This window comes from Nostoc sp. (genome assembly GCF_036916985.1).
Lineage (GTDB): Bacteria > Cyanobacteriota > Cyanobacteriia > Cyanobacteriales > Nostocaceae > Nostoc.
The window spans coordinates 230,368-287,321 of sequence record NZ_JBALFD010000097.1 but is presented as its reverse complement, the minus strand read 5'-3'; the positions used below and the strand labels follow the sequence as shown (position 1 = coordinate 287,321).

At 40.3% G+C, this 56,954-nt stretch carries 62 protein-coding genes and 2 pseudogenes (2 of these 64 only partly in view); 24 read left to right on the top strand and 40 right to left on the bottom strand.

Annotated elements, in window-relative coordinates; genetic code table 11:
• Nucleotides 1-66 carry the 5' end (the start) of a cysteine synthase A gene (gene cysK / locus V7L07_RS32850; RefSeq protein WP_335063763.1) on the bottom strand. It extends 894 nt beyond the left edge of the window, so 66 of the gene's 960 nt are visible here — the first part of the coding sequence; its start codon is at nt 64-66; the stop codon falls past the left edge of the window.
• A gap of 1,089 nt (nt 67-1,155) precedes the next feature.
• Here cysK and V7L07_RS32845 point away from each other — a divergent pair.
• The 6 genes from V7L07_RS32845 to V7L07_RS32820 all read left to right on the top strand — a co-directional run bounded on the left by V7L07_RS32845 (nt 1,156) and on the right by V7L07_RS32820 (nt 4,389).
• Complete coding sequence (locus tag V7L07_RS32845; protein WP_335063761.1) at nt 1,156-1,578, top strand: hypothetical protein; 423 nt, start codon at nt 1,156-1,158, stop codon at nt 1,576-1,578.
• 39 nt (nt 1,579-1,617) lie between these two features.
• Nucleotides 1,618-1,899: a hypothetical protein gene (locus tag V7L07_RS32840; RefSeq protein WP_179069027.1), complete on the top strand. Its 282-nt coding sequence runs from the start codon at nt 1,618-1,620 to the stop codon at nt 1,897-1,899.
• Between the two features lie 2 nt (nt 1,900-1,901).
• A complete protein-coding gene (locus tag V7L07_RS32835) occupies nt 1,902-2,213 on the top strand; it encodes a hypothetical protein (RefSeq protein WP_179064265.1) in 312 nt (103 codons plus the stop codon).
• A gap of 317 nt (nt 2,214-2,530) precedes the next feature.
• Entirely contained in the window at nt 2,531-2,893 is a 363-nt protein-coding gene (locus V7L07_RS32830; RefSeq protein WP_069068421.1) for a hypothetical protein, read from the top strand.
• 124 nt (nt 2,894-3,017) lie between these two features.
• A complete protein-coding gene (locus V7L07_RS32825) occupies nt 3,018-4,025 on the top strand; it encodes an LLM class flavin-dependent oxidoreductase (RefSeq protein WP_335063759.1) in 1,008 nt (335 codons plus the stop codon).
• On the top strand, nt 4,015-4,389 hold the full coding sequence (locus V7L07_RS32820; RefSeq protein WP_335063757.1) for a hypothetical protein: 375 nt from the start codon (nt 4,015-4,017) through the stop codon (nt 4,387-4,389). Before V7L07_RS32825 ends, V7L07_RS32820 begins: the two co-directional genes overlap by 11 nt.
• 227 nt (nt 4,390-4,616) lie before the next feature.
• Here V7L07_RS32820 and V7L07_RS32815 read toward each other — a convergent pair whose 3' ends face one another.
• Together V7L07_RS32815 and V7L07_RS32810 are read right to left on the bottom strand one after the other, a co-directional pair.
• Nucleotides 4,617-6,200 (bottom strand): alpha-amylase family glycosyl hydrolase, encoded by a 1,584-nt coding sequence (locus V7L07_RS32815; RefSeq protein ID WP_335063755.1) that lies wholly within the window; start codon nt 6,198-6,200, stop codon nt 4,617-4,619.
• A gap of 228 nt (nt 6,201-6,428) precedes the next feature.
• Nucleotides 6,429-8,282, bottom strand: coding sequence for an adenylate/guanylate cyclase domain-containing protein (locus V7L07_RS32810; RefSeq protein WP_335063753.1), 1,854 nt, complete (start codon nt 8,280-8,282; stop codon nt 6,429-6,431).
• A 119-nt stretch (nt 8,283-8,401) separates the two neighbouring features.
• Between V7L07_RS32810 and V7L07_RS32805 the strand changes: the two genes are divergently transcribed.
• The 3 genes from V7L07_RS32805 to V7L07_RS32795 all read left to right on the top strand — a co-directional run bounded on the left by V7L07_RS32805 (nt 8,402) and on the right by V7L07_RS32795 (nt 15,683).
• Complete coding sequence (locus tag V7L07_RS32805; RefSeq protein ID WP_442936108.1) at nt 8,402-12,094, top strand: NB-ARC domain-containing protein; 3,693 nt, start codon at nt 8,402-8,404, stop codon at nt 12,092-12,094.
• Nucleotides 12,078-12,362, top strand: coding sequence for a hypothetical protein (locus V7L07_RS32800; RefSeq protein WP_335063749.1), 285 nt, complete (start codon nt 12,078-12,080; stop codon nt 12,360-12,362). The genes V7L07_RS32805 and V7L07_RS32800 overlap by 17 nt, the downstream gene beginning before the upstream one ends.
• Before the next feature lie 363 nt (nt 12,363-12,725).
• Nucleotides 12,726-15,683 carry a beta strand repeat-containing protein gene (locus V7L07_RS32795; RefSeq protein ID WP_335063747.1) on the top strand — a complete coding sequence of 986 codons (2,958 nt, stop codon included), beginning with the start codon at nt 12,726-12,728 and terminating at the stop codon, nt 15,681-15,683.
• A 220-nt stretch (nt 15,684-15,903) separates the two neighbouring features.
• Here V7L07_RS32795 and hypB read toward each other — a convergent pair whose 3' ends face one another.
• The 11 genes from hypB to V7L07_RS32740 all read right to left on the bottom strand — a co-directional run bounded on the left by hypB (nt 15,904) and on the right by V7L07_RS32740 (nt 27,152).
• The gene (gene hypB / locus V7L07_RS32790; protein ID WP_335063745.1) at nt 15,904-16,710 is read right to left on the bottom strand and encodes a hydrogenase nickel incorporation protein HypB; all 807 of its coding nucleotides are present in this window, start codon (nt 16,708-16,710) and stop codon (nt 15,904-15,906) included.
• The gene (gene hypA, locus V7L07_RS32785) at nt 16,701-17,042 is read right to left on the bottom strand and encodes a hydrogenase maturation nickel metallochaperone HypA (protein WP_335063743.1); all 342 of its coding nucleotides are present in this window, start codon (nt 17,040-17,042) and stop codon (nt 16,701-16,703) included. The genes hypB and hypA overlap by 10 nt, the downstream gene beginning before the upstream one ends.
• A 19-nt stretch (nt 17,043-17,061) precedes the next feature.
• Nucleotides 17,062-18,165 carry a hydrogenase expression/formation protein HypE gene (gene hypE, locus V7L07_RS32780; protein WP_335063742.1) on the bottom strand — a complete coding sequence of 368 codons (1,104 nt, stop codon included), beginning with the start codon at nt 18,163-18,165 and terminating at the stop codon, nt 17,062-17,064.
• Nucleotides 18,166-18,249: 84 nt separating this feature from the next.
• Nucleotides 18,250-19,428: a hydrogenase formation protein HypD gene (hypD, locus tag V7L07_RS32775; RefSeq protein WP_335063740.1), complete on the bottom strand. Its 1,179-nt coding sequence runs from the start codon at nt 19,426-19,428 to the stop codon at nt 18,250-18,252.
• Between the two features lie 165 nt (nt 19,429-19,593).
• Complete coding sequence (locus V7L07_RS32770) at nt 19,594-19,854, bottom strand: HypC/HybG/HupF family hydrogenase formation chaperone (RefSeq protein WP_335063738.1); 261 nt, start codon at nt 19,852-19,854, stop codon at nt 19,594-19,596.
• 77 nt (nt 19,855-19,931) lie between these two features.
• Nucleotides 19,932-22,280 carry a carbamoyltransferase HypF gene (hypF, locus tag V7L07_RS32765; protein WP_335063737.1) on the bottom strand — a complete coding sequence of 783 codons (2,349 nt, stop codon included), beginning with the start codon at nt 22,278-22,280 and terminating at the stop codon, nt 19,932-19,934.
• 27 nt (nt 22,281-22,307) lie between these two features.
• Nucleotides 22,308-23,522, bottom strand: a complete 1,215-nt coding sequence (locus tag V7L07_RS32760) for a hypothetical protein (protein WP_335063736.1) — start codon at nt 23,520-23,522, stop codon at nt 22,308-22,310.
• Between the two features lie 1,084 nt (nt 23,523-24,606).
• Nucleotides 24,607-25,455 (bottom strand): NifU family protein, encoded by an 849-nt coding sequence (locus tag V7L07_RS32755; protein ID WP_335063734.1) that lies wholly within the window; start codon nt 25,453-25,455, stop codon nt 24,607-24,609.
• Nucleotides 25,456-25,630: 175 nt separating this feature from the next.
• Entirely contained in the window at nt 25,631-25,855 is a 225-nt protein-coding gene (locus tag V7L07_RS32750) for a hypothetical protein (protein WP_334707845.1), read from the bottom strand.
• A gap of 8 nt (nt 25,856-25,863) precedes the next feature.
• Nucleotides 25,864-26,130, bottom strand: coding sequence for a hypothetical protein (locus V7L07_RS32745; RefSeq protein ID WP_335063732.1), 267 nt, complete (start codon nt 26,128-26,130; stop codon nt 25,864-25,866).
• Between the two features lie 53 nt (nt 26,131-26,183).
• A complete protein-coding gene (locus V7L07_RS32740; protein ID WP_335063731.1) occupies nt 26,184-27,152 on the bottom strand; it encodes a hypothetical protein in 969 nt (322 codons plus the stop codon).
• A gap of 462 nt (nt 27,153-27,614) precedes the next feature.
• Between V7L07_RS32740 and V7L07_RS32735 the strand changes: the two genes are divergently transcribed.
• The 4 genes from V7L07_RS32735 to V7L07_RS32720 all read left to right on the top strand — a co-directional run bounded on the left by V7L07_RS32735 (nt 27,615) and on the right by V7L07_RS32720 (nt 31,916).
• The gene (locus tag V7L07_RS32735; protein ID WP_335063730.1) at nt 27,615-28,406 is read left to right on the top strand and encodes an Rpn family recombination-promoting nuclease/putative transposase; all 792 of its coding nucleotides are present in this window, start codon (nt 27,615-27,617) and stop codon (nt 28,404-28,406) included.
• 145 nt (nt 28,407-28,551) lie between these two features.
• Nucleotides 28,552-28,722, top strand: a complete 171-nt coding sequence (locus V7L07_RS32730; RefSeq protein ID WP_335063728.1) for a hypothetical protein — start codon at nt 28,552-28,554, stop codon at nt 28,720-28,722.
• Nucleotides 28,723-29,277: 555 nt separating this feature from the next.
• On the top strand, nt 29,278-30,240 hold the full coding sequence (locus V7L07_RS32725) for a hydrogenase small subunit (RefSeq protein ID WP_335063726.1): 963 nt from the start codon (nt 29,278-29,280) through the stop codon (nt 30,238-30,240).
• Nucleotides 30,241-30,320: 80 nt separating this feature from the next.
• A complete protein-coding gene (locus V7L07_RS32720) occupies nt 30,321-31,916 on the top strand; it encodes a nickel-dependent hydrogenase large subunit (RefSeq protein ID WP_335063724.1) in 1,596 nt (531 codons plus the stop codon).
• Nucleotides 31,917-31,962: 46 nt separating this feature from the next.
• On the opposite strand, the gene V7L07_RS32715 is transcribed toward V7L07_RS32720, so the two are convergent.
• The 3 genes from V7L07_RS32715 to V7L07_RS32705 form a co-directional block, all read right to left on the bottom strand.
• Complete coding sequence (locus V7L07_RS32715; protein WP_442936104.1) at nt 31,963-32,571, bottom strand: Uma2 family endonuclease; 609 nt, start codon at nt 32,569-32,571, stop codon at nt 31,963-31,965.
• Nucleotides 32,572-32,708: 137 nt separating this feature from the next.
• The gene (locus tag V7L07_RS32710; RefSeq protein WP_335063722.1) at nt 32,709-33,350 is read right to left on the bottom strand and encodes a hypothetical protein; all 642 of its coding nucleotides are present in this window, start codon (nt 33,348-33,350) and stop codon (nt 32,709-32,711) included.
• A gap of 3 nt (nt 33,351-33,353) precedes the next feature.
• Entirely contained in the window at nt 33,354-33,563 is a 210-nt protein-coding gene (locus V7L07_RS32705; RefSeq protein WP_335063720.1) for a type II toxin-antitoxin system HicB family antitoxin, read from the bottom strand.
• Between the two features lie 140 nt (nt 33,564-33,703).
• Between V7L07_RS32705 and V7L07_RS32700 the strand changes: the two genes are divergently transcribed.
• Both V7L07_RS32700 and V7L07_RS32695 read left to right on the top strand, forming a co-directional pair.
• A complete protein-coding gene (locus V7L07_RS32700) occupies nt 33,704-33,949 on the top strand; it encodes a type II toxin-antitoxin system Phd/YefM family antitoxin (RefSeq protein WP_335063718.1) in 246 nt (81 codons plus the stop codon).
• The gene (locus V7L07_RS32695; RefSeq protein ID WP_335063716.1) at nt 33,946-34,344 is read left to right on the top strand and encodes a type II toxin-antitoxin system VapC family toxin; all 399 of its coding nucleotides are present in this window, start codon (nt 33,946-33,948) and stop codon (nt 34,342-34,344) included. Before V7L07_RS32700 ends, V7L07_RS32695 begins: the two co-directional genes overlap by 4 nt.
• 256 nt (nt 34,345-34,600) lie before the next feature.
• Here V7L07_RS32695 and V7L07_RS32690 read toward each other — a convergent pair whose 3' ends face one another.
• Entirely contained in the window at nt 34,601-34,810 is a 210-nt protein-coding gene (locus V7L07_RS32690; RefSeq protein WP_335063714.1) for a type II toxin-antitoxin system HicB family antitoxin, read from the bottom strand.
• A 473-nt stretch (nt 34,811-35,283) separates the two neighbouring features.
• Between V7L07_RS32690 and V7L07_RS32685 the strand changes: the two genes are divergently transcribed.
• Both V7L07_RS32685 and V7L07_RS32680 read left to right on the top strand, forming a co-directional pair.
• Entirely contained in the window at nt 35,284-35,661 is a 378-nt protein-coding gene (locus V7L07_RS32685; protein WP_335063712.1) for a 2TM domain-containing protein, read from the top strand.
• A gap of 154 nt (nt 35,662-35,815) precedes the next feature.
• A complete protein-coding gene (locus tag V7L07_RS32680; protein WP_335063710.1) occupies nt 35,816-36,238 on the top strand; it encodes a hypothetical protein in 423 nt (140 codons plus the stop codon).
• Nucleotides 36,239-36,444: 206 nt separating this feature from the next.
• Here V7L07_RS32680 and V7L07_RS32675 read toward each other — a convergent pair whose 3' ends face one another.
• Complete coding sequence (locus tag V7L07_RS32675) at nt 36,445-37,065, bottom strand: hypothetical protein (RefSeq protein ID WP_335063708.1); 621 nt, start codon at nt 37,063-37,065, stop codon at nt 36,445-36,447.
• A 117-nt stretch (nt 37,066-37,182) separates the two neighbouring features.
• Here V7L07_RS32675 and V7L07_RS32670 point away from each other — a divergent pair, with 117 nt between their 5' ends.
• Nucleotides 37,183-37,653, top strand: a complete 471-nt coding sequence (locus V7L07_RS32670) for a hydrogenase maturation protease (protein WP_335063706.1) — start codon at nt 37,183-37,185, stop codon at nt 37,651-37,653.
• Between the two features lie 33 nt (nt 37,654-37,686).
• Here the strand turns inward: V7L07_RS32670 and V7L07_RS32665 are convergent, their stop codons facing one another.
• From V7L07_RS32665 to V7L07_RS32640, 6 genes are all read right to left on the bottom strand, one after another.
• A complete protein-coding gene (locus V7L07_RS32665; protein WP_335063704.1) occupies nt 37,687-38,061 on the bottom strand; it encodes a hypothetical protein in 375 nt (124 codons plus the stop codon).
• Between the two features lie 18 nt (nt 38,062-38,079).
• Nucleotides 38,080-39,366, bottom strand: a complete 1,287-nt coding sequence (locus V7L07_RS32660) for a nitroreductase family protein (protein WP_335063702.1) — start codon at nt 39,364-39,366, stop codon at nt 38,080-38,082.
• On the bottom strand, nt 39,329-39,817 hold the full coding sequence (locus tag V7L07_RS32655) for an ankyrin repeat domain-containing protein (RefSeq protein ID WP_335063700.1): 489 nt from the start codon (nt 39,815-39,817) through the stop codon (nt 39,329-39,331). Before V7L07_RS32655 ends, V7L07_RS32660 begins: the two co-directional genes overlap by 38 nt.
• Before the next feature lie 25 nt (nt 39,818-39,842).
• Nucleotides 39,843-40,007, bottom strand: coding sequence for a hypothetical protein (locus tag V7L07_RS32650; protein ID WP_335063698.1), 165 nt, complete (start codon nt 40,005-40,007; stop codon nt 39,843-39,845).
• Nucleotides 40,008-40,304: 297 nt separating this feature from the next.
• Nucleotides 40,305-41,444 (bottom strand): homocitrate synthase, encoded by a 1,140-nt coding sequence (gene lysS / locus V7L07_RS32645; protein ID WP_335063696.1) that lies wholly within the window; start codon nt 41,442-41,444, stop codon nt 40,305-40,307.
• Between the two features lie 35 nt (nt 41,445-41,479).
• On the bottom strand, nt 41,480-42,361 hold the full coding sequence (locus V7L07_RS32640) for an AAA family ATPase (protein WP_335063694.1): 882 nt from the start codon (nt 42,359-42,361) through the stop codon (nt 41,480-41,482).
• A gap of 404 nt (nt 42,362-42,765) precedes the next feature.
• Here V7L07_RS32640 and V7L07_RS32635 point away from each other — a divergent pair, with 404 nt between their 5' ends.
• A complete protein-coding gene (locus V7L07_RS32635; RefSeq protein WP_335063693.1) occupies nt 42,766-42,975 on the top strand; it encodes a TOBE domain-containing protein in 210 nt (69 codons plus the stop codon).
• A 355-nt stretch (nt 42,976-43,330) separates the two neighbouring features.
• Here the strand turns inward: V7L07_RS32635 and V7L07_RS32630 are convergent, their stop codons facing one another.
• From V7L07_RS32630 to V7L07_RS33605, 13 genes and pseudogenes are all read right to left on the bottom strand, one after another.
• Nucleotides 43,331-43,591: a FeoA family protein gene (locus tag V7L07_RS32630; protein ID WP_335063691.1), complete on the bottom strand. Its 261-nt coding sequence runs from the start codon at nt 43,589-43,591 to the stop codon at nt 43,331-43,333.
• Between the two features lie 111 nt (nt 43,592-43,702).
• Nucleotides 43,703-44,002: a 2Fe-2S iron-sulfur cluster-binding protein gene (locus V7L07_RS32625; RefSeq protein ID WP_335063689.1), complete on the bottom strand. Its 300-nt coding sequence runs from the start codon at nt 44,000-44,002 to the stop codon at nt 43,703-43,705.
• 222 nt (nt 44,003-44,224) lie between these two features.
• Nucleotides 44,225-44,596, bottom strand: coding sequence for a HesB/IscA family protein (locus tag V7L07_RS32620; protein WP_094327427.1), 372 nt, complete (start codon nt 44,594-44,596; stop codon nt 44,225-44,227).
• Between the two features lie 242 nt (nt 44,597-44,838).
• Nucleotides 44,839-45,645 (bottom strand): HesA/MoeB/ThiF family protein, encoded by an 807-nt coding sequence (locus V7L07_RS32615; protein ID WP_335063687.1) that lies wholly within the window; start codon nt 45,643-45,645, stop codon nt 44,839-44,841.
• 10 nt (nt 45,646-45,655) lie between these two features.
• Complete coding sequence (gene nifW / locus V7L07_RS32610) at nt 45,656-45,973, bottom strand: nitrogenase-stabilizing/protective protein NifW (RefSeq protein ID WP_335063685.1); 318 nt, start codon at nt 45,971-45,973, stop codon at nt 45,656-45,658.
• A complete protein-coding gene (locus tag V7L07_RS32605) occupies nt 45,970-46,185 on the bottom strand; it encodes a CCE_0567 family metalloprotein (protein WP_265270016.1) in 216 nt (71 codons plus the stop codon). The genes nifW and V7L07_RS32605 overlap by 4 nt, the downstream gene beginning before the upstream one ends.
• Before the next feature lie 134 nt (nt 46,186-46,319).
• Nucleotides 46,320-46,796, bottom strand: coding sequence for a NifX-associated nitrogen fixation protein (locus V7L07_RS32600; RefSeq protein WP_335063683.1), 477 nt, complete (start codon nt 46,794-46,796; stop codon nt 46,320-46,322).
• Complete coding sequence (gene nifX / locus V7L07_RS32595) at nt 46,793-47,206, bottom strand: nitrogen fixation protein NifX (protein ID WP_335063682.1); 414 nt, start codon at nt 47,204-47,206, stop codon at nt 46,793-46,795. The genes V7L07_RS32600 and nifX overlap by 4 nt, the downstream gene beginning before the upstream one ends.
• Nucleotides 47,207-47,403: 197 nt before the next feature.
• The gene (nifN, locus tag V7L07_RS32590) at nt 47,404-48,735 is read right to left on the bottom strand and encodes a nitrogenase iron-molybdenum cofactor biosynthesis protein NifN (RefSeq protein ID WP_335063680.1); all 1,332 of its coding nucleotides are present in this window, start codon (nt 48,733-48,735) and stop codon (nt 47,404-47,406) included.
• Nucleotides 48,736-50,118 carry a nitrogenase iron-molybdenum cofactor biosynthesis protein NifE gene (nifE, locus tag V7L07_RS32585; RefSeq protein ID WP_335063678.1) on the bottom strand — a complete coding sequence of 461 codons (1,383 nt, stop codon included), beginning with the start codon at nt 50,116-50,118 and terminating at the stop codon, nt 48,736-48,738. It abuts the gene before it with no gap.
• A 91-nt stretch (nt 50,119-50,209) separates the two neighbouring features.
• Nucleotides 50,210-50,557 carry a Mo-dependent nitrogenase C-terminal domain-containing protein gene (locus V7L07_RS32580; RefSeq protein ID WP_335063677.1) on the bottom strand — a complete coding sequence of 116 codons (348 nt, stop codon included), beginning with the start codon at nt 50,555-50,557 and terminating at the stop codon, nt 50,210-50,212.
• Between the two features lie 167 nt (nt 50,558-50,724).
• Nucleotides 50,725-52,260, bottom strand: a complete 1,536-nt coding sequence (nifK, locus tag V7L07_RS32575; RefSeq protein ID WP_335063675.1) for a nitrogenase molybdenum-iron protein subunit beta — start codon at nt 52,258-52,260, stop codon at nt 50,725-50,727.
• Between the two features lie 197 nt (nt 52,261-52,457).
• Nucleotides 52,458-52,625: pseudogene (locus V7L07_RS33605) on the bottom strand (nitrogenase molybdenum-iron protein alpha chain); the annotation flags it as partial.
• A 183-nt stretch (nt 52,626-52,808) separates the two neighbouring features.
• On the opposite strand from V7L07_RS33605, the pseudogene V7L07_RS32570 reads away from it, so the two are divergent.
• The 5 genes and pseudogenes from V7L07_RS32570 to V7L07_RS32550 form a co-directional block, all read left to right on the top strand.
• Nucleotides 52,809-54,152, top strand: a pseudogene (locus tag V7L07_RS32570) (site-specific integrase); the annotation flags it as partial.
• 49 nt (nt 54,153-54,201) lie between these two features.
• Entirely contained in the window at nt 54,202-54,504 is a 303-nt protein-coding gene (locus V7L07_RS32565) for a hypothetical protein (protein ID WP_335063673.1), read from the top strand.
• On the top strand, nt 54,505-54,969 hold the full coding sequence (locus tag V7L07_RS32560) for a type II toxin-antitoxin system VapC family toxin (protein WP_335063672.1): 465 nt from the start codon (nt 54,505-54,507) through the stop codon (nt 54,967-54,969).
• Complete coding sequence (locus V7L07_RS32555) at nt 54,944-55,090, top strand: hypothetical protein (RefSeq protein ID WP_335063670.1); 147 nt, start codon at nt 54,944-54,946, stop codon at nt 55,088-55,090. The genes V7L07_RS32560 and V7L07_RS32555 overlap by 26 nt, the downstream gene beginning before the upstream one ends.
• A 62-nt stretch (nt 55,091-55,152) precedes the next feature.
• Nucleotides 55,153-55,950, top strand: a complete 798-nt coding sequence (locus tag V7L07_RS32550; RefSeq protein WP_335063668.1) for a hypothetical protein — start codon at nt 55,153-55,155, stop codon at nt 55,948-55,950.
• Nucleotides 55,951-56,016: 66 nt separating this feature from the next.
• Here the strand turns inward: V7L07_RS32550 and V7L07_RS32545 are convergent, their stop codons facing one another.
• Together V7L07_RS32545 and V7L07_RS32540 are read right to left on the bottom strand one after the other, a co-directional pair.
• Nucleotides 56,017-56,586: a Uma2 family endonuclease gene (locus V7L07_RS32545; protein ID WP_335063666.1), complete on the bottom strand. Its 570-nt coding sequence runs from the start codon at nt 56,584-56,586 to the stop codon at nt 56,017-56,019.
• A 117-nt stretch (nt 56,587-56,703) separates the two neighbouring features.
• Nucleotides 56,704-56,954 carry the end of a slipin family protein gene (locus V7L07_RS32540; RefSeq protein WP_335063912.1) on the bottom strand. It continues 1,276 nt past the right edge of the window, so 251 of the gene's 1,527 nt are visible here — the last part of the coding sequence; its start codon lies beyond the right edge, outside the window; it ends in the stop codon at nt 56,704-56,706.

Genomic DNA, 56,954 nt, shown 5'->3' with positions numbered 1-56,954 from the left:
AATCTTATTCAGTTGAACTAAAGGAGTTCGTCCAATCAGTTCGGTTATGTCTTGAGCAATTCGCATTATTTAACTCCTAAAATCCTAAATATTAGTACAGAGTATTTACTTATAACAATAAGCTTTTATATATTTAATTTGCAGTTTAGTGTCAATGAGTGCATATACTATGTATTCTAACTAAACCACAAAATATGAAAGTTTGGGAAGAACTTTTATCAGAATAATTCCGAGATCAGGAGTCAGAATTCAGAACAATACAGTTCAGTTAAGCTTCTCTTCCTTTGCGTCATTCTCTGACGAGACGATTACTTCAGCAGACAACTAGCCTACCATCCTTCTATTTTACCATTTGGAATTGCTGACTATTGTCTCGGAGGCTAAGATTAATTTTTGATGATTCTGTATATATGAATAATTTTTCCTATTTTTTTTATTTGTTATGGAAATACCATTGACTTTTAAAACATTTAATTGTTTTTTCTATTTTATTGGTTTATCTTTATCAAGAGACATTGATATTTTCTTTTGAGTGCAGATTTTCTCAGCCCAAAATTGCATCCCAAATAGTCCTTAAGCATTGCCTACATTGCATTTGGGTTGAGTACAAAAACACCAGAACCCCACCTCAAAAACACTAGAACCCCGTTCTAAAAACACTAGCACCCATACCCCAAGGAATTTTTATAAGACTTATCAGGGGCGGATTACAAGCTTTGAGTACTATTCTAATGAATTTAATAATCTTAACAGGGCTGGGGTAAACTGTTTTGTGGAGAGCGGCTGATATAAATCGTATAGGATTTACGCAGAGATTCCCCTCTACCCCCCAACATTCCTGAGCGAAAGCTGAGTGAACTAGGGGGGACTTCTTAATCTCTCTTTTGAGAGTAAGATGAAACCAGAGGTCTGAATCTAAGTGCGTTATTTCTGACTGAATAATCCTACGTTTTGTAAAAAAGGTGGTAACTTTTGATTAGTTTGTAGTCAGTAGTAATTAGAAAAATAACTGACAACTAATGATTGTAAAAATTACCAATTACACATATTTTAATATCAAAACTGTTTCATAGGTAGAAATATCTAACTACTTTAGATAAACAGCAAAAGATATTTTCTTACTAGGTGCATACTACCTGGCAAGGGAGAGCCAAGATGAAAGCCAAACTTTTAAATGTTCTTACAGTTTGCGTCGTTACCTTAGCAGTGCTTTCACCGGAACTAGTAGTATTTGGCATAATTTGGGAGCGACATCTAGAGTTAGTAAAATCTCAGAATTTAGCTTACCAAGTTAACCACACTACTACAGATGCTCCCGCCTTGGCTCCCCAGACAGAGGGTACACATTCCCCTCAGACTAGTATTCCATCCTCTGATCGTAATGTGGTTCATCAAATGCTGACTGTTGCTGAACAATATAAATTTGCCACTATCCTGCAATGGTTCTTCTTGTTAACCCCGATTTGTGTTGGGTTAGGGATTCTCTTTTACGACAGATATCTAGTTCATCGTGCTGCTGTTTTAAAAGAACAAGTTGAAATGTTAGAAAGGCTGTGGCAGCAAAGTATCGAACAGTAACTCATTCACAATTTACTCACTCAAATCAAGAAAATGACCATGACAGACCAACGCCAAAGCCTGTATTTTAATCTGATTGATGAGTTACTCAGATGCCCTAACGGTCAAGAACCAGAAATTTTAGAATCTAAGCCAGAATTGATTGATTCCGGCTTAGTACAAACAATGTTACAAGTAGCAACTATGTTTGCCCATGAAGGTAATCAAGATGGTGCCCAATTTCTATTTTTTGTGGCGCGTGAGTTAGCGAAAGAATTAGGTTTATACCCGGAAGTTCCCAGTACTGAAGTTGCAAATACTGAAGTTGCAAGTAAGGAGTAAAAATGCTGTTGACTTCAACCGATGCGGGACAAATAGCTTTAGAACTGCTGATGGCAGATTGGAATATTTCAGAAGAGAACCGAGAGTGGTTCACAATCTTTAACTCTCGTCTGATTGGCGAGAGTTGGTACACTGTGGAATTAGGGATAGAAGGATTTCCCGATCGGTGGTTTATTCAAGTATATGACACTGGAGTGTGCGATCCAAACTATACATTTATTTCACCAATTCGTGGTTCGGAAGGATTTACAGATTTTGTAAATGTGCCGGATATCATCGCCGAGGTTTTAGTTTGTGAGCGCAATGCTCGGTAATAATTAAAATTCAAAAGTTAGAATTCAACATCATAGTATTTGGGAGCATCTCACCTTTACAAATATACCTGGCGATTAGGGAAATCCAAGAAATAAATTATCCAATATTGTGAGGTGGGCAACATGAGTGCCCAGTTTATATGGCGGGCAAGATGCCTACCCCACAAGAGTTAATTGTATAAAGACGCTTTACGCCAATCTGAGGTGATACCAAATAAGGTACACCTTTTTTTGTGTAATATTTAATATTTTATTTAAGCCTAGCAAGCTATTTTGTCATATTTAATTGATAAAATTATGTTATATTAAATAGCGTGATGGACGCTACAGAAATATCAGTTCCAATGATTGCTGAAGATATCTTAGCCAAAGAATTCACAAGAGTCGTCAACCATTACTACCCGCAAGTTGGAGAATTGCTGGATGGGTGTTATGTAAAAGTTATCACCTGTTTTTGGGGACGACCTGCCAGACGTTTGCAATATATAGGAATTTATTGCTCTGACGAAATGATTTCCTGTGTGCAAGCTCAAAAAGAAATACTCAGAGAAGTTGCAGACAATATGGGTTTAATCCAGGTTGTTTGTATGAATGCCAAGCGATTATTGCGCGATCCGATGTCGAAAGTCAAAGAGAACAACCCACGTCTATGGTTGGAGTTACAGTGGGTTGCAACTTAGTGATTCATGGCATTAATTGAGAGGGGAAAATGTTTTTGTAGTAAGCACTAAAGTGTTTACTGCAAACCTATCGACCACTAGAATAACCAGCACCTACGGTGAATACAAAGTATCAACATAAGTAATGAAAACTGGAATTTTCTGCAATTACGATAATTTTCACCAAGATGCTCGTCGTGCCATGTTTGAGCAAGTCGCGCTGGTAAAACAGGCTGAAAGCTTGGGTTTTGAGGAAGCTTGGGTAAGCGAACACCATTTTAGTGAATCCAATCTTAGCCCGTCCATGTTGCTGTTAATGGCACACTTGGCGGGATTGACTTCAACTATCCAATTAGGCACTGCGGCGGTGTTACTGCCATTCCATAACCCGATTCGGGTGGCGGAAGATATTGCCACTTTGGATAACTTGTGCAATGGACGATTATTATTTGGAGTTGCCAAAGGTGGCCCCTTTCCCCAACAAAACAAGCATTTTGCGACCCTCCCAAGTGAAGCCCGTCCTAAGACGCTAGAGGCGATCGCACTGATTCAAAAGCTCTTGTATGAAACTGATGTATCATTTAATGGGCGATATTATCAATGCGATCGCTTGACAATTTACCCAAAACCATTGCAGAGTCAAATACCAGTGTATGTTGCCACTGGCGGCGATGATGGGATCGAATTGGCTGCTAAACATTCCTTCAGCTTGATGGGTGGGCCGCCATTTTCCCTAGAAAGATTGAAGGATACTGTTAACAAATATCGAGCCTTAAATTCTAGTGGTGCGGAAAAATTAGTGTTGGCACGCTTCTTTTATGTTGGCAAAACATTTGACGAGGCAGTGAGTGAAGCGTTACCTTTCGTTCGCAAATTTAGCCAGAAAATGAAAGCTAACTCGGCTGAAGTATTGAAAAATAGTGCGAATCTCAACCAAAAACCATTCGACCGCACAAATATTTGTTTCGATGAAGATTATTTGATTGAGAATTCAATTATCGGTGATGTGGAGACTTGTCGAGACAAAATCAAGAAATTTCAGGACGAATTAAATTTAGGTACGCTAGCACTCAAACCCTCGTCTGCGGATTTGCAAAAAAACCTGGACAGTTTGACGCGCTACAACCAAGAGGTGCGAAATTATGTCTTCTAAACTATACTTGCTTCCTCCCGATGATTTACCTCCCACTGAGGTAACGAAACAGGATGGAATGCTGCAAATGGAGCTAGAACAGTCTACTGGCAGATGCTTTTATCAAGCCTGCGATCGCATTACGCGAGTCCTATTATCTAATTGTCAGTGGTATCTCACAACAAATGCTAGCATCCTCACATTAATTATTGATTGCCCTGACTTAGTATCTTACTGGCATATTGTCAGCAATATTCCCCAGTTAGGTAATAGGTTAGAGCGGTTTGCTAGCAATGGCAAAATCCGCGTTTATCCGCCATTTGGCAAAGGAACGCCGTTTGAAATCAGCGTAAATGAAATATCAGCTTATCGAGATTGGCTTTGAGGTATAGCAGGGGACTGGGGACTGGGGACTGGGTTGAAAATCTTTTTATATATAGGTTTTATCATCAGTTAATGTCCTAACCTCCTTATCCGTTGCTATAAATAGTCACGAATTGGGAATCAAACATATAGCTTATTCATCCTTATTGCTGTCTTACACCCTGTACTTTTAAAGTGCAGGGTGTTGCAATTTTTATCCCAAAGTTTTGCCCAAATATTGGTGTTTGCTTACGCCAAAATTGCCATTCCTGAAGGAGGCAAATCAATTTCCACTGTTGCACGACCATCATCGTGATGTTGCACAGCTACAGTTTGATTCTGCCGTGGATTACGTAAATCGGCATTGCTCCAATCACTTTTGTATAGAAAAGTCATAATTGAGTCTTGAGGATGCGTGTAAGTATCTACCGTCACTTCTGCACGCCGATTTTCTAAGCCATTGGTATTCAGCACCATCAACACTTCTGTGTCAAATAAAACTTGTGACCAAGCAACTAATTCACCTTGTCCGGGAATGGAGAAGGGGGAGTTGTGAAAGGATGTTTCGCGCAGGTAGTGATGTCCACGGCGCAATGCTTTGCCAATTTTATCGTGACGGTTGCGAATCCGGGCGATCGCAGCTATCCGCAAATAGGTAGGATGGTCGATATTGAAGAAATGACAGTCGGCTGTTTGAAATGCGCCAAAAGCACCACCAAACATTGCTTCTCGGATATATCTATTTTCCGCAAACCGTTCACCCTCTATACTGTAATCGTGATCGCCTTCATTTCCATCAAAAGCCTGTTCTGTTCCATAATAAATCACAGGAATTCCTGGTATTGTTAATTGCACACCCACAGCATGGGCAACTTGCTCATAGAGATTAGGCACTGTGCTGTATGCGGCAAATCGCTGCTTATTGGCACGGAATGACATATCACCATCATCCAAGATGGAGAGATGATATATCCCAACTTGGCGGTATTCTCCGGCAAGATTTTTCTCGCTATACAAATCAAAAAATTGCTTTGGGTGTACTAATCCCCTTGCGAATGCAGTCAATTCATTAGGGGACTGCACGATGTCTAATACAGCAGTGAGGTTACGCCCAATAATATCTATGTATGCACTAGCCATACTACCGGAGGTGATTTCTCCAGTCAATAAAAAGTTTTCTTTACCGATAGATTCGGCATATTCACGAATTGCAGTGCAGAATTTGCGCGAATCTTCTGGAGAAATGTGCTTGAGGCTATCTATCCGCAAGCCATCGCAGTCTGAAAGAGCAATCCAATATTGATAAACTCTGGCTAAAGCTGCAATTACTTCATCTCTGTTGAACCAGTTATCAGCACTTTGGTTGTATATTACATCGAGGATGACATACATCCGGCGATCGTGGGCAGCATCAATTAAATCTCTTAAATCTTGACGAGTGCCAAAATGGGGGTCAATATCTAAAAATTCTTGGATGCGATCGCTGTGGTAAGTTTCTAACTGAGAATGTTGTTGCCAAGGTGGGTTAATCCACAGCGTTGTTACTCCCAATCGCTGCAAGTAGTCCAACTTACTCTTAATTCCCCTAAGAGTACCACCAACAAACTTTGTCCCTGCTGCCATCCAGTCGGCTTTGTCTTTAACCTGGAATTTTGCAGGGTTGGTGTGGTCAAACAGTTCTCTTTGATTTTCATTATCATCACTGAATCTATCTAATACCAATTGGTACAAAAACTGGTCGCGCCAACTGATAGGACTTGGATAAACTCTCCCTCTTGGTTTCAGGTCTGTTTCGGAGAGTTGCTGAGGTGTCAATTCTTCAACTTTGGCCATGAGGATTTACGCACTGATAGAAAATGGAAGTGTGCATCCTATATGTTATAAAAAATACTTACAATTTTGATGAACCCACAGAGGGATTTTATAAGTTAGTGACTTAATTTTATGATGATAGGTTTTAGTTTAAATGCAGAAGGACGACAGAGTTTTTAGCATAAGGCGGACTGTATGTTTGTTAAATGTAGCCAAAATTCCGCTACGGTGTACTAGTTGATATTATGTTTAATTAGGTTTTTGAGAAATCATCTGATATAGGTTATCAAACTGAGTTAAAAGTGCTGGAGGAACAGAGGTAAAATTAATAAAAAAGCTTCCTTTACCTGCCAGTTTTTCTAACACTTTGGCATAGATATCTTCACTAACTTTCGAGGAGTTTTTTGATGTTAAAAGATTTATTTTAATATTAGTTAGCTGAGGTGGAATTTCATTTGGTATATCTACCTGTAATTCGGCTCCTTTGGCTGATAGTTTGACTAAACGCCCGTAAAATACTGTATTACCCATTTGTTTGTCATGCAAAATGGTGTATAAAAGCGGTATTTCTTGAGGAACAGGAAAAAATAGTTCTTCTTCTTTGGGCAAATAAAGATTGTATCGTCCACCAACACCATATACTTCGTAAATGGTAATTGGCTGACTCACACCTTTTGGCTGAACTTGCTTTTGTCCAATAATTCTGACGCTTGACCCGACTTCTTTTAGAGTTTGCTCGGAAATGAGAATTTGACCGCCACTAGTATATGACTCAATTCGATAGGTGAGATTTACTTGACTGCCGACAATTCCATATTTAGTCCGTTTCTCGGAACCGATATTACCAACTATAACTTCGCCTGTATTAATTCCAATTCCCATCTCTAATGGTGGCCAGCCAAGGGCTTTCATTTTTTCATTAACACCACCCATTGCTAACTGCATGGCACAGGCGCAGGTAACGGCTCTGAGGGTATCATCTTCTTTAGCGATCGGCGCACCAAATAAGACTAGAATACCGTCTCCCATAAATTCATCAATTGTGCCTTGGTAATGATTAATCACATCCGCCATGTATTCTAAATAGAGGTTGAGAATGTGAATTACTTCTTCTGGTGGAAAGCGTTCTGAGAGAGATGTGAAGCCTCGTAAGTCAGAGGTGAGGATAGTGATTTTGCGTCTTTCACCACCGAGTTTTAATCTTTCAGGGCTTTCTAACAAGTTAGCAACAACTATATCGCTCAAATATCGCCCGAAAACTTGGCGAATTAATTGGTTTCTTTTTTCTAATTCCGTGTTGGCTTCTGCTAAATCTGTGGTTCGTTCTCTGACTCGATGCTCTAAATTTCTGCCGTTTTCTCGGAGTTTACCGACGACAAGTGTCAATCCTGAGAGTCCTAAGACTGACATACCGCCTAACATGGCGAAGGTTCCTTGGAGACTTTGGTTAGTTTTAGTCATTAAATTATCGAGAGATTGAGAAATCTCCCAAGCTCCAGCAACATCTCCGACTTCCCAATTTTTCTTGGGACTAGTAGGGTCTGTGTTATGACAAGTGACGCAACTTGGTTTCATCACGCTGGCTTGAGCATAACGCAAGGCGGTAGATCCATTTTGCTTCTCAAGACGATAGAATTTTTGACGAGGATTATCTCTCAAGAAATTGAGTGCATCACGCTCAAATGCGTCTTTTGCTCCCCCTGTTGCCGTGCGCCAAGGATATGGGTAGTTACTGTACAGTCGTACAGACATTTCAGTATTTTTTTCACTAATTTGCTCGCCAAGTTCGATCGCAAAAGTTGAGGGTAAGGGGATTGCGCCTTTGGTATTGAGGTAAGCGTGGGTAACGGTAATTCCAGGCACAACTTTAGCTCGTTCGGCGGCGGCGGCGCTGTAAAGGTCAAATGCTTGAGTCAATGATTGGATATGTAAGGCAGCATTTTGAACTGCTTGGGCTTCAATCAAGCTCGATGAAAGCGCAGACATATTAGAAATTGCGATCGCGATCGCAGCACATAACATCAGCGTGAGTACAAGAGTAATCCTCTGTAACAGTAAGCGTAAAAGTAATTCCCAAATTCGACTAATTAATGACTGAAGCATAAGCTTTGTGTAAAGAATTTGTAAAATACTGCATATTGTTTTTGCTATTATCTGATAAATGAATTATGCCATTCTACTTATAGAATTTAACGTGTATTTAACTTTTGCCGATCGCAGCAATGGATATTGAGCAAGCACTCGCATTTACAGACGCTCTTGTTTTTGCCAAGTCAAGAATTCATTTGAGCGATCTCCAACAAGCTATGTTGCGTGAGTCCTGGTCTTTGGAACGCCAAAGTTACGATCGCATTGCCGATATTTATGGCTATTCTCCAGCTTACTTAAAACATGATATTGGCCCGAAGCTATGGAAGCTGCTTTCAGACGTGTTAGGAGAAAAAGTTAATAAAACAAGTTTCCGAACTGCAATTGAGCGCCGATTTAAAATAGAAAATGTGACGGGACAATTAATTTCAGAGAAAGAAAATATATTTAATTATCTTGAAGAAGAAACGAAAGTAAAAGTTACTAATAATTTACTGATTACAGAAGTTAAGACTTCCTATCAAGATTGGGGAGATGCAATCGATGTTGATTTTTTCTACGGCAGACAAGCAGAACTAGCTCAGTTACAGCAGTGGATTTTAGTCGATCGGTGTCGGCTTGTGGCTTTGTTAGGAATGGGTGGGATGGGAAAGACTTCTCTCTCTATCAAGCTAGCGCAACAATTACAGAGCGAGTTTAAATGTGTGATTTGGCGAAGTTTGCGAAATGCGCCACCAGTACAAGAGATATTAATTGATTTATTAAAATTATTATCTAATCAGCAAGAAATTGATTATCCAGAAACAGTTGAAGGTAAAATTTCGCGATTGTTACATTATTTGCGATCGCAGCGTTGTTTATTAGTTTTCGATAATATTGAAACCATCTTACAACCCAACGATCAATCTAAGTCATCCTATCTTGAAGGCTATGAAGCTTATGGCGAAATATTTAGACAAATTGGAGAAATTCGCCATCAAAGTTGCTTAGTCATAACCAGTCGATATCAGCCTTCAGAAGTCCGCCTATTAGAAGGAGCAAGTTTACCTGTTCGGGCTTTTCAATTATCTGGCTTGAAGAAAATAGAAGCACAAGAGCTTTTGCAGTTAAAGGGTAATTTTCAAGGCTCAACAGAAGAATGGAATCGCCTGGTTGAAGCTTATGCCGGAAATCCCTTAGCATTGAAAATTATTGCAACTACGATTCAAAACTTATTTGATGGCAGTATTTCTGATTTTCTCAACCAACAAGCATTTGTTTTTGGAAATATTCGGAATTTAATCGATCAACAATTTGAACGACTTTCTGAGTCTGAGAAAACAGTGATTTATTGGTTGGCTATCTATCGTGATCCGGCTTCATTTTCAGAACTGCGATCGGATATTTTTCCACCCAGAACGCCCCAAGAATTAATTGATATTTTAGAATCACTAGAGCAACGCTCTTTAATTGAGAAAGCCAAGGCGACACTGATTGAAAAACATCGGACACAGTTTTCACTTCAGCCTGTAGTAATGGAATATGTTACCGAGAAATTAGTCGCTCAAGTTTGCCAAGAAATATTGGCTGGCTTAGAAGCGAATGCTGAACAAAAAAATCTGTTGTTCAAAACTCATGCGTTACTCAAATCCCAAGCAAAAGACTACGTGCGAGAAACGCAAGTTCGTTTGATCGTCAAGCCTATTCTAGAACGCTTATTACTCGATCGCTTATTAACCGAAGTCAGTGAAAAACTTGCAATTGAAAACCTACTTACTCAATGTTTAAACAAGTTACGAGGTACATCGTCAGTTAAAAGTGGGTATGCAGCCGGTAATATTCTAAATTTACTTTGTCAATTACAATCAGCTTTAACTAACTACAATTTTTCCAATTTAACGATTTGGCAAGCTTATTTACAAGATGTGAATTTACATAATGTTAATTTTGAATATTCTGATTTGAGTCAGTGTGTTTTTGCTGAAACCTTTGGTATGGTGTTTGCTGGTATTGCTTTTAGCCCAGATGGAACATTATTAGCTACAGGAGATGCAGAAGGTGGGCTTCGTCTTTGGCAGGTTGCAACTGGGCAACTGGTTATCAATTTTGCTGGACATATAGGTTGGGTTTGGTCGGTTGCTTTTAGTCCAGATGGGCAATTATTAGCAAGTTGCAGTAGTGACAAAACGATTCGGCTGTGGGATGTCAACACTGGTAAATGTCTGAGAATTTTGTCAGGACACACAAGTTCGATTTGGTCAGTTGCCTTTAGTGCCGATGGTCAAATCCTTGCTAGTGGAGGCGATGAACCAACAATCAGATTATGGAATGTCAACACTGGCGACTGTTATAAAATTTTGTCGGGTCACACCGATCGCATCCTCTCGGTATCATGGAGTCCCGATGGTCAAACTCTAGCAAGTGGCAGTGCTGATTTCACGATTCGACTTTGGAAAATTAGTGGAGAATGCGATCGCATTTTAGAGGGACATAGCGATCGCATTTGGTCAGTATCATGGAGTTCAGATAGTCAAACTCTGTCTAGTGGTAGTGCCGATTTCACAATTCGCCTCTGGGAAATTAGTACTGGAAAATGTAAAATATTGCAGGAACATTGCGATCGCGTCCGTTCAGTAGTCTTTAGCCCCAATGCCCAAATGCTGGTTAGCGCCAGCGACGATAAAACAGTCAGAATTTGGGAAACTAGTACAGGAAAATGCCTAAATATTTTACCAGGACACACCAATTCGATATTTTCAGTGGCTTTTAATGCAGATGGTCAAACCATTGCCAGTGGTAGCACAGACCAAACTGTAAAGCTATGGGATGTTAGTACAGGTAGATGCTTTAAAACCTTAAAAGGCTATAGTAACTCTGTATTTTCAGTTGCTTTTAATGCAGATGGTCAAATTGCCAGTGGCAGCACAGACCAAACCGTGAGACTATGGGATGTCACTACAGGAACTTGCCTAAAAAAATTCACCGGACATAGTGGCTGGGTAACTTCCGTAGCGTTTCACCCAGATGGAGATTTGCTAGCCAGTAGCAGCGCCGATCGCACCATCCGCTTATGGTCAGTTAGCACTGGTCAATGTTTGCAAACTTTGAGAGGTCATGTAAATTGGGTGCAATCAGTAGCCTTTAGTCCTGATAGACAAATTTTAGCAAGCGGCAGTGACGACCAAACCATTCGCTTATGGTCTGTCAGTACAGGAAAATGCCTCAATATATTGCCAGGTCATTCCAGTTGGATTTGGTGTGTTACCTTTAGCCCCAATGGTGAATTCCTCGCTAGCAGTAGTGAAGACCAAAGCATTCGCCTATGGTCAATTGCCACTGGTGAATGTCTCCAAATTTTAGAAGGACATACTAGTAGAGTGCAAGCGATCGCTTTTAGTCCAGATGGGCAAATTCTCAGTAGCGCTAGTGAAGATGAAACAGTGCGCCTGTGGTCAATTGATACAGGTGAATGTCTGAATATATTTCAGGGACACAGTAATAGTGTTTGGTCAGTTGCCTTTAATCCAGAAGGTGATGCCTTGGCAAGTAGTAGCTTAGATCAAACAGTGAGAATTTGGGATAGACATACAGGGGTTTGCCTGAAAGTGCTGCCTGTCATGCCTCATGCAATGCGATCGGCGATCGCATTTGGTAAATCTATAGAACATTATGCGATCGCTAGCGGCAGCCAAAACGGCACTATTCAGATTTGGGATGCCCAAACAGGCGAATCTTTGAAAACACTCAATCCTGACAGACCTTATCAAGGAACCAATATTACAGGCGTAACCGGAATCACGATAGCTCAAAAAGATGTCCTTAAAGCGTTAGGTGCTTTCGAGGCTTGAGTCAAAAATTACGCAAACAATAGCCGATGCAATCAAGGTACAAGTCGATGCAATTGATGTGCGGGTTGATGCAATCGATGTGCAAGTTGATGCAATCGATGTGCAAGTTAATGCAATCAAGGTGCAAGTCGATGCAATTGATGTGCGGGTTGATGCAATCGATGTGCAGGTCGATGCAATCAAGGTGCAAGTCGATGCAATCGATGTGCAGGTCAATGCAATCAAGGTGCAAGTCAAAATAGTTACATGTCAATACAGTTCAGAATGATCAACAAAACCCTCATGTAGAGACGCGATTTATCGCGTCTTTAAAGATCAATCATCTACACCAATAACTTTTAACCCAAGCGTATTGGTTATAAGTACACCGTAGAGAGATTTAGAGAGAGGTTTTCCAGATACCGTACTTTTCCTCTTCTTTAACCTTAATTTTTTAAACGAATTTGACTTAATTATCTCCTTAATTTTCCATAACTTATCCTCATCGACGCGATCGAACAACAAACCTAAAGTAAAGGAGTCCTGAAAAACGAAAAGGTAAAGCACCCAAAAAACAGGATATTTCCCGACTTAAAACGAGGTTTTTCACCTCATCGAAAACATTATTTTCAAGAATTAAGGAGAAATTCAAATGGGAACATACACTGGTGATAATACTAACAACACTTTTATCGCTGATGAAGACGGACAACCTTGGTTGCTGTCTGGAAAAGGAGGCGATGATTACCTAGCAGGTAAATCTCAGAACGACACAATTTATGGCGATGAAGGTAATGACAACCTACTTGGTGGAGCTGGTAACGACATCCTAGATGGCGGAACTGGTAACGACAACCTATATGGTGGAACAGGCTTTGATAGCCTGTATGGCGGCGATGGCAATGACAGAATATCTGATACAGATGGTATTGTCGATGGTGGTGCTGGTACTGATACTCTAGTTGCAGATTACAGCCAGTTGAATAATGGTGCTGGTGTTGATGTCGGATTTAATGGACAGAATGCCATCTTCAGCCGTGTAAATACTGCTACTTTACTCAGCTACAGCAATATCGAGCAATTTGAAATTACAGGCACACAATACGCCGATGTCTTGCGTGGTAATGCTGGCAATGACATCTTTAATGGTGGTGCTGGTGATGACCTAATCTTTGGTGGTGCTGGCTATGATACGCTCAACGGTGGCGATGGCAACGACAGAATCGCTGATACAGATGGTATTGTCGATGGTGGTGCTGGCACTGATACTTTAGTTGCAGACTACAGCCAGTTGAATAATGGGGCTGGTATTGATGTGTCATACCTGGGTCAAAATGCCATCTACAGCCGCTTTACCGGAAATCCGGTACTCAACTACAGCAATATTGAGCGATTTGAAATTACAGGCACACAATACGCTGATGTTCTGCGTGGTACTGCTGGCAATGATATTCTCAATGGTGGCGCTGGTGATGACCTGCTTTTTGGTGGTGCTGGCTATGATACGCTCAACGGTGGCGATGGCAACGACAGAATAACTGATACAGATGGTATTGTTGATGGTGGTGCTGGTACTGATACTCTAGTTGCAGATTACAGCCAGTTGAATAATGGGGCTGGTATTGAAGTGGCATACCAGGGTAAAAATTCTATCTTCAGCCGCTTTACTGGGAACCCTGTACTTAGCTACAGCAATGTTGAGCGATTTGAAATTACAGGCACACAATACACCGATGTCCTGCGTGGTACTGCTGCCAATGACATCCTTAATGGCGGTGCTGGTGATGACGTGCTGATTAGTAGTGCTGGCAATGATACGCTCAACGGTGGCGATGGCACTGATACTCTAGTTGCAGATTACAGCCAGTTGAATAATGGGGCTGGTATTGATGTGGCATACCTGGGTCAAAATGCCATCTACAGCCGCTTTACCGGAAATCCGGTACTCAACTACAGCAATATTGAGCGATTTGAAATTACAGGCACACAATACGCTGATGTTCTGCGTGGTACTGCTGGCAATGATATTCTCAATGGTGGCGCTGGTGATGACCTGCTTTTTGGTGGTGCTGGCTATGATACGCTCAACGGTGGCGATGGCAACGACAGAATAACTGATACAGATGGTATTGTTGATGGTGGTGCTGGTACTGATACTCTAGTTGCAGATTACAGCCAGTTGAATAATGGGGCTGGTATTGAAGTGGCATACCAGGGTAAAAATTCTATCTTCAGCCGCTTTACTGGGAACCCTGTACTTAGCTACAGCAATGTTGAGCGATTTGAAATTACAGGCACACAATACACCGATGTCCTGCGTGGTACTGCTGCCAATGACATCCTTAATGGCGGTGCTGGTGATGACCTGCTTTTTGGTGGTGCTGGATATGATACACTCAACGGTGGTGATGGCAACGACAGAATCGCTGACATAGATGGTATTGTTGATGGTGGTGCTGGTACTGATACTCTAGTTGCAGATTACAGCCAGTTGAATAATGGGGCTGGTGTTGATGTCGGATTTAATGGACAGAATGCCATCTTCAGCCGCTTGAATGGAAATTCTTTACTCAGCTACAGCAATATTGAGCGATTTGAAATTACAGGCACACAATACGCCGATGTTCTGCGTGGTACTGCTGGCAATGACATCCTTAATGGTGGTGCTGGTGATGACCTAATCTTTGGTGGTGCTGGCTATGATACGCTCAACGGTGGCGATGGCAACGATAGAATATCTGATAAAGATGGTATTGTCGATGGTGGTGCTGGCACTGATACTCTAGTTGCAGATTACAGTCAGTTGAATAATGGGGCTGGTATTGATGTGGCATATCAGGGTCAAAATGCCATCTACAGCCGCTTGACTGGAAATCCGGTACTCAACTACAGCAATATTGAGCGATTTGAAATTACAGGTACACAATACGCTGATGTTCTGCGTGGTGGTACTGGCAATGATATTCTCAATGGTGGCGCTGGTGATGACCTAATTTTTGGTGGTGCTGGCTATGATACGCTCAACGGTGGCGATGGCAACGACAGAATCACTGACATAGATGGTATTGTTGATGGTGGTGCTGGTACTGATACTCTAGTTGCAGATTACAGCCAGTTGAATAATGGTGCTGGTGTTGATGTCGGATTTAATGGACAGAATGCCATCTTCAGCCGTGTAAATACTGCTACTTTACTCAGCTACAGCAATATTGAGCGATTTGAACTGACTGGTTCACAATACGCCGATGTGCTGCGTGGTGCTGCTGGCAATGATATCCTCACTGGTGGCGCTGGTAATGACCAGCTGATTGCTGGTGCTGGCAACGATCTTCTGATTGGCGGAGTTGGCAATGATATTCTCACTGGTGGTGCTGGTGCGGATCAGTTTGTCTTCAATTCTAAACTTGAAGGACTTGACATTATCAAAGACTTCAGTCGGGTGGAAGGTGACAAGATTCAGATTTCTAAAATTGGATTTGGTGTTACTGATGTTAGTGCTTTCAGCTACAATGATGCTACTGGTGCGTTGTTATTCCAAGGAACTCAATTTGCGACTCTTGAGAATAAGCCTGCTAATTTCGCGGTTAGTTTGGACATCCAACTGATCTAGAATTTTCGAGAAATTAGTCTGATAAGTTCATAATTTTAGGCGAACAAAATTACACCCGGAAATTATTTTTAAGTTTCGGGTGTAATTTTTTCATTGTCAAGATGACTATTCAAAATTCAAGACATTTCATTTACGATAAATCATCAAAAATACGCGATAAATCGCCGTCTCTACAATAATCATTCTTTCGCGTTGACGGCAATTCATCGCGTTTCTTGTCTTAATTTTCAGTTACCCATTTATACCAATTATCTAACCCTACACCAGTAGTTGCAGAAACCTGAAAAATCTTAATTTGGGGATTTACCTGTTTAGCATATTCTATACACTTTTGTACATCAAAATCTACATAAGGTAGCAAATCAATTTTCGTGATAATCATTACATCACTAGCACGAAATATATGCGGGTATTTTAGCGGCTTATCTTCTCCTTCTGTGACAGAGAGAATTACTACTTTTGCCTGCTCTCCTAAATCAAATAAGGCTGGACAAACTAAATTTCCCACATTTTCAATCATCACAACTGAATTCAGTGGCGGATTTAGTTGTTGTAAACCCCTGTCTATCATTGAGGCATCTAAATGACAGCCTGTTCCTGTGTTTATTTGGATGACTTTAGAACCTGTTTCTTTAATTTTTTTGGCATCGTTAGCAGTTTCTTGGTCGCCTTCAATGACACTAATAGATAATTGCTGCTTTAAGTCATTGATTGTGCGAGTTAAAAGAGTTGTTTTCCCTGCACCGGGAGAACTCATTAAATTTAATGCGAGAATATTACGACCTTTAAACCATCCCCGATTTTGGGCAGCTAGTAGGTTATTTTTTGCTAATATATCCTGTTCTAAGGATATCGTTGTATTGTGTATTTTGGCATGAATTTGAGGTGCTTCTATATGAGTATCATGACTGTGGGAATGAGTGATGACAGTACCATCTGCTAAAGTATGATTATGTTCCGTTTTATCTGTTTCTAAATTTGTAATTTTTATTTGGCCATCATCCGAACAACCACAGGTTACACACATAATTCCTCGATTTCTATTTCTTTAATTTTCAGTTCTTCACCAGTAATTAAATCTAATTGCACGCTACCACAGTTACAAATACCATAAGGTTTATCTACAGAAATTTCTGTACCACATTGGCGACACTTTGCTAAACCAGGAATTTCTACAATCTCTAATTTCGCCCCTGCTAAAATAGTGCCTTGAGTGCAAATATCAAAACAAAATCGGATAGCGTCGGGCATAATGGCTGAAAGTTTACCGATTTCTAATAAAACTCGCTGCACTTTTGCGCCTTTGGCATTTTCAGTCACAATTGCCACAATATTTTGGGTAATTCCAAATTCGTGCATATTATAAATCTATTAAAGATTAACAAATTCGTGGTAATTGGTCGCCTACTAACATATCAACAATTCTTTCAGCACCAAAAACTGTTTTTAACAATACGATACCTGGGGGTGAGGTAATAACTTCGCCAATAATACAAGCATCTTTGCCTGCTGGGTGGGATTTCATTGCAGATAAAATATTGTTAGCATTCTCTTTTGCAGCTACTACAACTAATTTACCTTCATTAGCTAAATACAATGGGTCTAAACCGAGAATTTCACAAACTCCGTTGACTTCTTCACGCACTGGAATAGATTCTTCAAAGAGACGAATTCCCACATTAGAACTGAGAGCAAATTCATTTAAGACTGTAGCTAAACCACCGCGGGTAGCGTCTCGCATAGCATGAATTTGGGGACATACATGGAGAATAGTTTCTACTAAACTATGCAACGGCTGACAATCACTTTCAATATTAGTTTCTAAAGCTAATTCGCCACGGGCAATTAAAATTGCTGTCCCATGATTGCCTATTTCACCATTAATTATTATGGTATCTCCAGGTTTAATATTGTGAGCAGAAATACTAATTCCTCGTGGGATGATGCCAATACCAGCAGTATTAATAAAGAGTTTATCGGCAGCACCTCGATGTACAACTTTTGTGTCACCCGTGACAATTTGAACACCAGCTTTTTCTGCGGCTGCTTTCATACTGTTTGCAACACGGCGTAAGGTTGCAACAGGTAATCCTTCTTCTAAAATGACGCTGCAAGTTAGGTATAAAGGTTTAGCACCGCTAACAGCTAAATCATTAACTGTACCATTTATGGCTAATTCTCCTATATCACTACCGGGGAAAAATAACGGGTCTACTACATAAGAATCTGTAGTAAATGCGAGTCTGTCTCCTTGTTGGAGGAGAGGGGCTAAGTTGAAGCTGGCTTGGTCTTCTAGTTGGGAGAGAATTGGATTATCAAAATTGCTGACAAAGATATCATCTATTAAATCGCGCATGGCTTTACCACCGCTGCCATGTGCGAGAGTTATATGGGTGTCTCGTACTTTAGTTTGGCGGCGGCGGACTTTTTCTATTTTTTGGAATAGGGGATTTTGTATTGGGTTTGTGGGGGAAATATTCATATTAAAATTTTTTAAACGCAAAGGGACGCAGTAGACGCTTTTGCGGCTTGCCGCAGGCTGGGAAGCGCGGAGGTACGCTGAGTATTAGTCTGAGGAGAAGCCGCAGGCGGGGAGGGGTTCTTGAGTTATTTTTGGTTTTTGGGCGATTGTTCTTTTGGCAATTGTGGAGAGTCGCCCATATTTGTAATAGGCTGCACAAGCACCTTCGGAAGATACCATACAAGTACCGATTGGTGTTTCTGGTGTGCAAGCTGTACCGAATACTTTACACTCCCAAGGTTTTAAGACTCCTTTGAGAATTTCTCCACATTTACAAGCTTTATGGTCGGCTACTTTGAGGTTAGGAATGGTAAATTTAAGTTCGGCATCAAATTGGGCATATTCAGATTGAATTTTTAATCCTGAATAGGGGATGTCACCTAAGCCGCGCCAATCAAAACTATCTCGCACGGCGAAAACTTTGTTTATGGCTTGGAGGGCTACTGTGTTCCCAGATTTTTGGACAATTCGGTTATATTGATTTTCAACTTCGCAACGATTTTCTACTAGCTGTTGCAATAGCATCCAAATTGATTGGAGAATATCTAAGGGTTCAAATCCTGAGACGACTATTGGCTTATTATATTGTTGGGAAATAAATTGATATGGGTCAGTGCCAATTACCATGCTGACATGTCCAGGCCCAACAAATCCATCAAGTTGTAAGTCGGGATTATTTAATAGTGCTTTGAGGGCGGGAATCACGAGGACGTGATTGGAAAACATACTAAAGTTAGGAATTTTTTCGGCTGCTGCTTGCAGGATGGTGAAGGCGGTGCTGGGGGCTGTGGTTTCAAAGCCTAATGCGAAGAAGACTACTTCTTTGTCGGGGTTATCTCTGGCAATTTGCAGGCTATCTAGGGGAGAGTACACCATACGGATGTCTGCGCCTTGTGCCCTAGCTTGCAGTAATGTGGTGTTGGAACCGGGAACTCGCATGGCGTCGCCAAAGGTGGCAAAGATGACGTTATGATTTTGAGAGATGGCGATCGCATCATCTAATCTCCCTTTTGGCATAACGCATACTGGACAACCAGGCCCATGTATTAGTTCGATGGTTTGGGGTAATATTTCTTCGATGCCGTATTTAAATATGGAATGGGTATGTCCGCCACATACTTCCATGATTTTGATAGGTTTTTCTAGCTGGCGGCTTAATTTGGCGATTTCGCGGCGGATAGCTTCAGCTTTTTCTGGTTCGCGGAATTCGTCAACATATTTCATAGGAAGTGAGGAGTAGTGAGTTTTATGTATCTGTTAATTTGGCTTGTGTGGTAGAAAGTTTTTTTAACGAACCGCGAAGGACGCGAAGGGCGCGAAGAAAGAAAGAAAGAAAGAAAGAAAGAAAGAAAGAAAGAAACTCTTTTTCTGAGTGAGGAAAAATATTATTTAAGTACTAATCCCTGCTTGTGCTGCTGCTAATTCTTGGAAGAGTTGTAATGTTTCTGCTGCTTCTTGTTCGTTAATTCGATTCATGGCAAAGCCAACATGTACTAGCACCCAATCACCAATACAAGCTTTGGGGGGATGTTGTTCATCTACGATACAAGCAATATTTACTTCGCGCTTAACACCACCAATGTCAACTATGGCTAATTTATGGTTCGCGTTGGTAATTTCTACAATTTGTCCGGGGATTCCTAAACACATTTTGTTATTTTTGAAGATGAACTAACCATAGAGGCACGGAGAACACAGAGAGAATTATTGCTGAGTTTTTTCAAAAATCAAGACTCATGTATGAATTGTGCGGCTGTAATAACTGCTTGTCCTAAAGATAACCCGCCATCATTAGCGGGAACTAAGCTGTGAGTAAGTACTTTTATTTCCAATGTTTGTAATCGTTTGCTAACTTGCCGTAACAATATACAATTTTGAAATACTCCTCCTGTTAAAGCTACCTGATTAATCAGATTCTCTTGACTAAGATGTTTAACCATTTCCACAATTGCATTCGCTAAACCTTTGTGGAATTTGGCAGCCATAACTGGTTGGGGAATCTGCTGCTGTAAGTCATTGAGCAAGGCTTGCCACATTGGACGCGGGTCTATACAATAAATATTATCTGAAAAGCTAAAACTAAAAGGATATATTAGCGTTTCTTTATCATTATTTAAGCTGCTAACATCTACTATAGCTTCCATTGCGATCGCAGCTTGTCCTTCATAGCTACATTTATCTCTATAAATACCGATAGCCGCTGCCACTGAATCGAACAACCGCCCCACTGATGAAGCTGGAGGAGAGTTAATTCCTTTCTCTATAAGTTGATTGAGTAGTTTAAGTGGCTTGTTTTTCAAAAAATTAAATATTTCTAAATCAGCATACTTTTCTTCGCAATCATTCCAAAGGTTAGTAGTTACTAATTGGGCATAAGTATTACGCCAAGGCTGATAAATAGCTTTTTCACCACCAATCATTGCTACTGGTTTAAATGTTGCTATTCGTTTAAATTTCCGGTAATCTGCTAAAAGAAATTCTCCACCCCAGAATGTACCATCGTCGCCGTAACCTAAACCATCTAAAGCGATACCTAATATTGGAGGTGAATCTAAAGGAATCCCATTTTCTGCCATGCAGGCGGCGATATGGGCATGATGATGTTGAACTGGATAAACTTTGATTTGATTTGTGTTCGCAAGTTCTTTGCCAAGTTTGCTTGAGAGATATTCAGGATGTTTATCAATAGCAATTATTTCTGGTTGATGTTCAAATAAATTTAAGTACAAATTTAAAGTTTCTTGGTAAGCATTAAAAGCCGCAGCATTTTCTAAATCTCCCAGATGTTGAGAGACAATTGCTTCTCCTTCACGCAATAGGCAAAAGGTATTTTTTAACTCGCTACCCATTGCTAAAATTTGCGGTATTTTCTGAAATCCTGGTGGTAAACTAATTGATGCTGGTGCATATCCTCTGGCACGGCGAATTGTTTGAACTTTATCGCTGACAACACGCACAACCGAATCATCTACCCGATTAATAATCTCTCGATTGTGAAAGATAAAATAATCAGCAATTGTTCTTAATTTTTCTCTTGCCTCGTCATTATCAATACATTGTGGTTCATCAGCAAGATTCCCACTTGTTAAAACAATTGGGTGATTCATCCGCCGCAGAATTAAATGATGTAGGGGCGTATAAGGAAGCATGAAGCCAAGGGTATTTTGCCCTAATGCAACTGACGATGCTAATTGTTTTTTATCTGAAGCTTGTAATAAAACAATTGGTGCAGCAGAACTGGTTAATAATTCTTTTTCTTTGGCGTTGACAATACAATATTGTTCAATTATCTCAATATCCCGCGCCATTAAAGCAAAGGGTTTATGATAGCGCTTTTTACGCTGACGCAGTTTTTGTACAACGGTTTCCTGTGTTGCATCGCAAGCTAGATGAATACCACCTAAGCCTTTAATTGCCACAATCTCACCTTTTTGCAACAAGGTACAAACGGCATCAACATCATCCAACATGGAAAACATGGAAGCAGTAACCGATTTCCCATCGGCACGTTCTAAGCAAGCTGTGGGGCCGCAAGCATGACAAGCGACAGGTTGGGCGTGAAAACGGCGATTTTCGACATCGTGGTATTCCTTTCCACATTCTGAACATATAGCAAACGCAGACATACTAGTATTGCATCTGTCATAAGGAATGGCACGAATAATACTCAGGCGGGGGCCGCAATGAGTGCAATTAGTAAAGGGGTAACGAAAAAAGCGGCTAAAGGGGTCGAATATTTCTTGTTGACACTGTGGACAAGTAGCTGCATCAGGAGTAATTTCTGTTTTAATGGCATTACTGACGCTAGTAGAAATCACAAAATTATCAAATTTAAATTCACTTTCAGAAATACTTCTTGTTAGTTGATTAATTCTTGCCAAAGGTGGACATTCTGTTTGCAATCTAGCAACAAATTCTGTTATTGCTTCTTCACTACCAGATACCCGAATTAAAACACCTTGTCCATCATTACAAACATCTCCACGCAAACCACAGGCTTTAGCCAGACGATAGACAGTAGGGCGAAATCCTACTCCCTGAACAGTACCACTAACTCTAATTTCTTCAGTCGCCATAAAAATCTGACTTTCCAAAATTACGAATTACGAATTATTAAAGTGCCACAGCAAAATTCGGTTATTTCCAGAATCAGCTATCACTGCTGTATTACCACAAATTTTTACCCCGTAACACCAATTTAAGCTATCTCGTTTAGGTAGTCCGAAATTACGATTTTCACCTTTATTTTGAAAATTTATTTGTCCTGCTAACCCATCTGCCACTACACCTTGCAGTGATAAAATGGATTCTAGCTTTCTCCATCCTAGCAACCGAGAATTAGCTGTATCTGCAACTACTAACCAATCTCCAGCCACCCCGACACCATAAGGCATACTCAAACTACTAGCGCTTGGCAAATAAACTCCTTGATTCATTTCCACAAAATCAAAGCTTTTTTGTCCTAAAACCACTGCACAAGGGCTATTATTTTCTGTTGGTATTCCCTGCCAAATCATCACTCGATGATTACCTGCATCGCTGACAACCAAATTTTCTCCCCAAAGGGTGATATCGTGACACCAACGCATACTCGCTGCGGTTGCAGAAGCACCGCCGTTTTCATTGCGAGATATCATGTCTGGTTGTCCCAAAACTACATCAGCAGGTTGACCATTTTCTGTTGGTAACTGATGCCAAATTAATACCCTGCGATTACCAGTATCGGCAATAAATAGCCGTCCTTGATGATAGAAAACACCATAGGGCCAGTGCATTGTAGTGGCGGATGCTTGTTGACTTCCCCGATTTGGTTCATTATCGATAAAATTAGCTTGTCCTAACACCAAATCGGCCGGAACATTGTTATCTTCTGGTAAGTTTTTCCAAATTAAAACTCGATGATTCCAAGCATCTGCTACGGCTAACCCTTCACCATAAGCACAAATCCCTGTTGGTACACTTAAGGTTGCACTTCCCGGTGTACTTTTAGCATTTTGTCCTTCATGATAAAAATCAGGTTGTCCAATTACCCAATCAGCAGGTTGACTATCTATTGTGGGTAATTTTTTCCATCCTAATAATCGATGATGCCCTGTATCTGATACCCATAAAGGGCCGGTTTTTGATAACAAACAAGCACCACGAGGCCCAAACATTGTTATGGGACTGGGTGATACAGGTATCACTAATTGTTGTGGTTCAATAATGTTACCTAAAATTACTTCTGCACCTTGAGGTGATAGAGGTAAATATTGAGAAATTCCTGTTGCTTCTAGCGGTAATTGTGATATGGGATTAATTATGATTGGGATATCCATGAACCGCAGATAGACGCTGATAATTATTTAAAAACATTAATGTTGATTAGCATGTAACAACAGTAACAATTTTGCATTATGTTTTTTCAAATTAAGTAAAAATTTTTCAGAAATTTCCCTATTAATCAATCTAAAACAATTATAGTTTTCCGCCAGTAGCTTTTACTACACTGCAATTTTTGGCATGAGTGCGCGATGTACTGAAAAAAGAAAGTCAAAAGGCATTTTGAGTAAGTCAAAGTTAGTTTGACTTGCGGAGAACATGCGGAAAACACTAAAATGAGTAAGTTAAAGGGCATTTTGAGTAAGTCAAAGTTGATTTGACTTGCGGAAAACACTAAAATGAGTAAGTCAAAGGGTATTTTAAGTAAGTCAAAGTTGATTTTGCTTTCTCAAAACCCTAAAATTAACAACTTAATTACACAAATCAGAAAAAAATCTGGTCTATTGACAAAGCATTTAGACATTTTGCTTACACTAAAGAGTAAAGTGAATGTGCAAAATACTGATATGAAAAAGCAAAGTAGCTGTGATTTTCTAATTGCCAAGTATATTTGCTGATACAGCAATTTGCAAGTAAATGTCGAATTACCCCCCTTAATCCCCCCGATGTATTGGGGGGAAAAAGAAATCTAGTTTCCTCCCCTTTATAAGGGGAGGGTTAGGGTGGGGTAATTCGACAGACTGGTTATAATTCGATAACTTGTGTATAAGTAGGTAGGCGTAATTAAACATAAGATAAAACCTCACCCTCAATCCCTCTCCTTACTAAGGAGAGGGAAGCCGGAGGCAGAGTGAGGTTTTATATTTAATTTGACCCACTTACTTACACGTATTATTATGTGCATCTTCATACAGAATTGGTATAAGGGACTTCCAAATAAAAAAATATTCCAAAACTGACACAAAAATCCTCTTAATCTCTCCTCTCTCTGTGTTCTCTGCGTCTCTGTGGTTCGTTTTTTGGGATAATTTATTCCTTGGAAATCCCTAACTCCCCTGTTTATCCGAATCTGCCTCCTACCTCATAACCCTTAGTCTTTGTAATTCCTGCAAAAGAGAACTGTTGTATGTTAGCTTTGCATCATGATTGTTGCAGTTTTACAAAAACCTTATCGTCTTTAATTTTTACTGGATAGGACTGAAGTGAAACATCCGGTGCTGTTAAGCATTCACCTGTCTCTAACTTGTACTGAAATCCGTGAGAAGGACAGCTGATAATACCATTTTCAACTTTACTTTTATCTAGGGCATATCCTAGATGAGAACAAGCATTTCGGTAACATTTTACTGTAATACCTTGACGATGTAAAATCAGGGAATTACCAGAAAGTTGTACTGCCAATATACTAAATTCAGGAATTTGATCAATAGTTGCCACTTTGATCCAAGTAGAGGTTATTTTTGATGAAAATGGACTAATTAAACCAAAACTTGCGTTGTTAACTGTAGGGTTATGATTGACTGCAACAACTTTAGTAATTTCAGGACAATGGTTTTTTATTGCCTGTTCTACTCCCTGAGATAAAGTCAAGGTAGAAGCCGGACAACTGCTGCAAGTTCCGATTAATTTGACTTCTACTGTATCTGGGGGCTTAATTGCTACTAGTTCTACATCCCCATTATGACTTTTTAAACCTGGGCGGACTTCTTCAATGGCTGTTTGAATTCGTTGTGCTAATGGTGGTTTTGGTGGTTTTACTAGTTCGTGATAAAGCAGTACTGCGTACACTACTTCATCAGTCACAGCATGACGTAAAGCTGACATTGATTCTTGCTTGAGGCTTTTAATTAAATTAGTCAATGCTGCCTTATGCAAAGCTTCAATTGCTCTTTTTAAACCGACTGCTACACACCTTTGGCTTTCATCCCATTCGGATATAATTGCCTCAAAGCGGTTAATTTCCTGAATTAATTCTTCAAGGTTTGTCATTAGTCATTAGTCATTAGTCATTGGGCAAAACAGTTCAGAGTCCAATTAGCAGTAGCAGGGCATTTAGCCTGTTATCAATCCTGAGCAAAAAAGTGAGATTCCCTACTCATTACTCATTACTCAGCACTCAGCACTCATGAGGGGCATTGGTTATTCCTAAATTACCAATGACAAATTACTTCGTTTTAAAATCTTTGAGGAGAAATGGCATAATCAAGCCTGTCACTAAGCTAGATAATGTTATTGGTAAGCAGAAGGGAATATCAGCTTGTGCAAATAGCACTAGCAGTAACGAACCGATAGCGGTCGCGATGGCAGTTTTTTGGACAAAATGTATAGGGTCGCGTAGTAATTTTCCCTTGAAAAATAACTTAGCAGAAAACCACCCAAGTTCTAACATGTTTCCTCCTAATAATGTGTCAATAAATTAAGTATGGCAAACCCTAATAGGATTGCAGGAATTACACCAGCAGGGGCGAATAAAGCACCAAGCATGGCTGAAAGCTGATAGCCGATATCTTTTCCAGCTAACAGCATTCCACCAATGGCACCGCCAAGCATAGATAAGGCTGTTGCTATGACTATCCACACTAATCCTGTTATTATATTCAAGTCACCATCTGCTAAACTTGTGAGAAAATCTCTCACAGAATGGTTTGTTAAAATATCTCTCATGCTGTTTTCTTCTCCTGATGATGAGGGGGTGGATGAGGGAGAATAATCAATGTTCAATGCCCTATTTCTACTTCAATATCTTGTAAAGCTTGGGCTACTATCTCTGCTTGTCCCATTTGTTGATTTTGGGTAAATATTTCTAAGGCTTGTTGATAGTAAACACGAGCTTTTGAGAGATTATTAGGATTACCCGCTTCTGGTTTTTCTGAGTCATCGGGTAAGTTGAATAAGGCGTTGGCTTTGTTTGAAATTGTGTTAGCGTACTCTAGAGGTGTATCTTGGAAATTACGCACTTTTAGCGCTTCATCATAAGCTGCGATCGCACGTAAGTTATTTTCCACAGGATGGGAACTCACTAAATATTGCAAAGCATTACCCAAGTTGTTTTGCAACATCGCATATTCTCTGGGATGATCGATCAGATTAATATGCTTAAGTGCGACCTCAAATGATTGCACAGCTAACCCTTGACGCAAGTATTCTCGTTCTGATGCTAGGGGCATAGAAAGGTAAGCGATCGCAATATTGTTATACAAAATCGCGTATTCTTGGGGGTAATCTTCCCAAGTGAACACCCGCAAAGCCTCATGATAAGCCTGGATGCTGTCAGTTATCCGCGCCAAATTGAAGGGCACAAGCGACTGCAACACCAGCCCAAAATTCATCTGTGTCTCTGCTACTTCCTCCGGTGAAGCTAATTCCTGTAAAATTGGCAGTGCTTCTTCATAACCTGCTTTCGCTTGCGTCAGCAGTTGGTAATCAGCATCCGGTATTGCTTGTAATGTCCCTGACATCCCCACTTGCGCCCTGGCTTTCAGTAGGGGATACTCCTCACCACACATTTCATAAGCCCGGTAATATAAGCCAACTGCATTCCGCAAGTCTTGGGCAGTTTTGGGCTTTTTTTGAAAACCCTGTGCGATCTCAATCAGCATTTGGATTTTTTCTTCTGCTGAAGCTGACTCCGATGCAACAGCTGCTACCGCAGCTTTCACCGCCGAATCTGTAATGCTGGGGTTCATAACTCTGCCGTACTCTAGCCAATTGGGAATTGAGTCCAACACCCATGAATGATCGAAACACGCGATCGCATTTCATCACGGGCCATACTGATTTACGCAGGCTTCGAGTCCTTTAGGCGGAATTCCCCTTTTTGTCTGAGATGAGGGATTAGTGACTGGTAACTAGGGACTGGGAATTAGGGAAGAGTTTCCCAGTACCTAATCCCCAATCCCCAATACCTAGTCCCCAATCTCTAAAATATAAAACACCCTATTTCTAAAATTCTAGGGGGAAATTGCTAATATTAATGTCAGCTTTAAACACCTAATTTTTTTTAAATACTTTTTGTATCATCGTATTATACAATTTAAATATTTTTTATTGAATTGTTGACATACATAATATTTATTGTACTCAAAATAGTCGCCACGGGATCGTCGAAGTGTAAAATATATTGATCAACGACTGTAAAACAAGCCACCTTGAAAACAGACAGCATCTTCTATCGGATCTTTCAGAGTATCCCTACTACTTTCTTTGAACTAATTAACCAACCGCCGCAACTAGCTAGTGTTTACCAATTTTCTTCAGTAGAAGTCAAACAACTAGCCTTTAGAATCGATGGCGTTTTCCTGCCAAATGCAGCAGAACTACCCATTTATTTTGCCGAAGTGCAATTTCAACCAGACAAAAAGTTCTACTCGCGTTTATTTACCGAAATCTTTAACTATCTTGACAAAACCGAATTAACCAACAATTGGCGTGGTGTTGTCATCTATCCCAACCGTAGTGTTGATACTGGAGATACCGAAAGATATACAGAATTACTCAACTCACAACGAGTGACTCGCGTCTATCTTGACGAATTAAGCTCAATTGAGACATCATCAATCGGCATAGAGACAGTTAAACTCATCATCGAACCCGAATCAACGGCGACAACAAGAGCGATCGAAATAGTCAACAGTGCTAGAGAGCAAATTCTAGATGTCGCTACTATTAGGGAAATTATACAATTGATAGAGACGATATTAATCTACAAGTTGCCGCGATTGAGCCAAGAGGAGATCGGAAAAATGTTTGGAGCAAATGAGTTAAAGCAAACTAGATTTTACCAAGATGTTTTTGCAGAAGGTGAGCAAAAGGGGAAACTAGAAGGTAAGTTAGAAACGATACCCCGGTTATTAGCGTTGGGTTTAAGTATTGAGCAGATAGCTCAAGTGTTAGGTTTGGACAAACAAGTTGTTAGGCAAGCTGCACAACCAAAATCTTAAAACAATAGGGTGCGCGAAGGCTTACAGTGCGTTTAATACAGACAGACGATATTAATCTAAAAGTTGCCGCGATTTAGCCAGGAGGAGATAGTAAAAATGTTTGAATTAAATGACTTGAGGCAAACTAGATTTTTCCAGGATGTTTTTGAAGAAGGTAAAAAAAGGTAGACAAGAAGTTTTTGAAGAAGGTAAGTTAGAAGTTAAGTTAGAAATGATACCCCAGTTATTAGCGTTTGGGTTGAGTATTGAGCAGATAGCTCAAGGCTTAGGCTTGGACGAACAAGTTGTTAGGCAAGCTGCACAACCAAAATCTTAAAAAACTGATATATAGCTGACGGGGTGCAACACTTTGCACCCCAATATTTTGCTGAATTTGACTTGGTTATTGCATTAAAATCTGACTACTTAAAATACAATACGCTTAGGTTAAGAGTTATTGGTGTAGATAATTGGTATTTGAAGACGCGATAAATCGCGTCTCTACATGAGGGTTTTTGGCTTATCTGAACTGTATTGGCTTAAAATATTCATCCTTTCGTACAGATTGATACTTAGCAATAATTGTTACTAATAATTTCAGGGCTTTAACCGCAATAAACTAAGCATATTTATGTTATTGAATGCGAGGAGTTAAAATAAAAAGACAATTTTATTCTATTCGTTAAAGATGTTACATATATAACAGACATAGCCCTTTAAAATAATCTTAATTAAATCTAAGCTATTGCTAATGATTAATTCTTTTTTAATGAAAATGAGTTAAACAAAAAAATATCTTAGTATTGAAAAACAAATATTGATAAGCAGGTGAGACTTTACAAGCATTATCACCTACATCATGCCTGGGAAACAATACAAAAATATCTAGCCGATGACTAACGTACTATGGCTACAGGGTGGTGCTTGTTCAGGCAACACCATGTCATTTCTCAACGCCGAAGAACCGACAGTCTGCGATTTGATTGCTGATTTTGGTATCAATATACTTTGGCATCCTTCCTTGGGGCTGGAACTAGGCAACGATTTGCAAACACTGCTACGAAATTGCATTTCTGGGACAATTCCCCTAGATATCTTGGTATTTGAAGGCAGTGTTGTTAACGCCCCCAACGGCACTGGCGAATGGAATCGGTTTGCCGATCGCGCCATGAAAGATTGGTTAGCAGACCTCGCCAAAGTTGCTAAATTTATCGTCGCTGTGGGAGATTGTGCCACCTGGGGAGGAATTCCCGCCATGTCACCCAACCCCAGCGAATCAGAAGGTTTGCAATTTCTCAAACGTCAAGAAGGTGGCTTTTTAGGGAAAGATTTTCTCTCACAAGCCGGATTACCTGTAATTAATATTCCTGGATGTCCCGCCCATCCCGACTGGATTACGCAGATATTAGTTGCGATCGCTACTGGACGCATAGCAGACATTGCTTTCGATGAACTAAATCGTCCCCAAACCTTCTTCAACACCTATACCCAAACAGGTTGTACCCGCAACGTCCACTTTGCCTACAAAGCCTCAACCGCCGAATTTGGTCAGCGTAAAGGCTGCTTATTTTACGACTTGGGTTGTCGCGGTCCCATGACCCATTCCTCCTGCAACCGCATCTTATGGAACCGCGTCTCTTCCAAAACTCGCGCTGGGATGCCTTGTTTAGGTTGCACAGAACCAGAATTTCCCTTCTTTGATCTCAAACCAGGAACCGTATTTAAAACCCAAACAGTAATGGGAGTTCCCAAAGAATTACCGCCAGGATTCAACAAAAAAGACTACGCCTTACTCACAATGGTCGCCAAAGACGCAGCACCATCTTGGGCAGAAGAAGACTTTTTTACAGTTTAGTCATTAGTCCTTTGTCATTTGTGAAAAACCAATGACCAATGACCAATGACAAATGACCAATGACAAAGGACAAATAACAAATGGGAATTCAATCATTAGACATTTCGCCCGTTGGTAGAGTTGAAGGCGATTTAGATGTCCGAGTCGATATTGAGAATGGACGGGTAGTCAACGCCTGGACACACGCCGAACTATTTCGCGGATTTGAAGTTATTCTACGCGGTAAAGATCCCCAAGCCGGATTAATCGTTACGCCTCGCATTTGCGGAATTTGCGGCGGTTCTCACCTAACTTGTGCTTCTTGGGCATTAGATACAGCTTGGGAAACAGAAGTTCCGCGCAATGCAATTTTAGCGAGAAATCTCGGTCAAATTGTCGAAACCATTCAAAGCATCCCCCGCTATTTTTATGGTTTGTTTGCCATCGACTTAACCAATAAAAAATACCGCCATAGTCGTTACTATGAAGAAGCTGTTAGACGCTTTGCCGCCTTCACAGGCAAATCTTATGAATTAGGCATCACAATTTCCGCGAAACCCGTAGAAATTTACGCTTTATTAGGGGGACAATGGCCCCATTCTAGCTACATGGTTCCCGGTGGTGTGATGTGCGCCCCCACTCTTACAGACATTACCCGCGCTTGGGCGCTTCTCGAATATTTCCGCACCAATTGGTTAGAACCAGTGTGGTTGGGTTGTTCTTTAGAACGCTACGAACAAATCCAAACTTATGACGATTTCAGAGATTGGTTAGATGAAGACCGCAATCATCGAGATTCCGACTTAGGTTTTTATTGGCGGATGGGTTTAGATATCGGTCTAGATAGATATGGCGCTGGTGTTGGGAAATATGTCACTTGGGGATATTTAGCCCATGAAGATAAATACCAAAAGCCGACTATTGAAGGGCGAAATGCGGCGATGATCATGAAAAGTGGTGTGTACGACAGCTTCGCAGACACTCACGTTTTAATGGATCAGTCATTTACCCGCGAGAATACAACTCATTCTTGGTACGATGAAGGGACAGAAAATATTCACCCTAGCGATCGCACCACTAAACCCACTGCGAATAATACCAAAGACTTCGATAACGCCTACTCTTGGTCGAGTGCAGTCCTGCACAAAGACTTCGGACGCTTGGAAACTGGCCCCTTAGCGCGGCAATTAGTAGCTGGTGGTAAGCATGGCGAATCTTGGCAACACTACGACCCCTTCATCCTCGATGTCTTCAAACGGATGGGTGGTGCTAGTATTCATGTGCGTCAGTTAGCACGAGTTCACGAAATTGTCAAGTTATATCGCCAAGCTGAACACTGTTTACGCGAATTCAAATTAAACGATCCCTGGTATATCAAACCCACAGAAAAAGATGGCAAAGGCTGGGGTGCAACGGAAGCAGCACGGGGTTCCTTATCTCACTGGGTGGAAATAGAGGGCGGTAAGATTAAAAACTACCAAGTTATTGCCCCAGGTACTTGGAATATTGGACCTCGTGACGGTGAAGGAATCCGCGGCCCCATTGAAGAAGCTTTAATTGGCACACCCATTTACGATTCTAGCGATCCGGTGGAAGTTGGTCATGTGGCGCGATCGTTTGATTCATGTTTGGTGTGTACCGTTCACGCCCATGATGCTAAGACTGGTGAAGAGTTGGCGCGTTTTCGGACTGCTTAATTCTCAAAATATCAGATCATCTACCACAACCTACATTGAGTGCTGCTTAATGGCACTGCAAAACTTGAACAGCAGTCAACTTTAGATCAGCAAATACCAGTGAAGCGATCGCACTATCTCCTAGATACACCTTCTCCTCATAAAAACCCTCTACCCATTCCAGAACTGTCACTCGCTGTTGTATTGGATCAACAATCCAATACTCAGCAATACCCCGTGCGGCATACTCAGATCGCTTATAGCGATAATCACGACTACTCTGATTTGGACTCACCACTTCAACCACTAATAACGGCGGTGGCATCTCTGGCATTACCGTAGATCGTTTAGCCCCTTCCATTGCCGTCGCCAACTCCTCAGAAAACACCACTAAATCAGGAACGCGCACCCGTGAGCCAGTAGTCATAATTTCCGTTTTCATCGACAGCCGATAAGCAGGAATACCCAGTTGCACAAAGCAGACAAGGATAAACATGGCAATTCGTCGATTTATCTCACTCTCAGCCGTCATCAGAAGCAATTCTCCATCTTCAAACTCATAGAGAGCATCTGTACCATCGTCATAATTAAAGAACTCCTCAAGAGTCATATTCCCAGATGCAGCTTTATCTAATGTGATTGCCATAATCACCTTACCTTCTGGTAAAAACATCATTAGCTTACTATTATCACAATATCTCTAGGACTTACGCGCTTAATTTAATTATCAGGTGCGTTAGTCATAGGGTAAGACACCGAAATTTTTGTAGTTTATAGTTTCCTAAGCAGCTATTGTGAGTCTACTTACTCCATTCATACAACATAAGACATAAAATAGACCTGCCGTTGCCAAATAGCTGCATTGAAGTGAAGCAATAAGTAGTATCCACATGAGTATCCACATGCAGAGTAAGCAATGTGAACAAGCCCATAATCACATGATTCACTAAATCCAACCCGTGATAAGGTAAAAATTCCACGAGTTTTTTTAAATTCCTGTGGTTCAAGCTCTGAGACAAAGCGATATCCATTTTCAACTTGAAATCGCTTCTCCAAACGCCACTCACGCGTATTTTTCACTTCATAATCTTCAATCATGCCCTTGCTTCTTAAACACTTATACTTGAATGCACCAGAGAAGCGTGGCCGATCGTTGTGATATTTGTGAAATGGAGCGTCACCCGTGTAGTCATTGAAGACTGTATCGGGGCGATGAAATAAAAATAAATTCGTCTCTTGACAAATAGCAGTATAAATATGGTATTCAGCTTGTGAGATTGCGCCTTCAGTTTCCATACAATTTTGCTGCGATCGCCTTTGGTACTGGAGTTTAGAGTAGATCATACCAATTCTTTCTGATAATTTTTGTGACTCCAAGTTTGGGCGATCGCAGAACCCAAGGTTCTCCAATATTCGTAAAACTTCTAGAGGTTTTAGAACAGGAATATTACTCATGGTCTACTGAGCCACAATCTGTTGTATACCTACAATCTCTGTCTCAAACACTAGATCCTCATCCTCTAGAAGCATCTCAATAACTTCACGTAAATTTTCCTGCAATTCATCCAAGGTTTCGCCTTGAGAATGCGCTCCGGGAAAGCCAGGGACATAGCCAACATAGAACTTAGTATCAGGATCTCTTTCAGCGATCGCAGTAAAAGTTTTCATATCACAATCATTGACAACGCTTACTTACAGCTTACTGGATCGCTCATCTAACTGAGCGTAGGCATAGCCTGTCGTAGATATCGCCCTTGCACCACTATGACAACCAGACTAAACTTAGTTTACAGACTTAGTTTAATCTTATGGAAACTGTAAATATTCATCAAGCTAAAACAAATCTCTCAAAGCTTTTGTCACGCGTAGAACTTGGAGAAGAAATCATTATTTCCAACCGAGGCGTTCCCATCGCCAAGTTGGTTCCGTTTCGCTCCTCATCAAATCGACTCAATAGTTTAGGGCAAGATAAAGGGCGTTTTGTAGTGCCAGATGACTTCAACGCGCCTTTACCAGAGGAAATTTTGGCAGCATTTGAGGGCGGTGAGGAGTGAAACTTTTGCTAGATACGCAGTGCTGGTTATGGTGGTTTACCCAACCAGAGCTTTTGAATGAAGCAGCAATCGCCCATATTGCCGATGAAACGAATGAATTGTGGCTCTCAGTTGCCAGTATTTGGGAAATAGGGATAAAAGTTGCGATCGGCAAGTTACCACTGGCAGATCCCCTAGACAATTATATTTCTAGTCGGATGGGGGTGTTGGCAATGCGCTCGCTAGAAATTACAGCTTCTCATGCTTTACAAGCGGCTGCGTTACCTTTGCATCATCGAGATCCTTTTGACAGAATGTTGATTGCACAGGCTCAGATAGAAGATATGACGCTTGTGAGTGCCGATTCAATGTTCAATCAGTACGACATTTCACTACTTTGGGCAGCCAAATCGTGAGATTTTAACATTTGATTTCTGGTTAAGTGTTAAACCTCATCGCCACTCCAGCATTTCTTCAATCGTCAAACCAATATCACTCGCAATCTGCCGTAACATGGTGAGATGTTACGCCCTTTGTGAAATGGGACTGTTCTCGTCCATCTTCGTGTCGAAACTGTTTGTGTCAGGCTTTCTGACGCACCTCCACAAACCCAAGGTTCTCCAATATTCGTAAAACTTCTAGAGGTTTTAGAACAGGAATATTACTCATGGTCTACTGAGCCACAATCTGTTGTATACCTACAATCTCTGTCTCAAACACTAGATCCTCATCCTCTAGAAGCATTTCAATAACTTGACGTAAATTTTTCTGCAATTCATCCAAGGTTTCACCTTGAGAATGCGCTTCGGGAAAGCCAGGGACATAGCCAACATAGAACTTAGTATCAGGATCTCTTTCAGCGATCGCAGTAAAATTTTTCATATCACAATCATCGACAACGCCCCCTTTACAGCTTACTGGATTGGCCATCTACCTTAGCGATCGCTCAAAAAACAAATTTATAATCTGCATTCCAACTGAGTACTTACGAATTAACAACAATCAAGGGCGGCAAATGACAAATGACGATTTCCGCTAGTTAGGTTTATTTACTTCACTTTACTTACTACTCTCTAGTAAAAAAATGAATCTTGGCTTTTATTTTCCAATTAGATTGGAGGTAAAGCAATCTAGAAGTATTAACAAATACAGCAGCTATAAATCACTTCTGAGAAACTAATAATGGTGTGAATAAAACTAAGTACTGGGTGCAATCTGTAGATGCATTAGCATTCGGGAAGCATCTCTTAGAGAAGCTTCCCGAAGGTATCACTACCTGAATTTATCAATTTTCTTCGATGATAAATTAGTCAAATAAAACGCGAACTTACACACAAAATTATCAGGTAATTAAAATGTCTTACAACTCAGAAGATGTGGAACAAATCTTGCAAATAGCACTCACCGATAAACAAGAAGGTGAATTTTCACGAGAACAGCTTGTAGAAATGGCCTCAGAGTTAGGTATTTCTGCTAATATTTTGGAAAAGACTGAACAAAAGTGGTTATCTCAACAAGAAGAAGAACTTTTGCGAGGTACATCTAATACTTTACGACGCAGAGACTTTCGGACACACTTTATTTCCTTCATAGCAGTGAATTTATTTCTAATCCTGCTAAATTTAATTACTAGTCCTAGTTATTTTTGGTCTATCTTCCCGATATTAGGATGGGGGTTAGGACTGTTTTTTCATTGGTGGAATGTTTATCACACTAAAACAGAGGATAAGTAGATAACTTTTCAAAAATGGCGCACATAAACTTAACTGTCTAGGGATTTAACTATTAATTTGACAGTTGTAGCGTAACACACTAAAACTTTTAGAAACAGTGCGTTAGGCTTGCGTTAATGCATTTGCATAAAACAGCAATTTACACGGTAAGCTTGTGTCTGATTTAGCGCTACATAATTATCTCCCTCGCGTTCCCGATGCAGCATTGCAAGAATACATAGAATGGTGTGTTTTAGAGCAGGCTCAAGCCGCAGAATTTAACTTTACTCCAGATAGAAGTAAGTTAGATAATTTGCCACCAGAAGACTACGTTCCTAAACTTGTCGAGCAGTTCATGAAAGTTAAACCAGACCCAATTAAAGCTGGTTTGGTAGCTGCGATCGCAGGTAAGGAAGCTGACAAACACGCTTTATCCGGTTTAGCGATCGCAGCTGATTTTGTATCTCTTTATGTCAAGTATTTAATTCCTAAAGAGGGAAGTACTAAAGAGCAGGCTGAAGAGATATTAACTCAAGCATCACAACATCAGTATGAGAAACTGACTGAAGTTGCCAAAAAACATGGTGTAGCTTTATAGTTTCCTGCTGATAAATTATTTTTCAGAGGCTTTGTCTGTATTTTTAGTCAGAGCCTCTGTTTTAGTCACTACTGATTTCCTGTATTACAAACTTGAATTACTGTTAATTGTTGAATTGCGAGCATGATGTACAATATCAAGGAGAAGTGCTGTAAAGATGTTACTTTAAAATGAAATAAACACTCTAAAATATTCAGTATTTAGTTTCAGCCACCCTCAATGTTTGGTTTTAACTGAGACGAAAGTTTAACGGTATTTTTAGATTCAATATTGAATGCAAACACATCTACGATGTTATTAATTGAATCCTGACGAATTACTTGCTCTGTATAAGGTGAGAGTGTATCGATTAGTTCTTTTATTGTAGACGTGACTACTCCTCGCTTACAACTCAACAAATGTTCATAAAAAACTGCCCACCGAGCGTAAATAATACCACTGTTAGTATTAGATAGAAACTTCGGTGGCACGGGCTTATTGTTTTCATATATTCTCAAGTAATGCAAGCTGTTTCTGAAGTCTGATGATTTTTTTAGGTCTGAAAAACCATAGTATATCCAAGGAAAAGACCTATTTAGTATGTCATGTTGCCGTTGATCAAGCTTCCAGTAATCTGAACCATTATGATACAGAGCTTTGTATTGTATCCCAAATAATTTTATTGGACTGTCAATGTTGTATAGAAAGTCAGCAGGTAAATATCTCTCAATTCTTTGCTCAATAGGATAAACAAGAATTTGGTGGCCAGCATCAAGGAAAAACTCTTCTATTTGGCGACTTGTCCAGTACTCAACTTGCCGTTCAGTAACATACGTTGCACCTGTCATATTTTAAACTTTTTAAATGAAGTATTTCCTTAGATTATCCCTAGCACAAACCTAAGTTGCTACCGTATTTACCGAGGACAGTGTTTTTGAACTCCCCAAAACAATCGCCATTATCGTATGCTCACTATTATTGGTTGCGGCAATCTCAATCGCAATGACGACGCAGTAGGCGTAATCATCGCCCAGCGCTTACAAAAATATCTAGCTGAAAACCCTCATCCTCATGTGCAAGTTTATGACTGTGGCACCGCAGGGATGGAAGTAATGTTTCAAGCTAGAGGTAGTAAACAATTAGTAATTATTGATGCAAGTTCAACTGGTTCTGAACCGGGTGCTGTGTTTAAAGTTCCAGGAAAAGAACTGGAAGCAATGCCCGAACCTAGTTATAACTTGCACGATTTTCGTTGGGATAATGCTTTAGCCGCCGGACGGAAAATCTTTCAAAATGATTTTCCCGAAGATGTGACAGTTTATTTAATTGAGGCGGCAAATCTTGGTTTGGGACTAGAGTTAAGTCCTGCTATCAAACATTCTGCTGATTTGGTTTTTGAAGAGGTAGCTGCACTTATCAGTCAGAATATTAACTAATCCAAAATCCAAAATCTAAAATCCAAAATCGAATCACGCCCAATCCCGATAAACAGAAAGTTCATCTACTCTCATTTCAAAAGGTACACCTTGACTTTCTGGCGGACAAACACGGATTTTAGCACTGTTAACAATTCCGTAGAGTAATGTCCCCATTGGCACAATTTTTTGTAAAACACGCCAATTAATAACTTGATCGGGACATTCAATTACCAATGTTAGAGCATTGGCATGGGTTGTAACATACCACCGACAATCAGATAGCAGATTTTGAATGGTGCGATCGCACGCTTCATAAAAGTATCTACTAATAGAATCCTCTAGCTGTTGCCGTAGTATAATATCCGCAGATGTAGGTTGCATAGGATGTGAGTCATCACCATTAAAGTAATACATATTTCTAGCCATCTCTCTTTAGCTTCCTGCTTATATTCCAATCACCATTCCATAAAGTACATCTTTATTTGTTTCTAATAATTCTTGGGTTTCGTCATCATAATACGTACCAATTCCACTACACTGAATTCCCAAATAATTACTAGTTAAATAAAGTCTTTGTCCGAGAAAACCAGCTATTTGCATAGCAGTTTGATAATTTAAATAATCTGACACAAAAAATAAAGTTACAGCGCCATCTTTAGCAATAGCCTGATTAATACATAAGTAACCTGTCTTTTCACTAAAATTACCCGTCTTAACCAGATGTGTACCTCTATATAACCCAGGTGTCATTTCCTCTACTCGATGCACCACTGAGTAAATTTCTATTTCCTCATAGTTTTCTGTCGGTATTGATTGTTGAAGTTGTTGCACTACATATAAATAATCTTCTTGAGAAATAGCCTCTTTCCGGAAACGTCTAATAGAACGTCTATCCCAAACAGTTTGATAAAATTTATCCCGATCGAAATCAAATTGAGGATACTCTAATTTCTGCTGACGACTCTTTTGTTGAGTAGTTGCTTGATAAGCATCTTCAATAAATTGATTGGATTCAAAATAATTAGTACCACAGACAAAAGGAACTTTCAGCCTTAAATGTCTGATTTTCTTGTCTTGTACTTCTCCTGACACCGCACAACCAGTAATAAACTCCTTATTCTCAAAACCCAAATCTGAATTGAGCGCAAGTTTATCAAAGTCAAAAACTAGTTGTATATTTTTTTTATGGAGATAAGCTGAAGCGGCAACTGCACCTAAATGGTGTCCGCTATCTAATAAGCAATATCTCATGCTTCTATTTTGATATTTCCAGCTAGACCTATAATAAACACAACTAATTAAAAAGATGAATCCGTTGATACATTTACCCGGTATAATATAACTCTCTAACCCATCATCAATTAATTCATAGATGAGAGTTAGACAATTATTCTCAACTTCTAGATGGTATATACCATCTACTATTCCCTCAATACCGCGAATCTGTACGTAAACTTCTGTAGGATACAGAGCGCCTGCTGATGGATTCACCCGCAGTTTATAAGGGCCATCTTTATATACTTTTTCTAGTGTTATCGCACTGCTTAATGAGATAAAAGAGTGAACAGGATTGTTGAGATTTAATTTTACTCTCCGATAAAACTTGGGATAAACTTTAAATGCAGATGGCTGTGTTGAAGCATCTACATAATTTGGGTCAAGTTGTACCGATAAGTAAGAATGCTTGGTAGCGTCATGATAAGCTTTGCCCGATATCTGACTTGATGGCATTTTTAATTATCCTTAAGACTTCTATGTTGCTAGCAAAATCTATTGCTTTATAATCGTCTAAGTTTTTTAAATATAAGTTAGGATGATGTTGTAAAAGTAACTTGACAACTTCTGTCTTTCCGGCTGATGCTGCGTACATTAAAACAGTTGCACCGTTATCATTTTGGTTGTCAATGTTAATGTTGTGAGCCAACAGTAAATTAATTAAATCGTAGTGATTACCAAAACAAGCAAACCACAAAGCATTGTTGCGATCGCTATTTCGAGCATTGATATCCACACTAGCATCAATTAGTTCTTTGACGACTGTATAAACTCCTTCTCTTGTAGCCTTCATCAAAGCTGTATCCCCATTTTCACCTGGCTGATTTAAATCCTTAAGATTATAGCCTTTTGCTATTAGCCATTGGGTTGTTGTTTCACTCAAATTTTGACTATTGGTTCGATTCATAACTACTCCTTAGTTAAATTTATTACTAATATAAATTTGCTTGGCAAATAGAATGGTGAGCAATGCTCACCATTTTTGCAAAAATCTTATCTAAATCTCGTCTACCTTGAGAACCGTAGTTTTGTAGGTTGGGTGCAGCCATAGCGTAACCCAACATAAAATTTGGTGGTAATGTTGGGTTGCGTTTCACTCCACCCAACCTACATAAATATATCTTTTAAAAAACTCTAGGTTTCAACATAGATGAGGTTTAAATTCTTTTAACTTACATATATGCTATCAACTTTATAAGTTTAAATTATGAATCATTTATAAAGAACAGCAAACATTCTTCTTAAAAAAGCTTGAAAAATAATGGAAAAGCAGTAATTTTTACAGTTTTCTTTCGTAAGATAGATTAATAGCAGATATAGGTGGATTTAGATCCCCGACTTCTTCAAGAAGTCGGGGATCTGCACGTGAATAGTAAGTGCGTATATTTTACAATTTACTGGCAATGATAAGAATATAAAATATTGTCTACATCTTCTATAGTAAGATTTTGTTTATCAGCTAAAGTTTTCAATTTATGGGTAATATCTTTAAGCTGAGATAAATTAAAGGAAAGTCCTAATTCATTAGCTCGGTGATTAACTGCCTGTTTTCCAGCCAATTTATGATTGATTAAAATTGAGCGCGTTACACCAAAACTCCGGGGATTAATAGCTTCATAAGTCTCAGAATTATTGAGCATAGCTTTAGTATGAATGCCAGCTTTATGACTAAAAGCACTCTCACCAAAAACACAGTGATTAAAAGGAATAGAAATTCCTACTTTTCTCGCAACTAATTCATGCAAGTAGCCAAGTTCATCCAAGCGATATTTAGATTTAATCTGCTCTGGATTTGTAGCATATAATCTAGCAATAAATCCAGCTAGTGAGGTAATACCATTGCGCTCACCAATTCCCAGAACACAAGTGTCAATATGAGTTGCTCCTGCTTCTAGTGCTGTATAACTGTTAGCAGTCGCACATTCTGTATCATTATGACCGTGAAACTCAATATCTAAATTAGTGAACTGGCGCAAAGTCTTCACTAATTCAAATACCTGCATTGGCGTAATAATTCCTACTGTATCGGCAATTCCTATGCGTTTGACAACTCCTAACTTTTCAATCTCAGAGTAAATTGTAATTAAATCTTCTATGGAAGTGCGTGACGAATCCTCAGCAGAAAAACGTAACTCAATATCGGGGGCTTGCTGATGAATAAAAGTTAAAACTTCAGATGCTAAATCAATAATTTGATTAATATTTTTACCATGACTGAACTGACGCATCAAAGAAGAACTACCAATAGTTAAATTAATCCCGGCTACGCCTGTCGCTAAAGCGACTTTAGCATCTTCTAAGTGACAGCGAATGTGAGTTAAGATTTTGGATGGCAAGCCTAACCGAGCCAATCTCTCACAGTCTTGTCGAGATTGAGGTGAAGCGATTGGTGACGTTAACTCTATATATTCCACTCCAAATGCAGCGAGGGCCTCAGCAATTTCGACTTTATCATCTGAAGAAAAATTGGCTTTGACGAATTGTTCACCTTCACGGAGAGTACTTTCTACAATTGCAAATTCAGATAGAGACATTGAGCAATCCTTGTGCTAATTCTTACTAAGGATATTTACTTATTACTTTTTATATTAACAGATTTGTATAATCGAGAAATAATTACTTTGGCTGATTCTTGGGGACTAGTTATAGTATCAATTATAAGGGAGCGATCGCTTGTATTCATCGCTTCTAAAATCTGTTTTGTCGGAACCGAATCATAGGTCTGGCTCTCTTCGACAAATATTTTTAGTTTATCCCGCAATTCTACATCTGTAACAACTTGTTTGCTTACAAGTTCTAATATTTCTTGTTCTTCTTGAGGAGTAAAATAAGCAGAAGCCTCTGGTACGCCAAAACTAGCAAAATTCGTCAGTGTTTTTGGTAGAATTTGCCTACTATTTTCTAGCTCTTTATTATCAATCCGATCAAAAGGATCGTGACGCTTGAGAAGCCTTTCTAAACGTACCGTATTTGGTGCGGTCAACATTACAAATTTAGCATTTTCTAAAGCCGTAGCTGCATAGTTAACCTCATTTTCACCACGCAAACTATCAAAAACTAACAGAGAGTTAACTTGTTGTGGATTGATATGTAGCGAAGCTAGAATACGACCCATTCCACCAGGAAAGTGTTCTCGATAAAGGCGAGCATAAGTTAGGCGTTTAATCCGACAATGGGGTTGCACAAGTTCATCTTCCATTTTTAACATCGGCGCAATTATTAAGCGTTCAGTTAAAGCGCGACGATTCGGTAAAAGTGTAAAATCTAAACCCTCTTCTGCCAACGCTTTTGTGATTGTACTTTTCCCTACGCCAGTCATACCCACTATAATTAATAAAGGAAAAGTTGTTATTGGCAACCAGTCTTTAGGAATAGGAAATCCTACACCTACACCTGGACTTAAGTATTCAAAAAATAGATTTTGCCTTGTTGTATTAACTCGATATTGCACAATATAAAATTAACCTCTTTTTTCATTTCAGCCTCATAAAATAAATCAGGAGTCAGAATTCTCCTTATAAACTGCTTCTCGGTTTACTCTAATCTTGGGCGAACTATTTTTTAGTTAGTATAAATATAAAATATTATCCAAACCTCAGTATTTATACACAAAAAATGTCCATATTAAATTGATGATAATATCCATAGGCATTAGTTTTTTTTTTGAAAATTGTTTTATCCTGAGTTTTGCAGCAAATGACTATATCTTTTTGTAATGTTTATCAAGCAGAGGTATCGCTCTTAGATAAATGAGAATTATTTCAAATTTATTAAGATATCTTAAAACACACACTTTCTATATTAAATTTTGCTACTTTACTAAAGTATAAATAGTTAAATCGGAAAATAAAAAATATGGAAATTAGCGCTCGTAATTCTCTAAAAGGAACTGTAAAAAAGGTTACACATGGCTCAGTCAATACTGAGGTAACTTTAGAAATAGCACCAGGAATAGAGCTAGTATCAATCATTACAAAATCATCAGCAGAAAAGCTAGGACTTGTAGAAGGTAAGCACGCTCATGCTGTGATTAAATCATCAGATGTGATACTTGCTGTTGATTGAAAAATAGGCAGGTTGTCTGATCATATTTGATTTGTAATAATTAAAGGCTATATAGGACTCATATTTGATTTTTGAACAAAACTTAGTACACCTTTATTCCTTCTTCCCAGTCCCCATTACCCCTTATCCCCAGAGGGGGCCCCACCTTCCCCAGTCCCTTACCTCTATGAGTGATTCAGAAATCAAATCGGATTGCTATAGATCCCCGACTTATTAAATAAGTCGGGGATCTTCTTTTTCATTACAGCACTTCCGGCAGCTATGAGGTACATCCTCAAGTCTGAAAGCTTTGATAGGAGAGGGCAAGGAGAAAAACTGTATTGCATAATAGCCGGAAGCGCTGTAAGTAATGAGGTTAATTAATTGAATTATCAATAATCCGAACATAAATGGTGCGAATACTTTCTATATCTAGTGTCATATCTGTGTTTCCAATTTCGATAATGAAAGAGGGTAACTTTTGTTTTAAAGTAATAGTAGCTCCTGGTGTTATTGCCATTAGCATAAGTTGTTTCAAGATTGTTTCATCCTGATTTTTAGAGAAAGTTACAATTCCTCGCTCTCCCTTTCTCAATAATTCTAATGAACAGCCAGTCACGCTAAAGTGGGTAAACATTTGAATTATAAATTAGGAATTATGAAGGGAAGGAGGAAGTATATTCTCATCCTTCATCCTTCATCCTTCATTTTTTATTTGGTCGCTAAAGACAGAAACCAAAGTAATAGTTTAAACCAGATACGCTTCTTGATGAGTCTTAATTGTGCAATTAGAACGGGGATAAGTTACACAAAGTAGAGCGTATCCTTTAGAAACCTGATCGTCATCTAAAAAGTTTTGATCGTCTTGATTAACTTCACCTTCGACAACTTTGCCAACACAGCTAGAGCAAGAGCCTGCATGACATGAAAAGGGCAACTCAATACCATTTTCTTCTGCTGCATCCAATATTGTCGTTTCTTCGTCAACTTCAATTGTGGTGTCGATGTCTTCTTTTTTGTTGATTAATCTAACTTGGTAGGTAGCCATTTTTCGATTCTCCTCAAACGTTATACAGTTGGTCTAATTTCCGAATTTTTGAGCAATCTATCCTACTTTTTGCTTTCCTTTTTGTTACGGAGAAGCTACGCTTTAGTTAGTTTCTCTACAAGGTTAAGGATGCAATGAGAACGTCTCTACGAGACGCTCCGCGAACGCTTACCGCATCTATAGAAAGCCTCTACAACCAGACTTGGCGCTAACGGAATGATATTAGCTGCAAGGTACACCAGTAGGCGTACCGTCGTCTGTTTTAAAGGACTTTCCACAACCGCAAGTATCAGTTGCATTGGGGTTGATGAACTTAAACCCGCTTTCCATCACTCCCTCAACGAAGTCAACGATAACTCCGTCTAATAAGGGCGCACTTTTGGCATCAACGTAAACCAGCACTTTGCCTTGCTGACTTACTAAATCATCTGGTTGGGGTTTGCTAGTGATATCAATTGCATATTCATAGCCACTGCAACCACCATCTTTTACCGAGATGCGGACACCTTTAGTTGCGCCATTAGCGTCGGGTGCGGAACCTTTAAGGAATGCCCGCAGATGAAATTCTGCTTTTTCTGATAAGATAACGGCCATCAGTTCTCCTGATTTGTAGCGATTAGTTGTTCTGATTTCAGGTGTGGGTTGTCATTTGTCAGTTGTCCTTTGTTATTTAACGCAATGTGCAACTTATCCTTAGAACCCCACTTCCATTCCTCTCCCCAAAAGGTCGAGAGGCTTTGATTCTTGCTCCCCAACGCTAGTAGGGAAGGGGTTGGGGGTTAGGTCTGAGAGAAAATCGCACACGGCGTTATTTACTAATGACCAATGACCAATGACTAATGACTATTTTGTGTAATACCTGTGGGTTCCATCGAATTAGATTGCGCGTGTCTCCAAGGCGCACTATTACCGCATACTGGACAAGAGCGATCGCGGTGAGAACGGCGTTTAGCAAATTCCATCCGATTCAAGTCCATTGTCAGCAATTGCGACAATAGAGGCTGACTAAACCCGGTGATCAGCTTGATAGCTTCCAGTGCTGTTAGACAAGCTAATGTCCCAGAAACAGCGCCTATAACTGAAAAGCCGCGCTGATCCCACTCAGGCTTTTCTGGAAACAGACAAGACAAGCAAGGAGTCACACCAGGAATAATCGTTGTCAGGTAAGCCTCCATCCCATTCATTGCGGCTTCCACCATTGGCTTACGCGATCGCACACAGGCTTCATTTAACAAATTGCGCTCTGTAAAATTGTGGGCGCAATCAAGAGCCATATCGGCGGACTGCACTAATGAATCTACATTTTCCGGGGTGATGTAATCATGAACAGCTTCCACTTGGACATCAGGATTAATCGCATCCAGAGTTTCTTTAGCTTTGAATACCCTTGGCTTACCTACCCAATCATCAGTCATAAGAACCTGACGATTCATATCATCTAGCCGCAAGTCACCACCCCGGACTAGGATTAGCCGCCCAACACCTGCTACTGCTAAGTAAAGTGCCGCCGTACCGCCTAATCCCCCCACACCTGTCACGAGAACCGTCGCTGACTTCAGGCGCTTCTGTGCTGTTTCGCCAAAATTCGGAAGCATCATTTGGCGACGATAGCGTTCTAATTCGGTAGGCGTCAGGTTAACCAATTTATACCTCCTAATCAGAAGTGATTTCTGTCAGTGTGACTACATTTTTCGGCTTGTCGTTAAACACTTTGAACAGCTTTTGTTCATAAGCTGTCGATTCGGTAAATAACTGATAAGCTTTTTGCAAAGCCAAAGAATATTGATTTAATTTTTCTTCTTGAGTCAAGTCAGGAGAATTATCATCAATTTCCTGTATGTGTTGAGAAAACTTTTTCAGAATATGTAGACGATGCACATTCACAACTTCTAAGTCGTAGGACATATTAAAGAAGTGAAAAAATTCTTCTGCATCTACGAGCTTCTTGAATTCATCAATAGTTCCAGTCATTTAGCATTCTCCAATTGTTTTAGATGTTGCTTAAGTTCATCTAACTGGCGATAGATTTCATAAGTTGCGGCTGCAACATCCATAAGTTGTTTATAATCTGTTGGCAGACCTTCAGCTAAATCATGCAGATCCATTTTCATCTGACCAGCTTTGCTGTTGAGGCGTCTGATTTGTCCTTGTAGTTCCTCAATACTTGTTTCTTCTGCTTGCACAATCAGCCACTCCACATTGGATTTTGGATTTTAGATTTTAGATTTTGGATTGGATAATATTGTTTTAATCAAATGGTTATGAAACTAGTGATTAATACTTAAATCCAAAATCCAAAATCCAAAATATAAAATTGTTACAGCTTGCCAACTTCAGGAAAGCGCTTCGCCAAATCAAGACCTTTTTTGACGTAGTTCTCTCCCTCTTCTGCTAATTTCTCTAACGAATCAAAGCCAAAGCGATGAGCATCTCGCAAGGTTTTCACAGCTAGCAAAAGACGACCAGAAAAAACTAGTGCCCAGCCAAATCCTTCATGACTCAAATCAACTACAACTTGAGATATCAAACCTGTTTCTTGTTCAATCCCAGCAGCTACAGCCCGAAAAAATGCCATAATCCGGGCTTGAGTGATCGGATCAACTTCGCCCTCAACGGAGATTTCCCGTTTCTTTTGTTTGGTGACAATAAAGGGTTTGAGAATCAACTCATCCGACCAACTACGATAAACTCCATAACTGTCTTGACCACGAATTTGTTTGATTAATACCTTTAAAAAAGGTGAGTTCAAGACTTCAGTTGTAGCAGTTCCGTTAACACTATTATTTGTGGTCATACTGTTGCTTCGTCTTCAATTTCATCAGCAAAGTTTGTGGTTTTTGGCTGTAAAGCTTTACGCAACCAAGGTGGAGGATTACCTTTGAGGGTTTTCACTAGCTTATTTAGCACTTCACTAATTTCTTCTTCTTCCGATCGCGCCTTCACTGGGGTGACACCTTTCTTGATTAACTTAGCTGCGGCGCTACCACCAATTGCTGTTACATAAACAATGGTACAGTCAACGATCGCATTAAGTTTTGGGGTGATTTTATCTTCATTCCCATCTTCTTTAAGTTCGCCTTCAAAGTTGAGGGTTTCTACGAAGTGATATCCCTCATCGGTAATTTCGTAAACATCAATCATTTTTGCCCATCCGAAGTGAGCATTAATATGAACTCGGTCACTCGTCGTGAAGGCTATTTTCATTGTAATTCTCCTCTCTAAAGTTTTGAATTTTGAAGCAATACGGTTCAGTTAGTGATATTTAGCCTCGGAAGATCCCCCCAACCCCCCTTAAAAAGGGGGGCTAATTTAAGACTTGCTCTATTCCCTCTTTTTTAAGGAGGGTTAGGGAGGATCAACTTTTAACTGAACTGTTTTGAATTTCAAGTGTGAATTCAAAACTATGCGCTCACAATTCCTAACTCTTGGAACTGCTTAACTCTGGCTTCTTCTGCCTCTAAAAACAGGTTGCCGATGCCAAAGACAATTTCCATCGTGCCTCGATAGCCAACTTTGGTAAATTGACCATTACCTAAGCGGTCATAAATGGGCAATCCGAGACGATAAAGAGGAATTGAGAGGCGTTTAGCGATCGCACCCACATTCGAGTTACCAATCAGCAAATCAGAACCGCCTGCTAGACTCTCAAAGTCTTCCAAGTCGCCGATGGTGATGCTTTTAACTGGGAGTTTTTCTAAGAGGTGCGATCGCGTGGTTGTCACCGCCGCATGAATTTGCGCTCCCATCGATTGCAGAAAATGCACTGTTGACCACAACAAATCTGGTTCCAGTGCTAAGGAAACTCGTTTTGCACCGAAGTAAAAGTGGGTGTCCAGCATCGCATCTTGCAACTGACGACGTTGGCGGCGGTATTTTTCGGGTACGCTATTACCGCTCAGAATCGCCAATGCTTGGATAAATTCATCTACTGGTTCTAATCCCGTCAGTTCGCCAAACACCTCATAAGGTGTGCCAAAGCGTTCTTCCAGAATCTTGGCAGCCCCCCGCATACTTTCACCTAATGCCAGGGTAAAAGCAGAACTACCGACTTCTCGTAGCTGTTTTAAGGTAGTCCCACTGACTGTAACCGCACTATAATTATCCTCTAAATGTCCATCTAGAGAAGCGCCAAGGTCAGGTACAAAAATCGGCACTAATCCAAAGGACGTGACTATTTCTTTGATTTCCTGTACATCCCCAGGTGTAAAAGCAGAACCCGCCAAAATTGTGACTTGTTCAGTTCTGAGTCCACCCGCGCGAGGAATTTCCTTAACGATGCTTTCGACAGCAACAGCAAAGCCATCCTGCAACGCACCTTTAAAATCTGGGGTAGGTGCAAAAACGATCGCTAAATCATTCAATTCGGGATGGCGATCGCGGATTTCCTTAAGAAATCCTTCAATGTCATCGCCTCTAGTTTCCGTTAACCCAGTACTACATAAACCAATAATTTCCGGGTTAGCCTTTTCCACCAGAGTCAGAATTGCTTGCTCCACATTCTCTTCACCACCCAAAATAGTAGTGACTTCCGTCATCGCTGTGGTAGCTAGGGGAATCGCTTCCCGGAAATGCCGCACAAGGACAACTTTAGCGAAAGCAGTACAACCTTGAGAACCGTGGAATAAAGGCATCGTCCCTTTCAATCCCAAAAAGGCTAAGGTTGCGCCCAAAGCTTGACTTTGCTTGAGGGGATTAACTGTCAGTGATTTATTGGAAACGGTAACGATCGCCATCTAAACTTCCTCCTCTTCTTCCCAAGGAGCGGGTTTGCGTATTTGTTCCCAAATCGGGCTATATAGAGCTTCGTACAATTCCCGCGCCATTTCAATCATTCCCACATAACCTGCATAAGGATGGTGGCGTTCTTGGTTGATATCAAGGAAAGGAATTCGAGCTTTCAAAGCGGTGTATTGGTTACGTCCACCAGCAATCAGCATATCTGCGCGAGTGTCTTTAACCAGTTGTAGCAATTCCTGAGCGTTGCCTTTCTCTAGCATGATACCGTCGTTGCCAATCAGCTTCTTGATTTTGGCTTTATCTTCTTCAGTACTTTTCCGAGTACTGGTAGCAACAACTTCAATGCCTAAGTCTCTAGCAGCCGAAATAATCGACCAACTCTTAACACCACCTGTATACAACACAACTCGCTTACCTTTGAGTCGAGCGCGATAAGGAGCCAGTGCCAAATCTAAAGCAGCCGTTTCTTCGGCAATGAGCTTTTCTGTCCGCTCCTGTAAATCAGCGTCGCCTAATTTAGCGGCGATGTTTCGCAGACAGCGATTCATATCATCGATGCCGTAGAAAGACTCTTCAATATAGGGGATGTTGTAACGCTCCTCCATCTTTCTTGCCATATTCAGCAACGCTCGTGAGCAGATCATGACGTTGAGCTTGGCGCGGTGGGCGTAGCGAATTTCATCGTAGCGAGCATCGCCCGTAATTTTAGACAAAATACGGATGCCTAATTTTTCCAGCAGTGGTGTTACTCCCCACATTTCACCGGCGATGTTATATTCACCGATTAAGTTAATATCATAGGGCGTTGTATGTTCCGGTTCTGCTGTGCCGACAACATATTCTAATAAAGCTTCACCGCCAAAACGGTTGCCGAGATTTTTACTGCCAATGAATCCTGGGGCAATGACGGGAACAACAGGAATACCAATTTTCTCAGCCGCCGCTTTGCAGACAGCATCCATATCATCGCCAATTAAGGCTGTAACGCAAGTGGCGTAGACAAATACTGCTGCTGGTTGGTAGCGCTCTTTGAGTTCCAGAATCGCTTTGTAGAGTTTCTTTTCGCCACCGAAGATGACATCATTTTCACCCAAGTCAGTGGTAAAGCCCATTTTGTAGAGTTGCGGGCCAGACGACAGACTACCACGACTGCCCCAGGAATTACCAGCACAGGCGATCGGCCCGTGGACTAGATGCGCTGCATCTGCGATCGGCACTAGAGCAATCATTGCACCATCAAAAGCACAGCCCCCTTGAGCCGCGCCAGGTTGTGCCTGTTGGGCGCATGATTTATTTTTCTTTTCCGTTTGTTTGTGCTGATTATGCTCGCATCCTGTCTCAGTCAGCAGCTCGTTGATTTTGCCTTGGGTGCTTTTCATCTCTCTTCTCTTAATGTTAATTGTCCTTTGTCATTTGTCATTTGTCCTTTGAATAACTAACAACTAATGACTAATGACCAATGACCAATGACTAACAAATGTATCTTGTGACATCCTCTCCACATACATCAGCGAGGTAAGATAGAGCGCGAAAACGCAATCCTACAAACTCGTCATATAAAGGATTGAGTTTACATAGTGGTGGGATATTAATACACTTCCCAAATAATTTAATTTGTCGCTCAAAGGGACAACAACAAGGAATTGTTTGGCAAATTAGATGAGCGATGCGATTATTTTTAACCTGAATTTCATCCACCACACGGCGCAACGGATTAAGAAGATTGTGAAACCACCCTGGTTTTTTCTGGTTAGGTGGATGGTAATTAGGATGAGGATGAGTGTGAGTGTGTTCGTGAGTGTGATTGATGGTTTCCATTTATCAATTCCTTGGGTAAATGCTATCAAGAAAAAGGGGAGTTGGGGATTGGGAATTGGGGATTGGGCATGGGGCATTGGGTATTTCCCCAGTCCCTAGTCCCCAGTCCCTATTCCCTACTCCCCTTCTTTACCCTTTAATTAACACGTTGTGTTTCTACGCAATTTCTAACGAATCAAGTCGTAGGAAATATCTGTCTTAGAAGGAATGTTGGTGTTGCGATCGATTTCTTCAAACAGGGTGTTTACAGTCCAGTTGAGGAGGTTGATCACGCCTTGATAACCAATGGTGGCGTAGCGGTGTAGGTGGTGGCGATCCATGATGGGGTAGCCGATTCTCACGAGGGGAATCTTGGTGTCGCGCCACAGGTACTTACCGTAGGTGTTACCAACTAAGAAGTCTACTGGTTCGGTGAACAACAATGAACGCATGTGCCACAAGTCCTTACCAGGCCAAACAGTTGCATGTTGACCGAAGGGGCTAGAAGCAAGCAATTCTTTGATTTCTGCTTCAAATACTTCGTTGCTGTTGTGAACCAAGATATGCACAGGTTCAGCACCCATTTCTAGCATAAAGCCAACTACGCTGTATACTAAATCTGGTTCGCCGTAGATAGCGAAGCGCTTGCCGTGAATCCATGAGTGGGAGTCAGTCATGGCATCAACTGCACGACCGCGTTCGATTTCCAATTCTTTAGGAATGGGGATACCACTCAATTCGCTGAGTTTCATCAAGAACTCATCAGTACCCTTAATACCCCAAGGGCGGGAAACTGAGGTTGGTTGCTTCCATTCTTTCTCGATATATTCGCGGGTTTTGGGTGTAGAGTGTGCTTGCAGAGCGATGGTAGCTTTCGCATTGATTGAATCTGCTGCATCTTCTAGCTTTGTACCACCTGGGTACATATCGAATTCACCTGTGTTAGGTGAATCCAGGTAGTCGCTGTTGTCGGCTAGAATTGTGTAGTCAAAGCCGAACAAAGAAGCAATCCGCTTGATTTCGCGGTTGTTGCCTACGTAGGTGTCAAAACCTGGGATGAAGTTGATTTTACCATTGCTGGTTTCTTTCTTATGACCTGCGGTCAAATTAGAAAGAATTCCCTTCATCATGTTGTCGTAACCAGTGATGTGGGAACCGACAAAGCTAGGGGTGTGAGCGTAAGGTACTGGGAAATCTTGAGGAACTGAACCAGCTTGCTTAGAGTTGTTGATGAAGGCTTGTAAGTCATCACCAATTACTTCTGCCATACAGGTGGTGCAGACAGCGATCATCTTGGGCTTGTACAGTTGGTAAGAGTTCGCCAAGCCGTCAATCATGTTTTGCAGACCACCAAACACGGCTGCATCTTCAGTCATTGAAGAAGATACACCAGAGAATGGTTCTTTGTAGTGACGGGTTAAGTGGGTGCGGAAGTAAGCAACGCAACCTTGAGAACCTTGAACGAAAGGTAGAGTACCTTCAAAACCAACAGCAGCAAAGATTGCTCCTAGTGGTTGGCAGCCTTTAGCAGGGTTAACGGTTAAAGCTTCACGAGCGAAGTTCTTTTCACGATAATCCCAACCCTTTGTCCACTCTGCAACCCGTTGTACTTCTTCGGCTTCGTGACCGTTTTCAAACTGCTTTTTGTTTTCAAATAGCTGTTGGTACTCTGGTTGGTGGAATAACTCAACGTGGTCTTGAATTTTTTCTGGATTCTGAGGCATTTCTGGATCTCCAAGCTTACTGAATTCTTTTACTGATTGAGCGGGGAGTAGGGAGTGGGGAGTGGGAATATGATTCAAAATTCAAAATGCAAAAATCAAAAGAAATTTTAATTTTTCAGTTTTGAATTTTGGATTCCCAACTCCCCCCTGGGGTTTTAGCCCCAGGTTATCCTTACTTATCGCTCTCTCCCATTTCCCTAGACGGCAGCCTTAGCCTTAGCTTCAGCCTTCTTAGCCTGAGCTTTTTCATTCCAAGGAGCGCCAATTAATGACCAGGTTGGGCTGTTGAGTGCCAAGTCCATATCACGAGCGAAGATGGCGAAGCCGTCATAACCGTGATAAGGGCCGGAGTAATCCTTTTTGTGGTTTAATTCTTTTCAAGAGTCTAATGTTTGCAGTAAGCAATGTCTCTGCTAAACATTGTTTTCTGAGAACACATTTTTTTTTAGCCTAAATATAGGCTAAAAACACAGCGATGCTTAATCAGGTTCAGGACTCACCCATCATCTAAATGTTGTCCTGAGCCAAGGCGATTAAAAAATCGCCCATTTTTTTGCTCATCTCTGCAAGCACAGCAGCAAAAAGAACACATGAGAACGAAAGTACTACTAGAATTAGAAAAAGTTAATCTGCGTTTGAAGTCTGCAAAGGCAAAGGTGACAATTAGAGAATCGAATGGAAGTCTGCAATTACGGGCGACGTTACCAATTAAACCGGGAGACAAAGACAGCAACGGTACTGGGAGAAAGCAATACAATCTCAGTTTGAATATTCCCGCTAACTTGGATGGACTCAAGACGGCTGAGGAAGAAGCTTATGAATTAGGAAAGTTAATTGCTCGTAAAACTTTTGAATGGAATGATAAATATTTAGGAAATGAGGCAATTAGAAAAGATTTTCAAACCATAGGGGAATTGCTTGCAAAATTTGAAGAAGAGTATTTTAAAACTCACAAACGCACAACTAAAAGCGAACACACTTTTTTTTATTACTTTTCCCGTACCAAGAGATTTACCAATCCTCAAGATTTAGCAACTGCTGACAATCTGATCAGTTCAATTGAACAAATCGATAAAGACTGGGCTAAGTATAATGCAGCTAGAGCGATCGCAGCATTTTGTGTGACATTCAATATCGAAATTGATTTATCGAAATATTCCAAAATGCCAGAGAATAATTCCCGAAATATACCGACCGATGCAGAAATATCTGAGGGAATTATCAAGTTTGAAGATTATCAAAATAATCGAGGTAATCAAGTTAATCAAAATGTTCAAGATAGTTGGCAACTTTGGCGCTGGACTTATGGAATGTTAGCAGTTTTTGGTTTACGTCCACGGGAACTTTTTATTAATCCTGATATTGATTGGTGGTTGAGTCAAGAAAATACAGATTTGACATGGAAAGTTCATAAAGATTCTAAGACTGGTGAGAGACAAGCATTACCATTACATCGGCAATGGATTGATGACTTTGATTTGAGAAATCCTAAATATGTAGAGATGTTAAGGGGTGCGATCGCTAAAAAAGATAACACTAATCATGCAGAGATAACGGCGTTAACACAGCGAGTTAGTTGGTGGTTTCGCAAGATAGGATTGGATTTTAAACCTTATGATTTACGTCACGCTTGGGCGATTCGGGCGCATATTTTGGGCATACCAATTAAAGCGGCGGCGGATAATTTGGGGCATAGTGTGCAAGTTCATACCCAAACTTATCAGCGTTGGTTCTCGCTAGATATGCGGAAGCTGGCAATTAATCAGGCATTGAGTAAGAGGAATGAAATTGAGTTGATTAGGGAGGAAAATGCTAAGTTGAGAATGGAGAATGATAAGTTGAGAATGGAGAATGATAAGTTGAGAATAGAAATGGTTTATAAACAAAGTTAAGTTTACTGATAAATCATACCAGTTTTAGATAATTTGCTATGATTTATAGGTGAAAATCATCAACAATAGAAATATAAATTACAAAAGTATGGCAATAGAAACTCTGAACCAAATACTTAAGCAGCTTGAGACACTTGAAATAAAAGAGCTTCAGCAGCTTAATCAGACAATTCAAAAGTATCTTGCTGATAATGAAGAAACTGTTAAGCAAGCAGCATTTCATCAAGCCCTGATCGATTCTGGGTTAGTAAAACAAATCAAGCATCCTACTTACGAGCCAATAACTGAGCGACGACTAATTCATGCTGAGGGAAAGCCTGTTTCTGAAAGTATCATTGAGGAACGCCGTTAGATGGCAGTTTATTTTCTAGACAGTAGCGCATTAGTTAAGCGTTATATTAGCGAAACTGGATCAGTTTGGGTTTTGGGGTTATTTGATCCGGCTCTCAATAATGAGGTATTTATTGCAGCAATAACTGGTGTGGAAATTATAGCCGCAATTACCAGGCGATCGCGCAGTGGAAGTATTAGCATTACAGATGCGACAATCACACGCAATCAATTCAAAATTGATTTACAGAAAGACTATCAAATTGTTGAAATCACAGAAAATATCATTAATTCTGGAATGGTATTATCTGAAAGTTATGGTTTAAGAGGTTATGATGCTATCCAACTAGCAGTAGGTCGTGTAGTCAACACCATTTCCATTGCTAATGGATTACCTCCTATTACCTTTGTGTCCGCAGATAATGAGTTGAATGCAGCAGTTGTAAGTGAGGGATTAATGATTGAAAACCCTAATAGTCGCCCATAATGCATACTCAACTGCGATCGCTTTAGCAAATGACCTCACACTTGTCACCCACAACACCCGCGAACTCAGCCATATTGATGGCTTGAAGTACGAAGATTGGGAAGGGAATAGCTGCGGATGAATTCATACATTAATTGTAGGCGTTATGCTGAGAGAGTTAGCTTACTAGTCTCTTTATTTACAATGCAATCTAAACAGCCATGTGCATACTGTAATCGTACAGATACAAAGCTTACTAAGGAACATCTTTGGGCACGTTCTTTGCATCAACGGCTACAGAAGTCGAGAGGAGATAAGCAGCACTCTTTTTGGCTTTCCCGATTGGATAAAGTAGTTGAGACTGAACCCAAACTTAGAGATATTTGTGATGTTTGCAACAATGGTGTATTGTCTCAACTTGATGCTTATATATGTGCTTTATGGGATAAATATTTTTTTCGTATTCATGAGCGTGGAGAGTTCGTAAATTTCTCATACAATTATGATTTACTATGTCGATGGCTTTTAAAGCTGTGTTACAATTCGGCACGAATCCATAAATTTGATGATTTTGTATATCCACCGCTAGTTCCATACATACTTAATGCCTCTAGTCCTGTAGTTGAATTCGAGCTTTTTCTACAAATTGTACCTCCTGGCTTCCTCTCGGTATCGGAACTTAAGGAAATGGGATTACCAGACGACAAAGCATTACGCTGGGAACCGGATATTCATAGAATTGGTTTTGCACAGTTTATATCAAATGATGGGCGCAAAAAAATTCTTCGTGCAATTCATTTGAGATCGTATTCTTTTTTCTTAGCATTTTTTCAGCCAGGAACTACAAAATCTGAAATCAACGAGTTTATCTCGATTTTTTTACTGCAAAAGCAGGAGGTCAAACACATATCACCTAGATTAGATTCTGTTGTATTGCTTTGTGATGGTATGGATGCGCTAGAATCTTTTCAAGGTTCTCACAGTAAATTTATAGCCGGATAACCTGCGATCGCATCCCTTCTAACTCATACATTGTCACAAAGCACAACAGATTCAACCCAAACTCATTTACTCAAAAACAATGCCACGATAAATTTCCGCCATCGGCAATTCAATACTAACTGAATCTAAAGAAATAGATAGCTCTAAGCCGCTAAATTCACTGAGCAACCAACCTTGAGCCTGTTTGCTATAGCGTTCTACAAAAGGTTCATCCTGTTCGACTAATAAATATTCCCTAAAACTCCCAATTGAGCGATACATCCGAAATTTGCTGAGTCGGTCATAATCTGCGGTGGAAGGAGATAGAACTTCAACAATCAGCGCAGGATTTAAGACTTCATCTAAACGATCGCCATTTAGTTGCGGTTCGCCATCAAAAATCATTACGTCTGGATATACTCCGCGTCGATGTTCAGGAATCCACAGCCGTAAATCGCTGTTAATCGGCTCGAATTGAGTATCGCGCAGCACTGTACTAAAATAGGTCAGAATGTTCCGACCGATGCGGCTGTGTTTGAGCGTTCCTCCAGGCATGGGTACAATTTCTCCATCTCGATATTCGCTGCGTCCTTCGGCTTTTTCTTCGATCGCGCGATATTCATCTAAGCTGTAGCGGCGCGAGATAGTAGAAATCATAGGTTGTAAGCGAATCGCATTGGCTATTAAGACAACAATATTATTTTGTCACATATTTGCTTCTGAGGTAGGAGTTAGATTTGTGATTGATAAGTCATACTAACTTTATTGATGCCATCACTGTGGATTCATCCGAATCAAGTCTGTTAAAATATTATCCAAGCTGCCGTTAACTTGAATTCGATCGATCTTCTCTGCAATGCGCTCTAATACTTCCAGTTCTTTCAGCCGCAACGCAACTGGGTTATCCTCCATCACTCTGGCAGTGTTTAGCATACTGCGGGTAGCAGCAGTTTCTTCTCTACGTCTGACTACGTTGGCTTGAGCGGTTTTTTCTGCCTCCACTACTTTGCTCAAGATATTCTTAA

What these genes read in the sequence shown, in the direction of transcription:
- V7L07_RS32845 (WP_335063761.1), top strand. Translation starts at nt 1,156, where the DNA reads ATGAAAGCCAAACTTTTAAATGTTCTTACAGTTTGCGTCGTTACCTTA.
- V7L07_RS32840 (WP_179069027.1), top strand. Translation starts at nt 1,618, where the DNA reads ATGACAGACCAACGCCAAAGCCTGTATTTTAATCTGATTGATGAGTTA.
- V7L07_RS32835 (WP_179064265.1), top strand. Translation starts at nt 1,902, where the DNA reads ATGCTGTTGACTTCAACCGATGCGGGACAAATAGCTTTAGAACTGCTG.
- V7L07_RS32830 (WP_069068421.1), top strand. Translation starts at nt 2,531, where the DNA reads ATGGACGCTACAGAAATATCAGTTCCAATGATTGCTGAAGATATCTTA.
- V7L07_RS32825 (WP_335063759.1), top strand. Translation starts at nt 3,018, where the DNA reads ATGAAAACTGGAATTTTCTGCAATTACGATAATTTTCACCAAGATGCT.
- V7L07_RS32820 (WP_335063757.1), top strand. Translation starts at nt 4,015, where the DNA reads ATGTCTTCTAAACTATACTTGCTTCCTCCCGATGATTTACCTCCCACT.
- V7L07_RS32815 (WP_335063755.1), bottom strand. Translation starts at nt 6,200, where the DNA reads ATGGCCAAAGTTGAAGAATTGACACCTCAGCAACTCTCCGAAACAGAC.
- V7L07_RS32810 (WP_335063753.1), bottom strand. Translation starts at nt 8,282, where the DNA reads ATGCTTCAGTCATTAATTAGTCGAATTTGGGAATTACTTTTACGCTTA.
- V7L07_RS32805 (WP_442936108.1), top strand. Translation starts at nt 8,402, where the DNA reads ATGGATATTGAGCAAGCACTCGCATTTACAGACGCTCTTGTTTTTGCC.
- V7L07_RS32795 (WP_335063747.1), top strand. Translation starts at nt 12,726, where the DNA reads ATGGGAACATACACTGGTGATAATACTAACAACACTTTTATCGCTGAT.
- hypB (WP_335063745.1), bottom strand. Translation starts at nt 16,710, where the DNA reads ATGTGTGTAACCTGTGGTTGTTCGGATGATGGCCAAATAAAAATTACA.
- hypA (WP_335063743.1), bottom strand. Translation starts at nt 17,042, where the DNA reads ATGCACGAATTTGGAATTACCCAAAATATTGTGGCAATTGTGACTGAA.
- hypE (WP_335063742.1), bottom strand. Translation starts at nt 18,165, where the DNA reads ATGAATATTTCCCCCACAAACCCAATACAAAATCCCCTATTCCAAAAA.
- hypD (WP_335063740.1), bottom strand. Translation starts at nt 19,428, where the DNA reads ATGAAATATGTTGACGAATTCCGCGAACCAGAAAAAGCTGAAGCTATC.
- V7L07_RS32770 (WP_335063738.1), bottom strand. Translation starts at nt 19,854, where the DNA reads ATGTGTTTAGGAATCCCCGGACAAATTGTAGAAATTACCAACGCGAAC.
- hypF (WP_335063737.1), bottom strand. Translation starts at nt 22,280, where the DNA reads ATGGCGACTGAAGAAATTAGAGTTAGTGGTACTGTTCAGGGAGTAGGA.
- V7L07_RS32760 (WP_335063736.1), bottom strand. Translation starts at nt 23,522, where the DNA reads ATGGATATCCCAATCATAATTAATCCCATATCACAATTACCGCTAGAA.
- V7L07_RS32755 (WP_335063734.1), bottom strand. Translation starts at nt 25,455, where the DNA reads ATGACAAACCTTGAAGAATTAATTCAGGAAATTAACCGCTTTGAGGCA.
- V7L07_RS32750 (WP_334707845.1), bottom strand. Translation starts at nt 25,855, where the DNA reads ATGTTAGAACTTGGGTGGTTTTCTGCTAAGTTATTTTTCAAGGGAAAA.
- V7L07_RS32745 (WP_335063732.1), bottom strand. Translation starts at nt 26,130, where the DNA reads ATGAGAGATATTTTAACAAACCATTCTGTGAGAGATTTTCTCACAAGT.
- V7L07_RS32740 (WP_335063731.1), bottom strand. Translation starts at nt 27,152, where the DNA reads ATGAACCCCAGCATTACAGATTCGGCGGTGAAAGCTGCGGTAGCAGCT.
- V7L07_RS32725 (WP_335063726.1), top strand. Translation starts at nt 29,278, where the DNA reads ATGACTAACGTACTATGGCTACAGGGTGGTGCTTGTTCAGGCAACACC.
- V7L07_RS32720 (WP_335063724.1), top strand. Translation starts at nt 30,321, where the DNA reads ATGGGAATTCAATCATTAGACATTTCGCCCGTTGGTAGAGTTGAAGGC.
- V7L07_RS32715 (WP_442936104.1), bottom strand. Translation starts at nt 32,571, where the DNA reads ATGATGTTTTTACCAGAAGGTAAGGTGATTATGGCAATCACATTAGAT.
- V7L07_RS32710 (WP_335063722.1), bottom strand. Translation starts at nt 33,350, where the DNA reads ATGAGTAATATTCCTGTTCTAAAACCTCTAGAAGTTTTACGAATATTG.
- V7L07_RS32705 (WP_335063720.1), bottom strand. Translation starts at nt 33,563, where the DNA reads ATGAAAACTTTTACTGCGATCGCTGAAAGAGATCCTGATACTAAGTTC.
- V7L07_RS32700 (WP_335063718.1), top strand. Translation starts at nt 33,704, where the DNA reads ATGGAAACTGTAAATATTCATCAAGCTAAAACAAATCTCTCAAAGCTT.
- V7L07_RS32690 (WP_335063714.1), bottom strand. Translation starts at nt 34,810, where the DNA reads ATGAAAAATTTTACTGCGATCGCTGAAAGAGATCCTGATACTAAGTTC.
- V7L07_RS32685 (WP_335063712.1), top strand. Translation starts at nt 35,284, where the DNA reads ATGTCTTACAACTCAGAAGATGTGGAACAAATCTTGCAAATAGCACTC.
- V7L07_RS32675 (WP_335063708.1), bottom strand. Translation starts at nt 37,065, where the DNA reads ATGACAGGTGCAACGTATGTTACTGAACGGCAAGTTGAGTACTGGACA.
- V7L07_RS32670 (WP_335063706.1), top strand. Translation starts at nt 37,183, where the DNA reads ATGCTCACTATTATTGGTTGCGGCAATCTCAATCGCAATGACGACGCA.
- V7L07_RS32665 (WP_335063704.1), bottom strand. Translation starts at nt 38,061, where the DNA reads ATGGCTAGAAATATGTATTACTTTAATGGTGATGACTCACATCCTATG.
- V7L07_RS32660 (WP_335063702.1), bottom strand. Translation starts at nt 39,366, where the DNA reads ATGCCATCAAGTCAGATATCGGGCAAAGCTTATCATGACGCTACCAAG.
- V7L07_RS32655 (WP_335063700.1), bottom strand. Translation starts at nt 39,817, where the DNA reads ATGAATCGAACCAATAGTCAAAATTTGAGTGAAACAACAACCCAATGG.
- lysS (WP_335063696.1), bottom strand. Translation starts at nt 41,444, where the DNA reads ATGTCTCTATCTGAATTTGCAATTGTAGAAAGTACTCTCCGTGAAGGT.
- V7L07_RS32635 (WP_335063693.1), top strand. Translation starts at nt 42,766, where the DNA reads ATGGAAATTAGCGCTCGTAATTCTCTAAAAGGAACTGTAAAAAAGGTT.
- V7L07_RS32630 (WP_335063691.1), bottom strand. Translation starts at nt 43,591, where the DNA reads ATGTTTACCCACTTTAGCGTGACTGGCTGTTCATTAGAATTATTGAGA.
- V7L07_RS32625 (WP_335063689.1), bottom strand. Translation starts at nt 44,002, where the DNA reads ATGGCTACCTACCAAGTTAGATTAATCAACAAAAAAGAAGACATCGAC.
- V7L07_RS32620 (WP_094327427.1), bottom strand. Translation starts at nt 44,596, where the DNA reads ATGGCCGTTATCTTATCAGAAAAAGCAGAATTTCATCTGCGGGCATTC.
- nifW (WP_335063685.1), bottom strand. Translation starts at nt 45,973, where the DNA reads ATGACTGGAACTATTGATGAATTCAAGAAGCTCGTAGATGCAGAAGAA.
- V7L07_RS32600 (WP_335063683.1), bottom strand. Translation starts at nt 46,796, where the DNA reads ATGACCACAAATAATAGTGTTAACGGAACTGCTACAACTGAAGTCTTG.
- nifX (WP_335063682.1), bottom strand. Translation starts at nt 47,206, where the DNA reads ATGAAAATAGCCTTCACGACGAGTGACCGAGTTCATATTAATGCTCAC.
- nifN (WP_335063680.1), bottom strand. Translation starts at nt 48,735, where the DNA reads ATGGCGATCGTTACCGTTTCCAATAAATCACTGACAGTTAATCCCCTC.
- nifE (WP_335063678.1), bottom strand. Translation starts at nt 50,118, where the DNA reads ATGAAAAGCACCCAAGGCAAAATCAACGAGCTGCTGACTGAGACAGGA.
- V7L07_RS32580 (WP_335063677.1), bottom strand. Translation starts at nt 50,557, where the DNA reads ATGGAAACCATCAATCACACTCACGAACACACTCACACTCATCCTCAT.
- nifK (WP_335063675.1), bottom strand. Translation starts at nt 52,260, where the DNA reads ATGCCTCAGAATCCAGAAAAAATTCAAGACCACGTTGAGTTATTCCAC.
- V7L07_RS32560 (WP_335063672.1), top strand. Translation starts at nt 54,505, where the DNA reads ATGGCAGTTTATTTTCTAGACAGTAGCGCATTAGTTAAGCGTTATATT.
- V7L07_RS32550 (WP_335063668.1), top strand. Translation starts at nt 55,153, where the DNA reads ATGCAATCTAAACAGCCATGTGCATACTGTAATCGTACAGATACAAAG.
- V7L07_RS32545 (WP_335063666.1), bottom strand. Translation starts at nt 56,586, where the DNA reads ATGATTTCTACTATCTCGCGCCGCTACAGCTTAGATGAATATCGCGCG.